Annotated in this window: 62 protein-coding genes and 1 tRNA gene (1 of these 63 running past the window's edge); 60 read left to right on the plus strand and 3 right to left on the minus strand. The window is 31.7% G+C overall.

Translation table 11 applies throughout. The features are described from left to right. Positions 1 to 226 precede the first annotated feature (226 nt). From QO263_RS10505 to QO263_RS10690, 38 genes are all read left to right on the plus strand, one after another. Entirely contained in the window at positions 227 to 874 is a 648-nt protein-coding gene (locus QO263_RS10505; protein ID WP_285620939.1) for a sensor histidine kinase, read from the plus strand. Positions 875 to 950: 76 nt separating this feature from the next. Then, positions 951 to 1,346, plus strand: a complete 396-nt coding sequence (locus QO263_RS10510; protein ID WP_285620942.1) for a coiled-coil domain-containing protein — start codon at positions 951 to 953, stop codon at positions 1,344 to 1,346. Between the two features lie 177 nt (positions 1,347 to 1,523). Then, entirely contained in the window at positions 1,524 to 2,489 is a 966-nt protein-coding gene (locus tag QO263_RS10515) for a hypothetical protein (protein ID WP_285620945.1), read from the plus strand. After that, positions 2,486 to 2,674: an ATP-binding cassette domain-containing protein gene (locus QO263_RS10520; RefSeq protein WP_285620947.1), complete on the plus strand. Its 189-nt coding sequence runs from the start codon at positions 2,486 to 2,488 to the stop codon at positions 2,672 to 2,674. Before QO263_RS10515 ends, QO263_RS10520 begins: the two co-directional genes overlap by 4 nt. Positions 2,675 to 2,682: 8 nt before the next feature. Further along, complete coding sequence (locus QO263_RS10525; protein ID WP_285620950.1) at positions 2,683 to 2,889, plus strand: hypothetical protein; 207 nt, start codon at positions 2,683 to 2,685, stop codon at positions 2,887 to 2,889. A gap of 202 nt (positions 2,890 to 3,091) precedes the next feature. Next, entirely contained in the window at positions 3,092 to 3,475 is a 384-nt protein-coding gene (locus QO263_RS10530; RefSeq protein ID WP_285620954.1) for a NusG domain II-containing protein, read from the plus strand. A gap of 15 nt (positions 3,476 to 3,490) precedes the next feature. Continuing rightward, positions 3,491 to 4,000, plus strand: a complete 510-nt coding sequence (locus QO263_RS10535; protein WP_285620957.1) for a Gx transporter family protein — start codon at positions 3,491 to 3,493, stop codon at positions 3,998 to 4,000. A gap of 21 nt (positions 4,001 to 4,021) precedes the next feature. After that, positions 4,022 to 4,273 (plus strand): DUF4321 domain-containing protein, encoded by a 252-nt coding sequence (locus QO263_RS10540; protein ID WP_285620959.1) that lies wholly within the window; start codon positions 4,022 to 4,024, stop codon positions 4,271 to 4,273. An 8-nt stretch (positions 4,274 to 4,281) separates the two neighbouring features. Beyond that, positions 4,282 to 4,860: a nucleoside triphosphate pyrophosphatase gene (locus tag QO263_RS10545; protein WP_285620964.1), complete on the plus strand. Its 579-nt coding sequence runs from the start codon at positions 4,282 to 4,284 to the stop codon at positions 4,858 to 4,860. A gap of 19 nt (positions 4,861 to 4,879) precedes the next feature. Continuing rightward, on the plus strand, positions 4,880 to 5,575 hold the full coding sequence (gene radC, locus QO263_RS10550; protein ID WP_285620966.1) for a RadC family protein: 696 nt from the start codon (positions 4,880 to 4,882) through the stop codon (positions 5,573 to 5,575). Between the two features lie 28 nt (positions 5,576 to 5,603). Beyond that, on the plus strand, positions 5,604 to 6,638 hold the full coding sequence (locus QO263_RS10555; RefSeq protein ID WP_285620969.1) for a rod shape-determining protein: 1,035 nt from the start codon (positions 5,604 to 5,606) through the stop codon (positions 6,636 to 6,638). 48 nt (positions 6,639 to 6,686) lie between these two features. After that, positions 6,687 to 7,490, plus strand: coding sequence for a rod shape-determining protein MreC (mreC, locus tag QO263_RS10560; protein ID WP_285620970.1), 804 nt, complete (start codon positions 6,687 to 6,689; stop codon positions 7,488 to 7,490). Between the two features lie 18 nt (positions 7,491 to 7,508). Next, positions 7,509 to 8,009, plus strand: coding sequence for a rod shape-determining protein MreD (gene mreD / locus QO263_RS10565; RefSeq protein ID WP_285620972.1), 501 nt, complete (start codon positions 7,509 to 7,511; stop codon positions 8,007 to 8,009). A 13-nt stretch (positions 8,010 to 8,022) separates the two neighbouring features. Further along, positions 8,023 to 11,382: a penicillin-binding transpeptidase domain-containing protein gene (locus QO263_RS10570; protein ID WP_285620974.1), complete on the plus strand. Its 3,360-nt coding sequence runs from the start codon at positions 8,023 to 8,025 to the stop codon at positions 11,380 to 11,382. Positions 11,383 to 11,482: 100 nt separating this feature from the next. Beyond that, positions 11,483 to 12,124, plus strand: coding sequence for a septum site-determining protein MinC (gene minC / locus QO263_RS10575; protein WP_285620976.1), 642 nt, complete (start codon positions 11,483 to 11,485; stop codon positions 12,122 to 12,124). Positions 12,125 to 12,143: 19 nt separating this feature from the next. Next, positions 12,144 to 12,938 carry a septum site-determining protein MinD gene (gene minD, locus QO263_RS10580; RefSeq protein ID WP_285620978.1) on the plus strand — a complete coding sequence of 265 codons (795 nt, stop codon included), beginning with the start codon at positions 12,144 to 12,146 and terminating at the stop codon, positions 12,936 to 12,938. 19 nt (positions 12,939 to 12,957) lie between these two features. After that, positions 12,958 to 13,242: a cell division topological specificity factor MinE gene (gene minE, locus QO263_RS10585; RefSeq protein WP_285620983.1), complete on the plus strand. Its 285-nt coding sequence runs from the start codon at positions 12,958 to 12,960 to the stop codon at positions 13,240 to 13,242. Between the two features lie 184 nt (positions 13,243 to 13,426). Then, complete coding sequence (mgsA, locus tag QO263_RS10590) at positions 13,427 to 13,849, plus strand: methylglyoxal synthase (protein WP_285620985.1); 423 nt, start codon at positions 13,427 to 13,429, stop codon at positions 13,847 to 13,849. Between the two features lie 171 nt (positions 13,850 to 14,020). Next, complete coding sequence (locus tag QO263_RS10595) at positions 14,021 to 14,368, plus strand: hypothetical protein (protein ID WP_285620987.1); 348 nt, start codon at positions 14,021 to 14,023, stop codon at positions 14,366 to 14,368. Positions 14,369 to 14,384: 16 nt separating this feature from the next. Then, a complete protein-coding gene (locus QO263_RS10600) occupies positions 14,385 to 15,263 on the plus strand; it encodes a M50 family metallopeptidase (RefSeq protein WP_285620990.1) in 879 nt (292 codons plus the stop codon). Between the two features lie 66 nt (positions 15,264 to 15,329). Next, on the plus strand, positions 15,330 to 17,171 hold the full coding sequence (locus tag QO263_RS10605) for a TIGR03960 family B12-binding radical SAM protein (RefSeq protein ID WP_285620992.1): 1,842 nt from the start codon (positions 15,330 to 15,332) through the stop codon (positions 17,169 to 17,171). Further along, the gene (locus QO263_RS10610; protein ID WP_285620994.1) at positions 17,171 to 17,869 is read left to right on the plus strand and encodes a TIGR03936 family radical SAM-associated protein; all 699 of its coding nucleotides are present in this window, start codon (positions 17,171 to 17,173) and stop codon (positions 17,867 to 17,869) included. The genes QO263_RS10605 and QO263_RS10610 overlap by 1 nt, the downstream gene beginning before the upstream one ends. Before the next feature lie 85 nt (positions 17,870 to 17,954). Beyond that, a complete protein-coding gene (locus QO263_RS10615; protein ID WP_285620997.1) occupies positions 17,955 to 19,451 on the plus strand; it encodes an Rne/Rng family ribonuclease in 1,497 nt (498 codons plus the stop codon). A 122-nt stretch (positions 19,452 to 19,573) separates the two neighbouring features. Further along, positions 19,574 to 19,885 carry a 50S ribosomal protein L21 gene (rplU, locus tag QO263_RS10620; protein ID WP_285621000.1) on the plus strand — a complete coding sequence of 104 codons (312 nt, stop codon included), beginning with the start codon at positions 19,574 to 19,576 and terminating at the stop codon, positions 19,883 to 19,885. Positions 19,886 to 19,893: 8 nt separating this feature from the next. Beyond that, a complete protein-coding gene (locus QO263_RS10625; protein WP_285621033.1) occupies positions 19,894 to 20,241 on the plus strand; it encodes a ribosomal-processing cysteine protease Prp in 348 nt (115 codons plus the stop codon). Between the two features lie 4 nt (positions 20,242 to 20,245). After that, positions 20,246 to 20,536, plus strand: a complete 291-nt coding sequence (rpmA, locus tag QO263_RS10630) for a 50S ribosomal protein L27 (protein WP_285621035.1) — start codon at positions 20,246 to 20,248, stop codon at positions 20,534 to 20,536. Between the two features lie 173 nt (positions 20,537 to 20,709). Beyond that, a complete protein-coding gene (tnpA, locus tag QO263_RS10635) occupies positions 20,710 to 21,183 on the plus strand; it encodes an IS200/IS605 family transposase (protein ID WP_285621037.1) in 474 nt (157 codons plus the stop codon). A gap of 180 nt (positions 21,184 to 21,363) precedes the next feature. Further along, positions 21,364 to 22,083: a Spo0B domain-containing protein gene (locus tag QO263_RS10640; RefSeq protein WP_285621038.1), complete on the plus strand. Its 720-nt coding sequence runs from the start codon at positions 21,364 to 21,366 to the stop codon at positions 22,081 to 22,083. 88 nt (positions 22,084 to 22,171) lie between these two features. After that, complete coding sequence (obgE, locus tag QO263_RS10645) at positions 22,172 to 23,452, plus strand: GTPase ObgE (protein ID WP_285621040.1); 1,281 nt, start codon at positions 22,172 to 22,174, stop codon at positions 23,450 to 23,452. Positions 23,453 to 23,471: 19 nt separating this feature from the next. Beyond that, the gene (locus QO263_RS10650; protein ID WP_285621042.1) at positions 23,472 to 23,654 is read left to right on the plus strand and encodes a hypothetical protein; all 183 of its coding nucleotides are present in this window, start codon (positions 23,472 to 23,474) and stop codon (positions 23,652 to 23,654) included. Positions 23,655 to 23,673: 19 nt separating this feature from the next. Then, positions 23,674 to 23,967 carry a ribosome assembly RNA-binding protein YhbY gene (gene yhbY, locus QO263_RS10655; RefSeq protein WP_285621044.1) on the plus strand — a complete coding sequence of 98 codons (294 nt, stop codon included), beginning with the start codon at positions 23,674 to 23,676 and terminating at the stop codon, positions 23,965 to 23,967. A gap of 105 nt (positions 23,968 to 24,072) precedes the next feature. Further along, positions 24,073 to 24,261: a hypothetical protein gene (locus QO263_RS10660; RefSeq protein WP_285621046.1), complete on the plus strand. Its 189-nt coding sequence runs from the start codon at positions 24,073 to 24,075 to the stop codon at positions 24,259 to 24,261. A gap of 98 nt (positions 24,262 to 24,359) precedes the next feature. Then, a complete protein-coding gene (gene nadD, locus QO263_RS10665; RefSeq protein WP_285621049.1) occupies positions 24,360 to 25,001 on the plus strand; it encodes a nicotinate-nucleotide adenylyltransferase in 642 nt (213 codons plus the stop codon). Position 25,002: 1 nt separating this feature from the next. Beyond that, a complete protein-coding gene (gene yqeK / locus QO263_RS10670) occupies positions 25,003 to 25,584 on the plus strand; it encodes a bis(5'-nucleosyl)-tetraphosphatase (symmetrical) YqeK (protein ID WP_285621051.1) in 582 nt (193 codons plus the stop codon). 18 nt (positions 25,585 to 25,602) lie between these two features. Then, the gene (locus tag QO263_RS10675) at positions 25,603 to 26,553 is read left to right on the plus strand and encodes an LCP family protein (protein WP_285621054.1); all 951 of its coding nucleotides are present in this window, start codon (positions 25,603 to 25,605) and stop codon (positions 26,551 to 26,553) included. Positions 26,554 to 26,574: 21 nt separating this feature from the next. Then, complete coding sequence (rsfS, locus tag QO263_RS10680) at positions 26,575 to 26,919, plus strand: ribosome silencing factor (RefSeq protein WP_285621057.1); 345 nt, start codon at positions 26,575 to 26,577, stop codon at positions 26,917 to 26,919. Positions 26,920 to 26,935: 16 nt separating this feature from the next. Further along, positions 26,936 to 27,583: a helix-turn-helix transcriptional regulator gene (locus tag QO263_RS10685; RefSeq protein ID WP_285621060.1), complete on the plus strand. Its 648-nt coding sequence runs from the start codon at positions 26,936 to 26,938 to the stop codon at positions 27,581 to 27,583. Between the two features lie 32 nt (positions 27,584 to 27,615). Then, on the plus strand, positions 27,616 to 27,996 hold the full coding sequence (locus tag QO263_RS10690; protein ID WP_285621063.1) for a RidA family protein: 381 nt from the start codon (positions 27,616 to 27,618) through the stop codon (positions 27,994 to 27,996). A 125-nt stretch (positions 27,997 to 28,121) separates the two neighbouring features. On the opposite strand, the gene QO263_RS10695 is transcribed toward QO263_RS10690, so the two are convergent. Beyond that, the gene (locus QO263_RS10695) at positions 28,122 to 29,405 is read right to left on the minus strand and encodes a D-alanyl-D-alanine carboxypeptidase family protein (RefSeq protein WP_285621065.1); all 1,284 of its coding nucleotides are present in this window, start codon (positions 29,403 to 29,405) and stop codon (positions 28,122 to 28,124) included. A gap of 171 nt (positions 29,406 to 29,576) precedes the next feature. Here QO263_RS10695 and QO263_RS10700 point away from each other — a divergent pair, with 171 nt between their 5' ends. From QO263_RS10700 to QO263_RS10740, 9 genes are all read left to right on the plus strand, one after another. After that, a complete protein-coding gene (locus QO263_RS10700) occupies positions 29,577 to 30,209 on the plus strand; it encodes a helix-hairpin-helix domain-containing protein (protein ID WP_285621067.1) in 633 nt (210 codons plus the stop codon). A gap of 12 nt (positions 30,210 to 30,221) precedes the next feature. Then, on the plus strand, positions 30,222 to 31,262 hold the full coding sequence (gene selD, locus QO263_RS10705; protein ID WP_285621070.1) for a selenide, water dikinase SelD: 1,041 nt from the start codon (positions 30,222 to 30,224) through the stop codon (positions 31,260 to 31,262). Positions 31,263 to 31,321: 59 nt separating this feature from the next. Beyond that, on the plus strand, positions 31,322 to 32,743 hold the full coding sequence (gene selA / locus QO263_RS10710; RefSeq protein WP_285621073.1) for an L-seryl-tRNA(Sec) selenium transferase: 1,422 nt from the start codon (positions 31,322 to 31,324) through the stop codon (positions 32,741 to 32,743). A gap of 5 nt (positions 32,744 to 32,748) precedes the next feature. Continuing rightward, positions 32,749 to 34,659 (plus strand): selenocysteine-specific translation elongation factor, encoded by a 1,911-nt coding sequence (selB, locus tag QO263_RS10715; protein ID WP_285621075.1) that lies wholly within the window; start codon positions 32,749 to 32,751, stop codon positions 34,657 to 34,659. A gap of 95 nt (positions 34,660 to 34,754) precedes the next feature. Then, positions 34,755 to 35,447, plus strand: coding sequence for a response regulator (locus QO263_RS10720; RefSeq protein WP_285621079.1), 693 nt, complete (start codon positions 34,755 to 34,757; stop codon positions 35,445 to 35,447). Next, positions 35,419 to 36,870: a sensor histidine kinase gene (locus tag QO263_RS10725; RefSeq protein WP_285621081.1), complete on the plus strand. Its 1,452-nt coding sequence runs from the start codon at positions 35,419 to 35,421 to the stop codon at positions 36,868 to 36,870. The genes QO263_RS10720 and QO263_RS10725 overlap by 29 nt, the downstream gene beginning before the upstream one ends. Before the next feature lie 72 nt (positions 36,871 to 36,942). Then, on the plus strand, positions 36,943 to 37,818 hold the full coding sequence (locus QO263_RS10730; protein WP_285621083.1) for a GerMN domain-containing protein: 876 nt from the start codon (positions 36,943 to 36,945) through the stop codon (positions 37,816 to 37,818). Between the two features lie 43 nt (positions 37,819 to 37,861). Then, a complete protein-coding gene (gene rluF / locus QO263_RS10735) occupies positions 37,862 to 38,548 on the plus strand; it encodes a 23S rRNA pseudouridine(2604) synthase RluF (RefSeq protein ID WP_285621084.1) in 687 nt (228 codons plus the stop codon). Between the two features lie 81 nt (positions 38,549 to 38,629). Next, positions 38,630 to 38,726, plus strand: a tRNA-Sec gene (locus tag QO263_RS10740). Here QO263_RS10740 and QO263_RS10745 read toward each other — a convergent pair. After that, entirely contained in the window at positions 38,683 to 38,901 is a 219-nt protein-coding gene (locus QO263_RS10745) for a hypothetical protein (RefSeq protein WP_285621085.1), read from the minus strand. The genes QO263_RS10740 and QO263_RS10745 overlap by 44 nt on opposite strands. Before the next feature lie 127 nt (positions 38,902 to 39,028). On the opposite strand from QO263_RS10745, the gene QO263_RS10750 reads away from it, so the two are divergent. The 7 genes from QO263_RS10750 (at position 39,029) to QO263_RS10780 (ending at position 49,356) form a co-directional block, all read left to right on the plus strand. After that, positions 39,029 to 39,283, plus strand: coding sequence for a hypothetical protein (locus tag QO263_RS10750; protein ID WP_285621087.1), 255 nt, complete (start codon positions 39,029 to 39,031; stop codon positions 39,281 to 39,283). Positions 39,284 to 39,450: 167 nt separating this feature from the next. Next, positions 39,451 to 39,831: an adenine nucleotide alpha hydrolase family protein gene (locus QO263_RS10755; RefSeq protein ID WP_285621089.1), complete on the plus strand. Its 381-nt coding sequence runs from the start codon at positions 39,451 to 39,453 to the stop codon at positions 39,829 to 39,831. 70 nt (positions 39,832 to 39,901) lie between these two features. Then, positions 39,902 to 40,378 carry a DsrE/DsrF/DrsH-like family protein gene (locus tag QO263_RS10760; protein WP_285621092.1) on the plus strand — a complete coding sequence of 159 codons (477 nt, stop codon included), beginning with the start codon at positions 39,902 to 39,904 and terminating at the stop codon, positions 40,376 to 40,378. Between the two features lie 104 nt (positions 40,379 to 40,482). Then, a complete protein-coding gene (locus QO263_RS10765) occupies positions 40,483 to 41,883 on the plus strand; it encodes a hypothetical protein (protein ID WP_285621094.1) in 1,401 nt (466 codons plus the stop codon). Positions 41,884 to 42,062: 179 nt separating this feature from the next. Next, on the plus strand, positions 42,063 to 45,455 hold the full coding sequence (gene addB, locus QO263_RS10770) for a helicase-exonuclease AddAB subunit AddB (RefSeq protein WP_285621096.1): 3,393 nt from the start codon (positions 42,063 to 42,065) through the stop codon (positions 45,453 to 45,455). Beyond that, positions 45,455 to 49,042, plus strand: coding sequence for a helicase-exonuclease AddAB subunit AddA (addA, locus tag QO263_RS10775; RefSeq protein ID WP_285621098.1), 3,588 nt, complete (start codon positions 45,455 to 45,457; stop codon positions 49,040 to 49,042). Before addB ends, addA begins: the two co-directional genes overlap by 1 nt. Beyond that, positions 49,039 to 49,356: a GIY-YIG nuclease family protein gene (locus QO263_RS10780; RefSeq protein WP_285621100.1), complete on the plus strand. Its 318-nt coding sequence runs from the start codon at positions 49,039 to 49,041 to the stop codon at positions 49,354 to 49,356. Before addA ends, QO263_RS10780 begins: the two co-directional genes overlap by 4 nt. A 179-nt stretch (positions 49,357 to 49,535) precedes the next feature. On the opposite strand, the gene htpG is transcribed toward QO263_RS10780, so the two are convergent. Then, on the minus strand, positions 49,536 to 51,416 hold the full coding sequence (htpG, locus tag QO263_RS10785; protein WP_285621105.1) for a molecular chaperone HtpG: 1,881 nt from the start codon (positions 51,414 to 51,416) through the stop codon (positions 49,536 to 49,538). A 262-nt stretch (positions 51,417 to 51,678) separates the two neighbouring features. Between htpG and QO263_RS10790 the strand changes: the two genes are divergently transcribed. The 6 genes from QO263_RS10790 to QO263_RS10815 all read left to right on the plus strand — a co-directional run. Beyond that, the gene (locus QO263_RS10790) at positions 51,679 to 52,761 is read left to right on the plus strand and encodes a PRK06851 family protein (protein ID WP_285621109.1); all 1,083 of its coding nucleotides are present in this window, start codon (positions 51,679 to 51,681) and stop codon (positions 52,759 to 52,761) included. A 393-nt stretch (positions 52,762 to 53,154) separates the two neighbouring features. Further along, entirely contained in the window at positions 53,155 to 54,213 is a 1,059-nt protein-coding gene (gene rsgA / locus QO263_RS10795) for a ribosome small subunit-dependent GTPase A (protein ID WP_285621111.1), read from the plus strand. Positions 54,214 to 54,344: 131 nt separating this feature from the next. Beyond that, entirely contained in the window at positions 54,345 to 54,611 is a 267-nt protein-coding gene (locus tag QO263_RS10800; protein WP_285621113.1) for a hypothetical protein, read from the plus strand. Between the two features lie 148 nt (positions 54,612 to 54,759). Further along, positions 54,760 to 56,418, plus strand: a complete 1,659-nt coding sequence (locus QO263_RS10805) for a glutamine--tRNA ligase/YqeY domain fusion protein (RefSeq protein WP_285621115.1) — start codon at positions 54,760 to 54,762, stop codon at positions 56,416 to 56,418. Between the two features lie 141 nt (positions 56,419 to 56,559). Further along, positions 56,560 to 57,549: a UDP-glucose 4-epimerase GalE gene (galE, locus tag QO263_RS10810; RefSeq protein ID WP_285621116.1), complete on the plus strand. Its 990-nt coding sequence runs from the start codon at positions 56,560 to 56,562 to the stop codon at positions 57,547 to 57,549. A gap of 46 nt (positions 57,550 to 57,595) precedes the next feature. Next, positions 57,596 to 57,671: the 5' portion of a hypothetical protein gene (locus tag QO263_RS10815; protein ID WP_285621119.1), read on the plus strand. Its footprint extends 344 nt past the window's final position; only the first 76 of its 420 coding nucleotides appear in the window; it begins with the start codon at positions 57,596 to 57,598; its stop codon lies beyond the right edge, outside the window.

Below are 57,671 nucleotides of genomic sequence, written 5' to 3' on the forward strand. Positions count from 1 at the left end.
TTCCTAGAAAAGTTATTTTGGAGTTAGAAGATTATTTTAGTAAGGCAAATATACAGAAAAAAAGGAGCTAGGTTTTTTCATAGTTTAGTAAAAATAAGAGAGTGCCTCTAAGTTAAGGCATTCTTTTTTGTCTTTTAATGAGGATAAAACAAACCTATTTTAATAAATCTAATTTCTTATTTACCTATTTTAAGCTATAGGATATTATAAAATGGGGGATGATTTTATGATACTGGTTCCTATTTTGAAAAAACTAAACTTATTTAAGATACTGATTACATTAATACTTTTTTATGGAGCATTTCTCTATGAAAATGCTCTTACTCATCGTGCAACTATTTTGATTTTGCTGTATATAACCTACCTTATAATCAATCTAGCTAGGCTTAAAATAAGAAATGAAAAAATAATACTGCTAACCTATATAATTGAGATAAGCCTCATATACATAATGGAACAAAATTCAAGGTATTTGATAAATTATATCCTTCATCTTTTTTATTTCTTAGCTTTACTAGAAATTCCATTGAATCTAAATAGGGTATATAGCCTTGTACTCTGTACTATTACAATGATCATATCAAGTATTAAGTTCATAATATTGTTAGTCAATAAATCAAGTCTAGGAAACTTATATCAAAGTGTATTTTTCATTGCTACAGGAATATCCCTACTGCTTCTAATGAATTTTTTGAAATACTATAAAGACGAAAAAGAAAGTAAGGAAAAGCTGAATGAAGAGCTTTTAAGGGCTAGAGAGAAGCTTAAAGAAGCTGCAATTATTCAAGAGAGAAATAAAATTGCAAGGGATATTCATGATACTATAGTAAGCTTAATCTCAGAGATAGGACACAGCTTGCTTTGTTTGCAGTGAAAAATGGAATTGAATAAATAAATGTATTTATATATAATTAGATAAAGGATAAGAGATGTATAAGAGGAGGGGTGAGATGGCAGATGTGGAAAAGATATTATACCAGATTTTAGAAAGTATATTATTTATGCAGAATCAAACAAATGGCATACAGGGGCAAATAAACAGTATTCAAGAGCAGATAAACAGTATGCAAGAGCAGATGGACAGTATGCAAGAGCAGATGAACAGTATGCAAGAGCAGATGAACAGTATGCAAGAGCAAATAAATAATAATCATGAAGAGGTAATAAAACGTATTGAAAAGCTAGAGGATAATCATGTGGAAGTAATTAAGCGCCTTAACAGACTTGAAGAAAATCAGATAGCCATAAAGAAGTTTATGGAAGAAAGTGAAATATCTTTTACAAAATCGGAGGAAACTTATAAGGTAATTCAGGATTTAAGAAATGTATTCGTAAAAGAGGATTAAATAAAAAAACCATAATTTTAGCGCAGCTATTATTATGGTTTTTTTATGCTAAAAGTCATGGGTAAAATCAATACATTAGGAAATAAGTTAGAAGAACTTTTTCTATAAGTATTATAGGATATAGTCAAGGAGGAGATGAAAGTGAAAAAGATATTTTAAGTTATTTTAGTATTTATATTGGCATTTACTTCTGTAGGATGCAGCAAAAATGATCTTACTGATTATGTGAAGGCTGTGAAAAAAACCTATGAGATAAAAAAAGGAACCAGCAAGGCTGATGTACAGTTTAATACAGAGTTTAATTTTAATAGTTCTGGAACCTTTGAAAAAGAGTTATATGATTTATTAAGGAATGCTAAGTTTTCAATGAACATTAAAATTGATAAAGAAGCTGATATAATGCTGTCCGAAATGTATGTAAACCTAGGGAGAGTAGGTCAAGACATTAACTTTTATTCGTTAAATGATAGACAATACATTGAGTATTTATCTACAGTTATAGAGGATAAAAAATATATAGAATTAACGAAAAACAGTAATAATTCAGATTCTGATAACCAAATATCAGAAAATACACTAAACATGATAAAGGATAAATGGACAGAAATATTAAAAGAGGAAAATGTATTTAAGGGCAATAAAGTTTTAGTATCCACAGATGAAGGAGAAGTAAAAGCAACTGAATATACAATTGAGATTAATAATGAGCAATTTAAAGAGTTAGCAGGATTTGTAATAGATGCAGTTATCGAAAGTGACGATATAAATAAACTTTATAATAATTCTTGGAAATTAGAAGACAGTGGAGAAATTAGCTTTGATAATGAAGATCTTAAAAAAACAATTCAGGAAATTAGAAAAATAATTAATGAATCAAGTAATTCGAAATTATTATATAAAGCCTTTATGGATATGGATGGATATATAGTAGAAGAAAATATTGAGTTTATTTTAGAAACGGACGAGGATCAGGAAGAATATATTATAAAGAAAATTAATGTGCAGTGTAACACTAAAAACTTTAACATTCAAAAAGAACAAAATATTGATTTTGAAAAACCAACACCAGAAAACACAATAAAAATAGAAGATGTAGATTTTCAAAAGATTTTTATATCCATACAAGGAAGGCGATTTAGATGACGATACTGGAAATAAAAAAAATTACAAAGGATTATAAGGAGCTAAGAGCAGTAGATGAGTTAAGTTTTGACATTAAAGAGAAAGAAATATTTGGCCTATTGGGGCCCAATGGTGCTGGAAAGTCGACTACTATATCTATGATATCTACACTATTTAGACCAGATAGCGGTGATATCTTTATCTAGGTGAAAGCGTGCTAAAAAATCCAAAGAGATTAGAAAATGACTTAGGTTTAGTCCCACAGGAGATAGCACTTTATCCAACACCTCAAAAATGGGCAGTTGAAGGAATTGAAAAGATTGTGATGTATGGAAAAGGAATGGAGGATATTTTACCGAATTTAGGAATATTAGTTTTAATGGGAACAGTATTTTTTATTATAGGTGTAAAGAAAATTTAATAATTTAGTATGCCACAGGGCTAACTCTGTGGCATATTAAATTTTTGCCTTTCTTAAGAAAAAATTACAACTTGTAAATGAAATATGGAAATGGTAAACTTATGATGTGATAATATGTATTTTTCGTGTTTTTTAGTGCTAAATATGTATTGAACTTTTGCAGAATTATCCTATAATATTATGTAAAAAAAGGATGTAGACTATGACAAAATGGGACAAGTACTTAATAGTTTTTGTGTTGCTGTTAAGCCTAGTAGGAATATATTTTGTAAAATATTATTCAACAAATGGCGGAAATAAGTATATTAGCATACAAGTCGATGGAAAAGAGATTAAAAAGATTTCCTTTGGGGCAAATATGGTAGGCAAAACCATTGATATAAAAACAGAATTTGGCTATAACAAAATAGAGGTTGGCGATGAAAGGGTTAGAGTTATTGAAGCTGACTGTCCTGACAAGCTAGATGTTAAGCAAGGATGGATATCTACTCAAGGAGAAGTGATTGTCTGCTTACCAAACAGAATGGTAGTAGAGATAAAGACAGAGAAAAATTCAAATGATGAAATAGACCATATTAGTTATTAGAAAAGGGTGAGATACATGAAAAGACTCAGAAAACTTATTCTTTTATCATTATTAGTTTCTTTAGGACTTGCCCTTAGTATAATAGAATCAATGATTCCAATACCTATTTTGTTACCAGGCATGAAGCTTGGACTAGCTAATATTGTTTGCCTAATTACTTTAGTATTGTTTGGATGTAAAGAAGCCTTTGTTGTAGCAATATTAAGGTCATTAGTATTTGCACTGGCTACAGGAGGATTTTCGGGTTTAGCCTATAGTCTTTCTGGAGCGATATTAAGCACCTTAGCTATGTCAATTGTATTTAGACATTTTTCTAGCTATTTTAGTTTAATTGGTGTTAGTATTTTTGGAGCAATATTTCATAATGTTGGGCAGCTTTTGGCAGCTAGCCTGATAATGGAAAATCTAAAAATCTTCTCATATTTTCCTTTCATGACTTTATTGAGCTTGTTTACTGGCTATTTTGTTGGATTAGGCTCAGCGCTAACATCAAAGAATATGAAAAAAATATTAGGAGAAACTTAGAATTAACATAAGGAGGTAAACATGAGACCAAGAAATAGGAATTTAGCACTTTTGTTTGCGTTAACTATTATAGGTGTAGTGCTAGGTAGTGTTATTGGAAATCTATTAGGCGATAAAATTCCTTTACTGTCATATAGTTATCCTATTGGGATTAAAACTCCCGTACATCTAGACTTAAGTGTAATAGAGCTTACCTTTGGGTTAATTATTGACATAAACATTGCCAGCGCTATTGGATTTTTATTAGCTTTCTTTATGTATAAAAGACTATAGGTGAGATTATGAAAAAGATAATTTTAGCATCTTCATCTCCGAGGAGAAGAGAAATATTAGAAAGATATGATGTGGATTTTGAAATAATTAAAAGCCATGTTAATGAAAAAGTTTCTTTTGGTGATGATCCTTTTCAGGTAGTTATGTCTCTAGCCTTTCAAAAGGCAGAAGATATTTCCAGCAAACTTGATTCTAACGCAATAGTAATTGCAGCAGATACAGTTGTGTATATGAATAGCGTTATTGGGAAGCCCAAAGATGAAATAGATGCCTATAGGATTCTTGAAAAACTAAGCGGCAAAGAACATCTGGTAATTACAGGTATAACTATAATAGACACAAGCCTAGGGAAAAAAATCATTGATTATGAAACAACTAAAGTTAAATTTAGGGAATTACAGCCAGAAAAGATAAATAGGTATATAAGTACTGGAGAATTTAAGGATAAGGCAGGAGCTTATGGTATTCAAGGCTATGGTGAAATTTTAGTAGATTGGATAGAGGGTTCTTACTCCAATGTAGTAGGATTGCCAATTGTGAAAGTAGATAAGCTTTTGGAAAGGTATTTTAATACAAAAATTCTTTGATTATCTTTTGGGAGGGGCTATGGAGAAAGACTTTAGTTATACCATTAAGGATTTACCTGAGGATGAAAGGCCACGAGAAAAACTTTATAAATATGGTCCTAAAGTATTATCAAATACTGAATTATTAGCTATAATAATTAGGACAGGTAATAGAGAAAGTACAGCTATAGAAATATCTCAAAAACTTTTGGCAGGCAAAAAGGAAGGAATTTCTTTTTTAATTGATGCAAACTTACAGGAGATAATGAAAGTAAAAGGAATAGGACAGTGTAAGGCGGCTCAAATATTAGCTGCTGTAGAACTAGGCAAGAGAGTTATGTCAAGCACACATAAAGAAAAATCAAGGATTACTTCACCAACAGATATTGTCGATATTCTAATGCTGGATATGATTCATTTGAAGAAAGAGCATTTTAAAATAGTTATGCTAGACACTAAAAATCAAGTGATAGGAATCGAAGATATATCTATAGGGAGTTTGAATTCTTCTATAGTTCATCCAAGAGAAGTTTTCAAAGAAGCTATAGTCAAAAGCAGTGCCTCAATAATTCTTGTTCATAATCATCCTAGTGGAGATCCTGCACCCAGCAAGGAAGACATTGCTATAACCAGGAGATTGGCTGAGGGAGGAGAGATTCTAGGAATTAAGGTGCTCGACCATATTATAATTGGAAATAACAGGTATATAAGTTTAAAAGAGAAAGATATAATTTAAGGCTTTAACTAGGAAGGAGCAAAAGATGATGGGAATGTTTAGTATATTTACAAAGGACATGGGAATTGACTTAGGAACAGCAAATACTTTAGTTTTTATGAAAGGTAAAGGTATAATAATTAGAGAACCTTCTGTTGTTGCTATACAAACTAATACTAAAGAGGTCTTAGCAGTAGGTGAAGAAGCCAAGAGAATGATAGGTAGAACACCGGGACATATAGTTGCTATTAGACCTTTAAGTGATGGAGTCATTGCAGACTTTGACATTACTCAAAGTATGCTAAAGTACTTTATAAGAAAAGGAAATCGTACACGTTCACTTTTTTCTCCTAGGGTAGTTGTTTGCGTGCCTTCTGGTGTTACTGAGGTTGAAAAAAGGGCTGTTGAAGAAGCTGCTATCCAAGCAGGAGCCAGAGAAGCATTTCTTATAGAGGAGCCTATGGCTGCGGCTATTGGTGCAGGACTTCCTGTTCAAGAACCTAACGGCAGTATGGTAGTAGATATTGGAGGAGGTACTACTGAAGTAGCTATTATTTCCTTAGGTGGAATAGTAACTAGCAAATCTATCAGAGTAGCAGGAGATGAACTCGACGAATCAATAGTCTATTATATTAAAAAAGAGTACAATTTAATGATAGGAGAAAGGACTGCAGAAGAAGTTAAGATACAAGTAGGTTCAGCTGATTTATCTGGCAATAAGGAAAGAAAAATATCTGTAAGAGGAAGAGATTTGATTTCTGGGCTACCAAAAACTATTGATATCAGTTCATCTGAGATTTATGAAGCGATGAAAGAGCCTATATCTAATATTATAGATGCTATAAAATTCACTCTAGAAAAAACTCCTCCTGAGCTAGCATCAGATATTATGGAGCAAGGGATAATGTTAACTGGAGGAGGAGCGTTGTTGGATGGACTGGATAGGCTTATTAGAAAGGAAACTGGAATGCCTATTCATATAGCTGAAGATCCTTTAGATTGCGTTGCCATAGGTACGGGAAAGGCTTTAGAAGATATAGAAACATTAAAAAGAGTTGCGAAAAGTTCAAGAAAGTTAGGATAAGTGGTGATATAGATGGCCATATTTAAAAAAATAAAGGGGAGAATGATAGTGACTGTTGTTGCTATCATTCTAATTGTAATTATTGGAATTACGGCTGGTGGTAGAGATAAGATAACATCTATTGAAAATTTCATGGGTAGTATAATAACTCCCATTCAAAAAGTTTTTTATAATAGCGGCGAATCGGTTGTAGGAGCTATTAAATCTATAGGAAGTATTACACAACTTAAGGATGAAAACATCAAATTGAAGGAAGAAAATGCTAAATTAAAAGAACAAGTAAGAAATTATGAGGACATTGTAAGCAAATCTGATTATTTAAGAAATGCTGCAATATTAAAAGAGAAAACAAAATATAACTTAGTCGAGGCTCAAATAATAGGAAAAGATCCAGGAAATTGGTTCGAAAGATTTATAATAGATAAAGGAACTAAAGACGGTATAAAAAAAGATGATGCAGTTATTCAAGGAATACAGGTTGACGGCAATACTGTAGAAGAAGGACTTGTCGGCAGGGTCGTTGAAGTTGGAGAAAACTGGGCTAAGGTTATAGCTATAATAGATGCAGGCAGTAACTTGAGCTTCAATGTAATAAGAACTCAAGACGGCGGAATTATGAAAGGTGATTCTGAAGGTAATATATCAGGCTATCTTTTTGATACAAAGGCAGACGTTGTAAAGGGAGACAAGCTACTTACTTCTGGGCTTGGAGGAATTTTCATAAAGGGACTTTACATCGGAGAAATAAGTGAAGTAACCAAGAATAGTGATGATCTTTTAGTAAATATTGAAGTACAGCCAGCCATGAATTTTAATAAGCTTCAAAATGTTTTTGTTATAATAGGAAATTAGATAAAAGGGGTAAATACTTTGAGATATTTTATTATAGCTATTATAGTCTTAGTGAACTTTTTAATAAAATCTACCATATTACATCATATTAGTGTATTTGGAGTTGTGCCTAATACATCTTTGATTATAATAGTATGTCTTTCTCTTCTTGCAGGTAAAAAGACTGGTAGTGTATTAGGGCTAATATTGGGACTTTTAGAGGACATGTTTTTTTATGAAGTTATAGGAGTACATGCTTTGATTTATTTCATTATTGGCTATCTAATTGGATTGACTGATAAAAAGGTATTTAAGGAAAATTTATTTTTACCTTTTGTTTTTACGGTCCTATCAACTTTTGCTTTTCATGTAGTCTATTATGTATTTATGTATTTTCTGTCTATTAATGTTGATTTTATAAGTCTTTTAAAAGACATTGTAATCATTGAGACGATCTTAAACTCTGTATTGTCTGTTTTCTTTTATAAACAATTTCTTAAACTATATCGCCAACCGCAAATAAGTTTTGGAAAAAAGTAAAGGAGGTGAATATATGAAGTTCTGGGAAAAGATAAAAGATAGATATAATATTTTCATTTTCCTCACAACTTTGATTTTTGTTGCTTTGGCTTTTAAGCTAGCAGCATTGACTATTGTTGAGGGAGAGGAAATGAGGAGGACTTCTAATAGTAAAAGAGTAAAACAGATATCTATAACTGCATCTAGAGGAGAAATAAGAGATAGATATGGAAGACTATTAGCAGGTAATAATCCTAGCTTTACAGTTCAGATAATGAAAGATGAATTAAATATAAAAGACACAGATAAACGAAATAGCGCAATCCTTAAGCTTGTTAGGATACTTGACGATGAAGGCGTTAACTATATTGATGAGTTTCCTATTGATTTAAACCATTTTTCATATAATAGTGCTGCAATGTATATGGAAAATAGTAAAACACCTTATGAATACGTAACAGAATTGATTTTAAATAATAATCTTGTAGAAGAACTGATTAATTCAACTATGAGAATAGAGGACGACACAAACTCTAGAGTTTTCTTTACTGCAAGAAGAGCAGTAAATGTTTTGGAAAATGAAGGCATTTCAATGCCTATAAAAATAGACTTTAACGAAGAAAAAAATATTTCTTTTAATTATGATACAAATGTGGATATAGAAAAATGGCAAAAGGAAAATAATATACCAAATGGCAAAACTGCAAGAGATATATTGATTTCTAAAATAATAGAGAACAAAAAGGTTCTTATGAAACTTATAAACAATCCTATTGTGAGTGAGCTTACATATGAGGTTTTACAAAACAATGGATTAGCAAACGACATTTCTCTTGAACCATATAGTTTTAGCTTTGATGAAGAATACAAATCTATTAAAAGAAATTTAATGAAGAGCTTTGGAAATATAACAATTGACAGTTCAGCCACAGATGATTTTGTAAATATCGTCCTTCAAACAGAGGCTAAATACGAGATTCTTTCAAATATCTTTGTTAAAGGAAGCGATGAAGAAAAAAATAAAGAACAAACAATACCAGGACAAATTCTAATTAATAAACTTAATGAAAAGAACATAGATATTCCAGTAAATATTGTCATAGATGAAGAGGAGAGTAAGGTTTCTTTTAAATATAAGAGTGACGAAGAAAAGGAAAGATTTTATAAGAATGAAAAAATAGAAGGGGAATTAACTGCTATAGAGGCACTAATATATATTGCTGAAAAGCATAATGTTATTACTGACTTTATAACTGATGACAAGATTAAGTCAATTGCCCAGGAAAAAGTTTTAGGGTATGTAAATCCTAAAATATCTATTTCTACTTGGGAATATGCTGTACTAAATAATAAGAAAAGCTGGCTTGAGACGTATAATGTCCCAAAAGAAAGTAGTGCTAAAGAAGCATTTGAATTTTTAACTAATAAATATAAAATAGAAGAAGGACTAAATAAATATGAAGCTAGATCTATAATGCTAGTTTTAGAGCAATTAAACAAACAAGGCCATAGAGCATATCAGCCAATAAATTTAGCTTATGGAATAAGAAATAGTACTGTGGCAAAGCTTGAAGAAAACAAATTTGATTTATTAGGCGTTGGAGTTTCAATTGAACCAATAAGATATTATCCTAATGGTGAAACAGCTGCACATATTTTAGGCTATTTAGGTAAGATATCCCAGACAAATGAAATAAAAAAATATATTGAAGAACAGGGATATTCCCCTAACGATATTATCGGAAAAACTGGAGTAGAAGACAGCTTTGAACAATATTTAAAAGGTAAAAATGGAAGTAGACGTGTAGAAGTAGACGTGTTAGGAAATACAATAAAAGTATTAGATGAAGTAAAGCCTATACCGGGAAACAATCTATATCTAACATTAGATCTCGAACTGCAAAAAGTTGCAGAGGATGCATTAAAACAAGCCATAGAACAGATACAAATAGGCGGGGAATTCCAAAGTAAGTGGGGTAATTACAAATTCCCTCAAGCATATAAAAATGCTACTTCTGGAGCTGTTGTTGCTATAAATGTAAAGACAGGTGAAATACTTGCATTAGCTAATTATCCTGCCTACGATCCAAATCTTTTTGTAACAGGTATTTCTGATGAAGACTGGAGGAGCTTAATGCCCGAACATGAAGAGGATCCACTTGCACCAAGGCCCCTTTACAATATATCATTGCAGACAGCCATTCAGCCTGGATCTATATTTAAGATGATAACAGGATTGGCAGCACAAGAAAAGGGTATAAGCTCAAGTAAAAAAATCTATGACTATGGAGTTGTAGAGATAGGAAACGGAAGATTTGGTTGTTGGTACTGGAACGATTATGGAAGAGTTCATGGATGGGTCAATTTAGCTGAGGCTATAAGAGATTCATGTAACTATTATTTTTATAGTGTTACAATGGGCAGAAATCCAAAGACTGGAGAAGGTCTTGGAGGAAAGGTAGATATTGAGGATATTTTGAGAGTAGCAAAGGAATTTGGGTTAGATGATAAAACTGGAATAGAAATAGCAGGAGAAAGAGCTGTTGGAGTTCCTGATACAAATCTGAAGACAAACAACACTAAAATAGGTTTAAGAAGATTTTTGAATACTAATATAAGGGACTTCATTAAAGAAGGGGCTCATATAGATGAAAAGGATATATCAAAAATTATAGATGAAATTGTAAGTTGGGCTGAATTTGAAGAACCTCTAAGCAAGAGAGAAGTAGTCCGAAGACTTGATAAACTAAATATTAATGGAGAAAAGAAGCTTGAAGGAAGCAGAGAAGATTTAGCTGATGTTATTAAATATACCTATTTAAATCAATCAGGCTGGAAACAGGCAGATACACTTAATATTTCAATAGGACAAGGACAAAATGCGTACACTCCAATCCAAATGGCAAACTACATGGCTACCTTAGCAAATGGTGGATATAGACATAATGCAAGTGTAATCTCTAAAGCCCAGAATCATGATAATTCTGAGATTGTTTATGAGCCAAAGAGGGAATCTGATAGAGTAGTTCTTAAGGATTATAATTTTATTAACGAAGTAAATAAAGGCTTAGGTATGGTTACAAGTGATGGTACATCTAGGGCAATTTTTAAGGACTTCCCTGTAAAAGTAGCTACAAAAACAGGTACTGCACAGAATTCTGGAACAAATCCAGCAACAGGTGAAAAATATGATAACTATGCTTGGTTTGCTGCATATGGGCCGTATGAAGAAAATAATCCAGAGGCAGCTGAGATTGCTGTGGTAGGAGTTATTTTTCAAGGTGGTACTGGTGGATATGTAGGGCCAATAGCTAAGGAAATAATAGCACAGTATCTTGGACTCAACTATGAAGCAAATGATGAGTTTACAGTAAGAAATAAATTGGCTAAGTAGGTTTTCTACATGCCAATTTATTTTTATTAAAAATAAGAAGGAATTATGCAAAAAATGAAGAATAAAAATAATAGCTGTGTATACTTTTGGAGGGTGACAAATGAGTCAAAGCTTAGTTACATTTAAAGGAAATCAAGATGGTATATATATTTTTGTTAAAGAAGGAAGCTTTCAAAAAATAAAAGAACAGCTAGAGAGTAATTTAAAAAAAGCAGGTTCATTTTTTAAAGGAGCTAAGGTAATAAGCATAAAAGGAAAAGAATTATCTATTGATGAAAAGGAGGAGCTTAAAGGCATAATAATTAATAAATTTGGGATTGATGTAGATGAAATTAGAGATGTTGTTGATGAAGAGGAAAATAGTGAACTAACGCAAATTCAATTCTTTGAAGGTATAGAAGAGGGATATACAAAGTTTGTACGAGCTACTATTAGATCTGGTCAGACTGTGGAATCTGAAGGAAACTTGGTCGTAATCGGGGATGTGAATCCTGGTGGAATTGTTATGGCAAAGGGAAACATAGTTATTCTTGGTGCATTAAGAGGAATAGCCCATGCAGGTTGTGATGGAAATATAGAAGCTATAGTTGTAGCCTTTTATTTACATCCAACACAGCTTAGGATATCTGATATTATTGCAAGAAGACCTGACGAAGAAATGGAATTTTCTAAATGGCCAGAAATTGCAAGGGTGGAAGAGGATGCAGTACTCATAGAAACTTATCTACCTAAAAACAAATAAGAATAGGGGGTTGAACTTTATGGGTGAAGTTATTGTTGTTACTTCAGGAAAAGGTGGTGTAGGTAAAACTACAACTACAGCTAATTTAGGCACAGGTTTAGCTATAGAAGGTAAAAAGGTTGCTATAGTTGATGCTGATATTGGATTAAGAAATCTTGACGTTGTAATGGGCCTTGAGAATAGAATAGTTTATGATATTGTAGATGTTGTAGAGAAGGTTTGTAGAATAAAGCAAGGGCTTATAAAGGATAAAAGATATGATGGGTTATTTCTTCTGCCTGCTGCACAAACAAAGGATAAAAATGCAGTAACCCCTGCACAGATGCTAGACCTTTGCAATGAGTTAAGAGAAATGTTTGATTATGTTATTATAGATTGTCCTGCAGGAATAGAACAGGGTTTTCAAAATGCTATAGCAGGAGCAGATAGAGCTATTGTAGTTACTACTCCAGAGATTTCAGCTGTGAGAGATGCAGATAGAATAATAGGACTGCTTGAAGCTAAAGGATTACATAATCCAAAGTTAATTGTAAATAGGATAAGACCAGATATGGTGAAAAAAGGTGATATGATGAATATCGATGACATGACTGATATTCTAGCTATTGATTTAATCGGCGTGGTACCTGACGATGAAGCTATTGTAATCTCTACAAATAAAGGAGAGCCTGTGGTCATTGATAATAAGACACTGGCAGGACAAGCATATAGAAATATAGCTAAAAGAATAATGGGAGAAGAAGTAGCCTTATTGGAATTGGATGTTGATGAGGGCGTTTTTGGTAAGCTGAGAAAATTATTTTTTGGTAAATAGCTAAAAAGGAGGGGTAAGTTTGGATTTATTTAAATTCTTTAGTAAAAACGAAAGCAAGAGCAAAAATGTTGCAAAGGAAAGACTAAAATTAGTTTTAATCCACGACAGGGCTAATATTTCTCCTCACTTTTTAGAAATTCTTAAAGGGGATATAATAAGAGTAATATCTGATTACATGGTAATTGATGAGGAAGGTCTAGATATAAAGCTTACAAGAACTAGAAGGGAAAGCGACAATACACCTATACCAGCATTGATTGCCAATATACCAATTTTAAAAATGAAAGAAGAATCTATAAAATAACAAAAGCTTTTATTGAAGAATTAAAAGGTAGCTTTTGTTGAGACACTGCATAAGCGACTTACACGAAATCAGATATTTCGGCAATCTGCTTAAAACTCATTCACGGAAAGTTCTTTTATTATAAAGATCAAAAGTGGAACTTTCCTATTCGCTACAAAAAGAACTTTTATTATTGGAGGAAATTATGAATATTGCTTTAATAGCCCATGATAATAAAAAAAAGCAGCTAGTTAATTTTTCCATTGCATATAAGCATATTCTTGAAAAGCATAGTCTTTTTGCTACAGGAACCACTGGTAAGTTAATTATAGAAGCTACAGGCCTCAGTATAGTTCGCATGATGTCAGGCCCTTTAGGAGGAGATCAGCAAATAGGAGCAAAAGTAGCAAGCAATGAAATGGATCTTATAATCTTTTTAAGAGATCCCCTAACGTCTCAGCCTCATGAGCCAGATGTTCAGGCACTGCTTAGATTAAGTGATGTTCACTCTATTCCTATCGCTACAAACATTGCCACAGCAGAGCTTTTGATAAAATCCCTTGAAAGAGGAGATATGCATTGGAGAGAAATTATTAGCCAATCTAAAGAGCATAATCATATAGATTAAATAAAAAACCTACGGTTGTGAAATCGTAGGTTTTTTTCTGATATAAACTGATTTTCTGAACGCTTTTATCAGAAAGAAAGCAATAGCGAACAAATAAATTTGTGTTTCAGGACCGTTAAATTGTAATAAAATCACCTTCTTAAAAATATAAATATACTAAACTGAAAGAGGGTGATTATAATAGGTATAAAAGAAAAGATAAATAAAAATATAAGCAATGTATTAAATAGTCTAAGAAAAAAAAGAGTTTATAATACCTATAATAATAGTAATGGAGTAAGCTTTTATAGAAAACAGCTCAATAAAGTAATAATTTGTATTTTAATCATATTAGCAGTATTGATAATTAAAAAAGCAAATATAAAATTTACTAATAATATAATCAGAATAGTAGACGAGTCTGTTAATTATTCATTTGATATAAAAGAAGATACAAAAAAGATCTTTGATTTTGTAAAAGGTGCAGTTAAGATACCAGATAAGGTAATCGAAACATTTAATATGAATGCCTTTAATTGATAGGAAGGTTTCCTAAATGAAGATATTAAAAATTAAAAACATTAGCATTAAAGTAAATATTTTTATGCTAATTGTATTTGCGTTATACTTTATGCTTGGTTATTTTATTGAAGTCCTTGTTATAGTATTTACTGTTTTAATTCATGAGATTTCTCATAGCCTTGCGGCTAGAAAGTGCGGATTTGAGATAAACGAAATCGAAATATTTCCTTTTGGAGGAATAGCGAGATTTGAGTACATGAAAACAATTTACCCTAAGGAAGAAATATTTATATGTGCAATAGGGCCTCTAAGTAATTTTGCAGTAATGATTGTATTTATGGGACTTAAAAGTCTTTATTTTGATAATTATTTATTTGATTATATAATTAAAATTAATAAACTGATGTTTATAATAAATATTTTTCCTGTCTTTCCTCTTGATGGTGGCAAGATAATTAGAGCTGTATTATCCTTATTTATTGGTTATAAATCTTCTACAACTAAGCTGTCATATATTACATATATGCTATGTACAATTATTATACTCTATGATATATTAAATGGGTTAATAGGTGATGGCACAAGCTTAAGTCTAATAGCAGTATTTACTATAATAGCTGCCAAGAAAGAAAGGGAAATGGCAGCTTTTGCTTTCATAAAATCTATTACAGGAAAAACAAATGAAATTAATAGGAAAAAGAAAATGAAGGCTCATCTTTTAGTTTGTATTAAAACAATCAATATAAAAGAAGCCTTAGATTGTTTTTTACCTAATAGATACCATATATTTATTATTATCAAAAGTAATGGGGAAACTATTGGTACTATAACAGAAAGCCAATTACTAGAGGGGATATATAGCTATGGTCTTGATATTACACTAGAAGAACTACTAATAGAAACTAAAAAATGATAAAATAATAAATATGCAGAAAATAAAGATGTATGTTGAACAACTAAAAGGAAAAGGATGAGATAAATGTTAGATAAAGGGCAGTTTGAAAAAATTTTAAATAGAGTTGAAAAGCCGGCTAGGTATATTGGAAAGGAACAGAATATTTCATTAAAAGATATTACTGAAGATACGGTTAGATTTGCATTTGCTTTTCCTGATGTTTATGAGGTAGGTATGTCTCATCTAGGGATGCATATTCTCTACAATCTCTTAAACAGTAAGGATGATATATACTGTGAAAGAGTGTTTGCACCTTGGACTGATATGGAAGAAGAAATGAGAAAGAACAATATTCTATTGTATGCTCTAGAAAGCAAAGATTTTATAAAAGATTTTGACTTTATGGGATTCACACTTCAATATGAGATGAGCTATACGAATATAATCAATATGATTGACCTGGCAGGAATTTCTATTATGTCAAAGGATAGGAAAAATGACGATCCATTTATTATTGCTGGAGGGCCCTGCGCTTATAATCCAGAGCCATTGGTTGGAATTGTGGACTTTTTTGTAATAGGTGAAGGAGAAGAAGTAACACTAGAAATAATTGAGATATATAAAAAGTGGAGAAAAAGTGGAGGAGAAAGAAAAGAGTATTTAGAAGCAATAGCTAGCATTGAAGGAGTATATGTGCCAGAGCTTTATAATGTAGATTATAACGAAGACGGGACTATAAAAGCCTTTTATCCTATGGATGCCAAGCATCCAACTAAGATTAAAAAAAGAATTATAAAAAATCTTGATGAAGCATTTTTCCCTGATAAAATAATAGTTCCATTCATAGAAACTGTTCATGATAGGGTAATGCTAGAAATATTTAGAGGTTGTACAAGAGGCTGTAGATTTTGTCAAGCAGGAATCATATATAGACCTGTGAGAGAGAGAAGCATGGATACTTTACTTGAATCTGCTAGAAAGCTTATAGAAGCAACAGGCCATGAGGAAATATCACTTTCTTCTTTAAGTACCAGTGATTACTCTCAGATTCTTGAATTAGTGAATAAACTCATAGAAGAATACAAGGATAAAAAGGTTGGTTTATCTTTACCTTCTCTTAGATTGGATTCTTTTCCTTTAGAGGTAATTGAAGAGATTCAAAAGGTGAGAAAAACAGGCTTGACATTTGCACCTGAAGCGGGTACTCAAAGACTCCGAGATGTGATAAATAAGGGAATTACAGAAAAAGACCTGTTTAAATCCACTGAGGAGGCTTTTGGCTCTGGCTGGTCAACTGTAAAATTGTATTTTATGATAGGATTACCTACTGAAACCTTTGACGATGTTATGGGAATAAAGGATTTGGCATATAGGGTAAAAGATATTTTCTTTAAAATGCCTAGAGAGCAAAGGAAGGGCAATTTAAAAGTAACAGTGAGTACTTCTTGCTTTGTCCCAAAGCCCTTTACGCCTTTCCAATGGTATCCTCAGGATAGTATTGAGATGTTTAATAAGAAGATTAATCTACTGAAAAGCAGTATCAAAGATAATAAGGTAACATATAATCATCATGATTCTAGATTAAGTTATTTAGAAGCAGTTCTAGCACGAGGGGACAGGCGTTTATCAGACGTATTGATAAAAGCATGGAAAAAGGGATGCAAATTTGATAGCTGGGGAGATAAATTTAGCTTTGAAAAATGGCTTGAAGCATTTGAGGAAACAGGAATAGACCCAGATTTTTATGCTTCTAGAGAAAGAAGCTATGATGAGATTCTTCCATGGGATTTTATAGATGTAGGAGTTTCGAAAAAATATCTTATAAATGAAAATGAAAAGGCTAAAAAAGGTGAGCTTACTAAAGATTGTAGAAAAGGATGTACTGGTTGTGGTATCAATAAAAGTTTTACAGGTGGTGTTTGCTAATGAAGATAAGAGCTAAGTTTACAAAACAAGAGTATATAAAATATATTTCTCACCTTGATTTAATGAGAGTTTTTCAGAGAGCATTTAGACGTGCTAATATCCCAGTAAAATATAGTGAAGGATTTAATCCACATCCTCAGTTTTCTTTAGCTACGGCTTTAGCTTTGGGAGTATCAAGTGATGGGGAATATATGGATGTTGAATTAGATACATATATTGAACCAGAAGAATTTAAGCAAAGATTGAATATAGTATTGCCAAATGGGATAAAAATATTAAAGGCGGTATTTTCAGATGACAAAGATTCAATAGTATCCTTAATACGATGGGCTACCTATATAATAGGATTTTCAACTAAAGAAAAGGTAACTCCAGAGGAGATTACAAGCGAGATAGATAGTTTTTTAAGCAGGGAAGAACTTATCTTAACTAAGGAAAAAAAGAAAGGGAAGAAGGTAACTGTAAAGCAACACAATGTTAGAGAAAGAATAAAAGAATTATTTCTTCTATCAAATGAAAATGATACAATTATACTTAAGACTACTTTAATGACAGGAAGTCAGGGAAACTTAAAACCAGAAGAAGTTGTAGAGTTACTTAAAGAGTATACAGAAATAAAGATTGAAGAAGATAGCTTAAAGCTTCATAGACTTGAGCTATTTGTTGAAAAAGATGGTGCAGCTTCTTTACCTATATAAGATGGTGCTAGCATAAAGTTTATTTTAGCTACAGTATAGATTTTTAGTACTCTTAGCGCTCAAATTTAGCTTTAGGAGAGATTTTATGAGTCAAATAATAATTGATGTGGGTTTACAAGAAAATAGAGTAGCCGTTATGGAGAATGCTGAACTAGTAGAATTATATATAGAGAAGGACGATAATAAAAGAACTGTTGGCAACATATACAAGGGGAGAGTTGTCAATGTGCTACCGGGTATGCAAGCAGCATTTGTTGACATAGGCTTAGAGAAAAATGCTTTTCTTTATGTAAAAGATGCAATTCCTAAAGAGATGCTCTCAAACAAAAGAATCAATCTTAAGGATATATCCATTAAGGATGTCATCAAATCAGGACAAGACATTGTTGTGCAGGTAATAAAGGAGCCCTTTGGAAACAAAGGAGCAAGAGTAACTACCCATATTACCATACCTGGCAGACATATTGTGCTTATGCCTTATACTGATTATATAGGAGTATCAAGGCGCATAAATGATGAGACTGAAAGAAATAGGTTAAGAGAAATTATTGAGAGTGTTAAGCCTGCTAATATGGGATTGATATTAAGAACTGCAAGCGAAGGCTTAGAACTAGAGGATTTCAAGGAGGATATAAGATTTCTACTAAAAGTATTAAACAAAATTGATAGTGAAAGAAACCTAGGATTTGCACCTAGAGTTATGTACAAAGACCTTGATTTAATCCATAGAACAGTGAGAGATTTGTTTACAAATAATATCGGAAAGCTGATAATCAATAGCAGAGATGAGTATAAGAGTATAGTAGAGCTTATAGAGATGATATCTCCACAATTGAAATCTAGGGTTGAGTATTTTGATTCTAGCCATGATATATTCGGATATTTTGGAATTGAGCAGGCAATTCACAGAGCCTTAGACAGGAAGGTTTGGTTAAAAAGCGGAGGCTATGTAGTAATAGATGAAACAGAGGCTTTGACGTCAATAGACGTGAATACTGGTAAATATGTAGGCAGTATTGATCTAGAGGATACAGTCCTCAGAACTAATATGGAGGCAGCAAGAGAAATAGCTAAACAGCTAAGGCTAAGAAATATTGGTGGAATAATAATTATTGATTTTATTGATATGAATAATGAATTACACGAGAAGGAAGTTCTAGAAGTATTAGAAAACGAACTAAAAAAAGATAGAACAAAGTCTACTGTTTTAGGAATGACTCAGCTAGGTTTAGTGGAAATGACAAGGAAGAAAGTAAGGAGTAGATTAACTACTAATTTATTAATGGAATGTCCTTATTGTAATGGTACAGGTAAAGTTTACTCAGAAAGCTCAGTACTGAGTTTAATCGACAAGGAAGCAAAGAGATTAAGGCTGCATACTAGTGCAGAAGCAGCTGTTTTAGAAGTAAACCCTCATACAGAAGGGTATTTGAGAGAAAACAATAACTATTTTATAAAAAGAATAGAAGAAGAATATGGTATTAAGCTATTTGTAAGAGCAAATCAATCTATTCATCATAATGAAGTCAGAGTAAAGAATATAGGAAAAATAGATTTTATAAAAGGAATTTTAGGGGAATGATTTTTTCCTTGACTTTTTGTACTTAGTCTGATAAAATTTTACTTTGTAAGTGGCCGCTCGGTGCGGGTTTTAAAACTTAGGTACCTAGCATTGGCGAGACTGGTTAGAGGAGGTGTAGTGTAATGTACGCAGTAGTTGAGACAGGCGGAAAGCAATATAGAGTTCAAGAGGGAGATGTTGTCTTCATTGAAAAAGTTGATGGAAACGAAGGCGAATCTTTAAATTTTGATAAAATACTTTTAGTTTCTAATGGTGAAGAGGTAAAAGTAGGCAAGCCATATGTAGATGGCGTTTCTGTAACTGGCAACATCGTTGAGCATGGTAAAGCTAAAAAAGTTGTTGTTTTTAAATTTAAGAGAAAAAAAGATTTCAGAAAGAAACAAGGACATCGTCAGCCATACACAAAGGTTAAGATAGAAAAAATAAATGGATAGTGTTAGACATGACGAAGATAACTATACTCAAAAATAGGAATGGTAGTATAGTAGAGTATGAGATTAAAGGTCATACTGGTTATGGAGCCTTTGGAGAAGACATACTATGTGCCTCCATATCAATTTTGAGTCAAACAGCCCTTATTTCATTAAATGAAGTATGTGGCATAAAAGAGAATGACATATTTTATTCAATAGATGATAAAAGAGGATATTTAAAAGTATCCATACCCTTTGAACTCCCTAGAGAGCAAAGGGAAAAGGCAGACATAGTACTAAAGACTATGGAAGTGGGATTAAAGGGATTGATTGATATCTATCCAGATTATATAACCCTCAAATACAGGGAGGTGTAATGAGATGATTAGAATAAACTTACAGCTGTTTGCATCTAAAAAAGGAGTAGGTAGCTCTAAGAATGGCCGTGATAGTGAATCTAAAAGATTAGGCGTTAAAAGAGCAGATGGACAATTTGTTCCAGCAGGCAATATATTAGTTAGACAAAGAGGAACAAAAATCCATCCAGGTTTAAATGTAGGCAGAGGTGGAGATGACACTTTGTTTGCTACAATTGACGGAGTTGTTAAATTTGAAAGAAAAGGTAAAGACAAAAAGCAAGTTAGTGTTTACCCAGTAGAAACATTAGCATAAGCATAATAATAAAAACCTACCAGATTTATGGTAGGTTTTTTATTGTATCATGAAAACCCCTGGTTCTACCAGGGGTTCCAAAAAGCTTTAGCTATGAGTAGATTTTAAAAACCTCCTTTGTTAAAATTAATTCAGGTTCGCCAACCGAATTAAGAACAAAGGAGGTATCCGAAATGGATAAAAATAGTTTAGCACATACTAAATGGAATTGCAAATATCACATAGTATTTGCACCAAAATATAGAAGACAAGTGATATATGGAAAAATTAAAAATGATATAGGAAAAATTTTAAGGAAGTTGTGTGAACAAAAAGGAGTGGAAATATTAGAAGCGACGGCTTGTACTGATCATATACATATGGTGGTAGCTATACCGCCTAAATATAGTGTGTCAAGTATAATGGGATATTTAAAGGGGAAAAGTTCGCTAATGATATTTGATAGACATGCGAATCTAAAATATAAGTATGGAAATAGACACTTTTGGTGCAGAGGATATTATGTAGACACAGTAGGACGTAATGAAAAAGCGATTAGAGAATATGTAAAAAATCAACTACAAGAAGATATAGCAAATGATCAAATAAGTCTACTAGAATATGTAGACCCGTTTACGGGTGAGCAAGTAAAGAAAGGCAAAAAGTAATGGATTAGCTGCTTTAGCAGCAGCCTGAGAAATAAAGCAGTTGGCGAACCATTCAATGAGCCTTAAGGCTCAAGCGAGTAACATGCCCTTATAGGGCTGAACAAACTACCCGCTGAGCGGGTAGTTTTGATTTATTGTTTATTTTTTCTATTATTATGTTAAAATATAATAGGGAAGTTATTGGAAGGAGGTGATAGTATTAGTGTTCAAATAAGTATTTTTATTGCAATTATATTATTTGTTTTATCTTTGACTAGTATAGGATCATTATTTTTACTTATTAGGAATAAACATGAAGGATATAAACTAAGACAAGAAATGGAGCTTGGTTTCTTAAAAAAAACTAAGTATTTATTAAGAGAACAAAGGCATGATTACATGAATATTTTTCAGATTATATATGGATATTTACAGTTAAATAATATAGACAAGGGCATGGAACATATTAAAAAGGCAATAACTATTTCATCTAATTCTAGTAAATGTTATTATATATCTATTTTTTCTATTTCATTGCTTTTAGAAAAAAAAGCAAAACTGGGTGAAAGTAAAGGGGTAGAAGTTATTTTTGATGTTGATAGCTATGTGGATAGTGAAATTAGAAATATTAAAGACGAAAATGTAATTATAGAATGTATTTCCAAATTATTTGATTTTTTCATTGATTGTACATATAAAGATAAGGGAGAAAGAAAGCTTTTTATAGACATATATGAGGATATCGATAAAATTGAATTTGTTTTTAGTGGAGATATTGATGCAAATTTATTGGAACAAAGGAGCAAAGCTATAAATAATATAGTTAAAATCGACGATGGATATGAGGTAGTGTTTTACTTTGATAAAACAAAAGATTTACTTTTAGAAGATACTATTTACTCCATGTCAAATAGTTATTAAAATTATACTTACTTGGAATACTAATAGATAGTTGACACATTAATAACAGTTGATATAATAAAATTATTATAGAATAAGGATGGATATAATGTTTATAGATGTCGCAAAAATATATATAAAAGCAGGTAACGGAGGACATGGTGCTGTTGCCTTTAGAAGAGAGAAGTATGAACCAGCAGGTGGGCCAGCAGGAGGAGATGGAGGCAATGGTGGCAGTGTAATACTGCAGGTAGATAGAAATATCAGAACACTTATGGATTTTAGATATAGGAAACATTATAAGGCTGAAAATGGCGAAGATGGAAAGTCTAAAATGCAATACGGAAAAAAAGGCCAGGATCTTATATTAAAGGTACCACAAGGAACTATAGTTAGAGATGCAGAAACTAATAAAGTCATTGCAGATTTAACAGAAGATGGTCGTAATTTTGTAATTGCAAAAGGAGGTCGTGGCGGAAAAGGTAATATGAAGTTTACCACATCCACAAGACAAGCACCAAGATTTGCAGAAGGGGGCTCAAATGGAGAAGAACTTTGGATAACTTTAGAGCTTAAGCTATTGGCAGATGTAGGACTAGTAGGTTTTCCTAATGTGGGCAAATCGACTTTATTGTCTATAGTGACTGATGCAAGGCCTAAAATTGCAGATTATCATTTCACTACTCTTGCTCCAAACCTTGGAGTTGCAGAACTTGAGGGTGGAAGAAGCTTTGTTATAGCAGATATACCTGGACTAATTGAAGGAGCACATATGGGTGTAGGTTTAGGTCATGAGTTTCTTAGACATATAGAACGAACTAGGATTTTAGTCCATTTAGTAGATGTGTCATCAAAAGAAGGAAGGGATCCAGTAGAGGATTTTTATAAAATCAATGCAGAGCTTAAGGAATACAATTCTAAGCTTGAAAGCAAGCCTCAAATTGTTGTGGCAAACAAGATTGATATTCTAGGAGATGGTGACGGTTATGACAGGCTTGCAAAAGAAGTAAGGAAGCTTGGTTATGATATATATGCCATATCTGCAGCTACTGGTCAGGGAATAAAAGAGCTTGAGAATGCAATTTGGAACAAAATACAAGAAGTTGGAGAACCAGAGCCTGCTTATGAAATCACAGATGAAAGTAAAATATATGAATTGACAGATAAGAAGGATGAAATTATAATTAGAAAAGAAGACGACAAATATTTTGTAGAAGGATATCAAATAGAAAAGATTCTTAACTCCACAAACTTTGATGATTTAGATTCTGTAAGATACTTTCAGAAGGCTATTAAAAGGAAGGGAGTTGTGGATAGATTAAAAGCATTAGGAATTAATAATGAAGATATCGTAAATATTTGTGGTTATGAATTTGAATTTTTTGATTAATGGAGGTCAAGTTAAGGAAATGAACTGCATAAATTGTGGGAATTGTAAAGAAAATCAACCAACTTATTATTGTGTGGCTAAGGGGGATTTTGTGATCAATGCTAAGTATGAGCCTTCTGAAAAGTTAAGAAGCGGGTGGAAAAAGGGAATGCAAAATTATGAAGTTCATAGAAGAAAAACAAAGAAGGAAGTAGAAGTATAATAATAAAGGAGTGTACCTTTTGATAAGTGGAAAACAAAGAAGCTATTTAAAGGCCTTAGCTAATAAAATAGAGCCAATTTTTCAAGTGGGAAAAAATGGTTTAACAGAAAGCCTTATTAAACAATTGGATGAAGCTCTTGAAGCGAGGGAAATCATAAAAATAAATGTACTTAATAATAGTTTACTAGAGGCAAAAGAAGTAGCTTTGGAAGTATCAGAGAAATTAGCTGCAGAATATGTTCAAAGTATAGGAAACAAATTTGTTATTTACAGAGAGTCAAAAGAAAATAAAAAGATAGAATTGCCTAATTAAAAATATAAAATCCATGATGAAATAAATAAATATGGGAAAAATAAAAAGAGATTGGTAGCCCAGTCTCTTTTTATGACCTATATTTATTTATGGAGGCGAAAAGTTATGTATAATTGCTTAAACCAAGTAAGAGCTTCTTATGATAAAGGCTTTAAGTGTATTAAATACGAACAAAATTTAAATGGTGAATTAGTTATATATCTGAAAAATTTTGAAAGTGAAAAAATTGAGACATTATATTGCGATGATAAACAAGAAATAAATGAAATAAAATATTTTATTGACCTAAACTAAAGAATCACGGTGTTTACTATTTATCTAAATCTAAAAATATTATATAATAAAAAACGACACGTATTGTAACAAACAAATTAAGATTGTGAGGATATTTTATGAGTAATCATATAAAAAAATATGGGATAATGGGGGGAACTTTTGATCCCATTCATGTTGGACATCTAGTTATTGCAGAAGAGATAAGGTGTAAATTTAATTTGGACAAGGTTATTTTTATACCTGCTGGAAATCCTCCTCATAAAGATTCCAGTAGGATTACATGTGGGGATCATAGATATCAGATGACTTTGCTGGCTACTGTTTCAAATCCGTATTTTGATGTTTCTTCCATAGAGTTGGAGAAGAATGAAGTCACATATACAATTGATACTATAAAGGAATTGAAAAAATGCTGCAGGGATAGTGCAGAATTTTACTTTATTACTGGAGCGGATTCTCTACTTGAGCTTTCAACCTGGAAGGATGTAGATCAATTGCTCACTATGTGTAAATTTGTTGCTGCTACTAGGCCAGGCTTTCAATTATCTAAAATCGAAACAAAAGTAAAAGAACTTGAGTCTAAATATAATAAAGGTATATATACAGTGTCAGTACCTGCACTACAAATATCTTCCACTGAGATTAGAAATAAGATTAGGGAAGGCAAAACAGTAAAGTATTTGCTTCCTGAATCTGTAGAATCTTATATAATAAAGCATAAACTATATTTAGATAATGTTAAAAAGGATTGTTTATAGCATGGAGAAATACAAAAATATTATTGATAAAGTAAGTGCAAAATTGATAGACAGTATTGGATATGAAAGGTACTCTCATTCTATAAGGGTAATGGAGGAAGCTATTAAGTTATCTGCCATATTTTGCTGTGATGAGAAAAAAGCTGCAATTGCAGGGCTACTTCATGATTGCGGTAAATTTAGTGATGAAGATGAATTGTTGAAAAATGCCTATAATTTTGATATAATTCAGAGAGATGCTTGTATTGCTAATTCTGCCCTAATTCACGGTGTTCTAGGTGCTGAAATAGCTAGAAAAGAATTTCATATAGAGGATAGAGATATATTAAGTGCTATTCGATATCATACAACAGGCAGAGAAAACATGACACTAATTGAAAAAATAATATACATATCAGATTATATAGAACCAGAAAGAAATTTCCCAGGGGTAGATGAGATTAGAAAACTAGCCTATGAGAATTTAGATTTAGCCTTGCTTAAGGCTATGGATAAAACAATAAAGCATATAATAGACAAAGGGTTTTATATTCATCCTGATACAATTAATGCAAGAAACTATCTAATAAATAAAATCAAATAGGCTTGGAGTGAGTATAAAATGAAGAAATTTTTAAAAACCTTTATGGTGGCATTTCTAGTATTTTTAGTTATTTTTGGAGGAATTATCACATTTGTTTTGAAAGATGATAATAGTAAAAACACTTTGGTGTCAAATATTTCAGGGCTAATTAAAGGCGATGATAGTAAAAAAGATATAACTTTTCTTCTTTTAGGTATTGATTCAAAGGATGTAACTAAAGCAAAAGGTCAAAGAACTGATACGATGATGCTATGTAAATATGATGATACTACTGGAAAAGTTTCAATACTGTCAATTCCTAGAGATACTATGGCTACAATAAGAGGAAGAAAAAATAAAGAAAAGATTAATCATGCTCATGCCTATGGAGGTCCAGAGCTATCTGTAAAGGCAGTTAAGGACCTGTTAGGTATTGAACTTGATTATTATGTAAGAGTAGATTATAAAATTGTTGAGGATGTAGTTGAATTGATTGGAGGGGTGGAAGTAGATGTACCTATGGATATGAAATATTCAGATCCAACAGCAGATCCACCGCTAAAAATCAATCTTAAAAAAGGCAAACAGACTTTAAATGGTAATGAATCTTTGCAGTTTTTAAGATATAGAAAAGGGTATGCTGATCAGGATTTAGGAAGAATAGGGGCTCAGCAGCAATTTATGAGCAGTGCTATTAAAAAGGCTCTGAATCCACTTAATATAATTAAGCTGCCTCAATTTGTTGAGACTTACATTAAAAATGTAGACACCAATATACCTTTAGATACTATAGCTAAGTTTGCACTTAAAGCAAAAAATGTAGATACTGAAAATATGGAAATGGCAACATTACCAGGTGAAGCTAAATATATTAGTGGAGTATGGTATTTTGTTCATAACAAAGAAAAGACTCAAGAAACAGTCAACAGCATGTTTATTGAGCAAAACGTAGTTATGGATGATGGAGAAAAGGAAAAGTCTAAAAATTAATATTAATCAGGAGGTAAAATAGTGACTGAACAATTGTCTATAATAATAAAGTCTGCTGATGACAAAAAGGCCTTTGATATTAAGGCGCTGAATATATCTAAACTCACCAGCATAGCAGATTATTTTGTAATATTAAGTGGAAATTCTCAGAGGCAAGTAATGGCAATATCAGATGATATTGAAGATAAAATGTATAGCCAAGGCTATGATTTAAGGCATAAAGAAGGATATAGTACTGGAAAGTGGATACTATTAGATTATGGCGATATTATTGTTCATGTTTTTCATAAAGAAGATAGAGATTTTTATAATCTAGAGAGACTATGGGCCGATGCTGAAGACATTGATATTGAAGCATTCAAATAGGAAGAAGGTATGAAACATGGCTATTAATATGAATGGCTTAACTGAGAATTTTACTTTAATTGCAGATGGGTTAGGAAAATTATTAGGTCAAAATTGTGAAGTAGCTTTATTTAATAGCAAAGATTCAAATTATAAACTATTTTATTCTGTAAATAATCAAATTACAGGCAAAAATTATGAAAATAATATGAACCATTATGAACTTGAAGCTCTTAATAAAGCCAAAGTTCATAATGGTTGTACAATTTTCTCTTATACCACTAAAGATGGACGAAGCCTGAAGGCGGCTTTGTTTATTTTAGGAGACAGCTCCAAGGAAGGAGCTGTTATTATGATAATTAGTTATGATATAACAGACTTTTTATTAGCTAGAAAGGCTTTTCAGGTTTTTTGTGCAATTGACGATATAGCTGAAGATAAATCCGACAATGACAGTAAAAAAGATGGTGAGAATATAACCATCTTAATGGAAAGATTAGTATCAGACATTGTTGATGAAGTTGGAAAACCTATATCTTATCTTAGCAAAGAGGAGAAGGTTAAAATTGTTAGTCTTTTAAACAATAAGGGTGTTTTTCTTGTAAGGGGCTCAGTCGAATATGTTGCAGAAAAGCTTTGTGTATCAAGATATACAATATATAATTATCTAGAAGAAATACGATAAAAGAGAACTAAATTATTTAAGGAGGTTACATAATGGAAAAGAAATCAATATTTACTGAAGAGGCACCAAAAGCAATAGGACCTTATTCACAAGCAATAACTGTAGGAAACATGGTATTTACATCAGGTCAACTTGGTATCAACCCTGAAACTGGAAACATGGCAGAAGGTACAATACAGGATGAGACAAGACAATCATTAAACAATCTTAAGGCTGTATTAGAAGCAGCAGGTGCTAAATTAACCGATGTTGTTAAGACTACAGTTTTTATAAAGGATATGAATCAATTTGGATTGATAAACGAGGTATATGGTGAATACTTTAGTGAACATAAGCCAGCTAGATCATGCGTTGAGGTAGCTAGATTACCTAAGGATGGAAATGTGGAAGTTGAAGCAGTAGCGATACTATAAAAGGTGACATTATGTCACCTTTTTCTGTTAGTTGGATTATTTCGAATAAGCTTGGAACATTGAAATGCATTTCGAGTCCCATAACCTTCAGTGTGCTGTCTGACATTGAAAGTGTCTTTCTAGACCTACTTTATATATAAATAAGATTGCCTTCTATTTTTTCTTATTCTTCTCCTCTTAACTTCAACAGATATTCTCCAGCCCAATAGCAATATAATTAACCATACCCACCATTTTTTAAAAATTGAATCCTTACTATTTATACTAACTACTTCAAGGGCTCCTTTTTGATTTACCTCCATGGCAGAAACAATATTTCCAGTTTCAATTACTTTACCATCTAACTCAAGTTCGATTTTTCCTATAACTTGTCCCTTAGAAATTGGTGCAGAGATTTTTTCAGGAAGAACAATCTTTCTTTTGATTTCACTTTCTCTTCCTTTAGGTACAAGACTAAATAGGTCATTGCCTACTATCCCTGTAACAATTTCCTTATCCCCGTTTTCAACATTAATATTATCAATAAATTCATTTTTAAAAGCAAGTTTGACACTTGAAAAACTATCAAAGCCATAATTTAAAAGCTTATGGGTATCTATGAAAACATTGTTGCCATTTGTTTTTAGAACTACACTTATAAGTTTCTGACCATTTCTTTCTGCAGAAGACACTAAACAACTCTGAGCTTCAGGAGTATAGCCCGTTTTTATGCCATTAGCACCGTCATATTTTATAGCTACATTGCTTCCATTGACATTTATTTTTTCTGTTCCATATATTAACTTATTTGATGATTTTAAAGGTCTTGAGACCGATTTTTTATTAGTAGGCTCTATTGTATATGTATATGAAGATACAATACTTTTAAAGAAATCATTTTTCATCGCATATTTTGCAATCATTGCCAAGTCATATGCAGTAGTGAAATGATTATCATCATGTAGTCCATTTGCATTTACAAAATTAGAGTTTTTTGTCCCTATTTCTTTGGCTTTACTGTTCATCAGTTTTGCAAACTCTTCTGTGGAACCAGATATTTGTTTACCGATTACTGCTGCAGCATCATTAGCTGACTCTATAAGAGTTGCATAAATTAAGTCCTTCATAGTTACTATTTCGTCTGGTTCAAGGGCTATATGACTCCCAGCAATTTCGTAGGGAGTTTCCTTATCAACTGTTACTTTTTGATCAAGATTACCTTTTTCAATGGCTATTATTGCAGTTAGCATTTTTGTTGTACTTGCAGGAAACATTTTTTCATGTATATTCTTTTCAAAAAGTATTTTTCCAGTATCTGCATCAATTAAAATAGCAGCTTCAGCAGATATATCTGGTTCATCAGCAAATACGTATTTTTCAAAATTAAAAACTAAAAACAATAGCATAAAAAAAACAATAAATTTTTTCAACATACCACCTCCGCTTATAACTACCTTATAGTATATCAAAATATGACATTATTTTTAAGTCAAATACGTATTTTTTAAAAAAATATTTGACTTTATAGAAACTATTTGAAGGATATAGATGTATCTTATAGAATAATGTGGTAAGAATATGTATATACTGGGGTGAATTCTATGAGTAACTTTACAAAAAGAGAACAAATAGTTATACTAATATTTGTTATTATAGTTGCATTAGGGTATAAAATATATATGAAAAAAGACCTAGAATTAATAAAGGCAGATACAAATCTTGAAGATAATGAGATAATTAGTTCAAAAATCACAAATTTGGATAATGAAAATGTAAAAAATGAGATTGAGGAAGGCTCACCTAATAAGATAATAGTACATATAGATGGAGAAGTAATAAATCCTGGTGTAATTGAATTAAATGAAGGCGCTAGGATAATAGATGCAGTTAATATTGCTGGAGGATTAACTCAATATGCAGATGAAAAGAGGATAAATCTAGCGAAAAAGGTTCAAGATGAAGAAAAAATCTACATTCCTAAGGTTGGTGAGGATGTTTCTGATTTAGAAACTACGTTCGTGAATCATGACAGTCCCAATCAAGGAAAAGTTAATATAAATACTGCAACAAAGGAAGAACTTCAAAGCCTTTCTGGAATAGGTCCAGTTTTAGCTGAAAGAATAATTGAATATAGGCAAAATCACAAGTTTTCAAATATAGATGATATAAAAAAAGTAGCAGGAATAGGAGATAAAAAGTTTGAATCAATAAAGGACTTTATAGTAGTTAAATAAGGGGTGAAAATTATGACATTAAAAGAAAAAAGACTTACAGAAATGACAAAAAGTTCAGGCTGAGCAGCTAAAATAGGTCCTGATACCTTGGCACAGGTACTGTGTCAATTACCAAAAGCTATTGATGAAAATCTAATTGTAGGTATAGAAACCTCTGATGATGCAGCTGTTTATAAAATAAATGAAGATACTGCACTTATTCAGACAATAGATTTTTTTACACCAGTTGTAGATGATCCTTATACATTTGGCCAAATTGCAGCTACTAACTCATTAAGTGATGTATATGCAATGGGAGGAGAGCCAAAGCTAGCAATGAATATTATTTGCTTTCCAACATGTCTATCACCAAATATAATGGCTGAAATACTAAAAGGGGGCTATGATAAGGTTGCAGAAGCAAATGCGATACTTATAGGGGGACATACTGTAGAGGATGACGAACCTAAATATGGCCTTAGTGTAAGTGGATTTATACATCCAAGCGAAGTACTTACAAACTGCAATGCAAAAGTAGGAGATATATTGATATTGACCAAGCCAATAGGAATTGGAGTAATAAATACTGCTATAAAAGCACAACTGACAGATGATGACACATATAATAAAGCTGTTAAGACAATGACCACATTAAACAAATTTGCTAAGGATGCCATGTTAAAGATAGGTGCTAATAGCTGCACAGATATTACAGGCTTCGGTCTTTTAGGACATACTTTAGAAATGGCAGAGGGCAGTGGCGTTACAATAAAGATTTATTCTAATAAGGTTCCTGTTTTACCACAAGCTATAGAATATGCAAAAATGGGACTTGTACCTTCAGGTGCGTATTCGAATATGGGCTTTATAGGTAATAAGGTCACCTTTAGTAACGACGTAGCTCAGGAGATGAAGGATATTTTATTTGACCCTCAGACTTCAGGAGGACTATTGATTTCTGTGGAAGCTAAGAAAGCAAAAGCTTTATTAGAATTGCTAGAGAACAGTACTACAGAGTATGGAATTATTGGAGAAGTAATTGAAAAACAAAATGAATATATTATGGTGGAATAGTTATTAGAAACAATAGATAAGAGCAATAGAAAAAAACAATAGAATAGGAAGGATTGTGTATGAATAATATTACAAACTTATACAGCAGACTGCCTAAAATAGATCAAATTTTATTAAGCGAAAAAATTGAGGAGCTTTTTAAAATATCTTCAAGAGAAATGGTTACTGAGGCGGCACGAGAAGTAATTGCTGAGCTTAGAGAATCCATATCAAACAAGAATTTAACATTAGAGGATTTGGATTATAGAATAAGTAGAGTCACTGATGATATTGAGCAAAAAGTAAAGATAGCAATAAAACCAAGACTAAGAAGAGTAATTAATGGAACAGGAGTTGTTATCCATACAAATCTAGGTAGATCCCTTATTAATAGAGAAACAATGGAGTATATCACCGAAATAGCTTCAAACTATAATAATTTAGAATTTGATCTTGAAAATGGATCGAGGGGTTCAAGATATAGTCATTTAGAGGATACTATTCGAAAGATTACTGGAGCCGAAGCTGCTTTAGTTGTAAATAATAATGCAGCAGCAGTTGTATTGGTATTAAGCAGCTTGGCTAAAGGCAAGGAAGTTATTGTTTCCAGGGGAGAACTAGTAGAGATAGGAGGCTCTTTTAGAATTCCAGAGGTTATGGAGCAAAGTGGTGCTGCACTAATAGATGTAGGTACTACAAATAAGACTCATTTAGTTGATTATGAAAATTCTATAGGAGATAATACTGCTGTTTTAATGAAGGTTCATACAAGCAACTATAGAATTCTGGGCTTTACTGAAAGTGTATCCTTAGAAGAGCTTGTTGGATTAGGACAAAAGTGTGGCATACCAGTAATAGAGGATTTAGGAAGTGGTGTGTTATTAGATTTAAGTAAGTATGGACTTCAGCACGAGCCAACTGTTCAAGAATCCATAAAAGCAGGAGTTGATATAGTTACCTTTAGTGGTGATAAGCTTCTTGGAGGACCTCAAGCTGGAATAATAATTGGTAAGAAGAAATATATTGATTTAATGAAAAAACATCCATTAAACAGGGCATTAAGAGTAGACAAATTTACCATTACTGCTTTAGAATCCACATTAAAAATGTATTTGAGCGAGGAAATTGCAGTGAAGAAAATTCCAACCCTAAGGATGCTTACAATGACTCAGGAGGAGCTTACTTCTAAAGCAGAAAAGCTATTGTTAGAGATAGATCAAAAAAACTTAGATAAATTGAAAATAAAAATCACTGATGATTTTTCACAAGTAGGAGGGGGTTCTATGCCTCTTGAACAGATACCTACTAAATGTATAATGATACATTCGGACGAAATAAGTATAACTTCTTTGGAGAAGAACCTAAGAAGCTATAATACACCTATTATTACTCGTATTTTCAAAGATAGACTATATATCGATTTAAGAACTGTAGATGAATATGAGTTTAATGAAGTAGCAGAGGGACTAAAATTCGCTCTTGAGAATATTTTAAAGGAGTGATACTAATGAAAAACGTCATAATAGGAACTGCTGGACATATAGATCATGGTAAGACTACTTTGATTAAAGCAATTACAGGAAGAGAGACTGATAGACTAAAAGAAGAAAAAGAAAGAGGCATATCCATAGAATTAGGATTTACATATTTTGATCTTCCTAGTGGTAGAAGGGCAGGAATAATTGATGTGCCTGGCCACGAAAAGTTCATAAAAAATATGTTGGCAGGAGTAATGGGAATTGATGTAGTGGTACTAGTTATAGCTGCTGATGAGGGAATTATGCCCCAGACTAAGGAACATCTAAATATTTTAAATTTATTAGGAATAAAGAAGGGACTTGTTGTACTGACAAAATCTGATTTAGTGGATGAAGAATGGTTAGCTTTAGTAGAAGAAGATGTAAAAGATGGTGTAAAAGGTACCTTTTTAGAAGGTAGTCCTATAATACCTGTTTCTTCAGTTACTAAGTCAGGAATAAGTAAAGTAATTGAGATAATAGACCATCTTACTGAGGAAGTAAAAGATAGAGATATAAATGAGACTGCTAGATTACCTGTAGATAGAGTATTTTCTATGGCAGGTTTTGGAACTGTAGTTACAGGAACTCTATCTGCTGGAAAATTTAAAATAGGAGAAGAAGTCCAGGTTTTCCCAGGAAATAAGACTGGAAGGATAAGAACAATTCAAGTTCATGGAATGGATAGTGATACTGCATATGGCGGGCAAAGGGTTGCCATTAATATAGCTGGAATTAAGAAAAGTGAAATTGAGAGAGGAAATGTAATTGCTCCTGTGAACTCAATGGAAGCTACAATGATGGTAGATGTAAAACTTAAGCTTCTGGAGGACTCTCAAAGGATTATTGATAATAGGACAAGGCTTAGACTTTATACAGGATCCAGCGAAGTTTTATGCAGAGTAGTTTTTCTAGACAGGGAACAACTGACCCCTGGTGAGAGTTGTTATGCTCAGCTTAGACTTGAGGAAGAAATAGTTGCAAAAAGAAGGGATAGATTTATTATTAGATTTTATTCACCGATGATGACTATAGGTGGCGGCGAAATTCTAGAGCCAAACCCTCCTAAAAGGAAAAGGTTTGATGCAGATGTAATAAAAGAATTAGAAATAAAAGAAAAAGGTGACATAACTGACATCATAGAAGAAATAATAAAGGATAAGAGCAATATGTTTCCCACTGTAAAAGATATATCTGTTTTGACAGTCATGACAGTGGAAAAGATAGAAGAAATAATTGACAGGCTAAAAAAGGAAAACAAGATTTTAAGCTTTAGTTTATTAAAAGACCTTCACATAATCCATGTAGATTATGGTAAATACTTATCTGATAAAATAAGTAATGAACTTAATAATTTCCATCATAACAATCCTTTAAAGGCAGGAATATCGAAAGAAGAGATTAGGAGTAAATATTTAGGCTCAATTAAACAAAAATTAGGAGATAGTTTCATAAATAAACTCATGGATGAGGGAGCTATAAAGCTGATAAATCAAAGCCTTGCTTTAGTAGATTTTGAAGTCAAGTTTAGTCCGATACAGGAAGAAGTTAAGAATGAAATAGAGAAAAAATTTCTGAAAAATAGATTTAATCCTTTAAAGAAGGAAGAACTTTATAATGAATTGAAATATAGCAGGAAGGATATAGACCAAGTTTATGAAGCATTATTAGATATGGGCATACTAGTAAGGCTAAAAGAAGAGAATATTCTTCATAAAGAGGCATATACAGAAGCAGTTGAAATAATGAAGGACTACATTAAAAATAATGGCTCTATTTCAGCAGCCCAGTTTAGGGATTTACTGAACACAAATAGAAAACTTGCAATAGCTCTTATGGAGTATCTAGATGATTTAAAAATTACAAAGCGTTTAGGTGACACAAGAGTATTGTATCAATAATAATTATATTATATTCTAAAAAGAGGATTAATTAAAGTTATATAGAACTTCTTATATAGAGGTGTAGATATTATAATAGAGTTTGGGGTGATATTTTGGACACCAAGGTTTTAATTGTCGATGATGAGGCTTTATTAGTAAAGGGACTTAAATATAGCTTGGAACAAGACGGATATGAAATTGATGTAGCCTATGATGGCTTAGAGGCTTATGAAAAGTTTAAGAAGGGAAATTATGATTTAATAATATTAGATCTTATGCTTCCAGGAATAGATGGCCTTGAGGTGTGTCAGAAGGTAAGAGAAAAGTCCCAAGTCCCTATCATTATGCTAACAGCTAAAGGCGAAGATATAAGCAAAATACTAGGACTAGAATACGGTGCAGATGATTATATGACTAAGCCATTTAATATTTTAGAACTGAAAGCAAGAATAAAGGCAATACTAAGAAGGGTAAATAACAGAGAAACTAGAATTGGAGAACAAATAATTCAACTGGACAACTTTACTATTAATACCCTAGGAAGGAAGGTTACCGTTAGAGGTCAAGATATTAATTTAACTGCTAAGGAATTTGATCTTTTACTTCTATTGGCTTCAAATCCAGGAAAAGTATTTACTAGAGAAGAACTTTTAGAGATTATATGGGGATATGAATACTTTGGAGATTTGAGAACAGTAGATGTTCACATTAGAAGATTGAGGGAAAAAATAGAGAAAAACTCTAGTCAAGCAGAATATATTTTGACAAAATGGGGAGTTGGTTATTATTTTAGGAATAAGTCATAAAGAAAAATATAAGTTTGTCAGTATAAGGTGGAAACTCGTTTCCACCTATTTGTTGTTAGTGATTACTTCACTCCTTATTATCAATGTCTTTATAAGCAGATTAATATTAAATATTTATATTGAGCAAAGAAAATCTAATGTACTCATTAGAGCTAATATAGTTTCAAATGATATTAAAAACTTCATAACATTAAGCTCTGCAAAGGAAGCAATAGTATACGTAAATCCAATAGCCGAAAAATATAGTAAAGAGATTAGAGGAAGAATAATTGTAGTAGACAAAGAAGGCATAGTAAAGGGAGATTCTAATAAAGAATATTTAGGCGAAACTTTTAGACACACTGAGATCCGAAATGCCCTAAAAGGGCAGACTTCCACCAATATTTATAATTTTAAAGAATATGGGCATGTTCTATATGCAGCTGTACCTGCAATTGTTCATAATAGAATAGTTGGGGCTACGCTTGTGTCAGTATCTATAAATGATATATATAAAGATTTAAGTCATATCAACCAAAACCTTTTCTTCATTTCGACAACATGTATAGCTTTAATAGCCATTATTAGTTTTATTTTCTTAGATTTTTCATTTAAACCTTTAGAGAGATTTACAAAGGCCATAAACAGCATGGCAAAAGGAGACTTTAAGCAGAAAGTTCATATTAATACCAACGATGAATTTAAGAATATGGCAGATGCCTTTAATGCTATGATAATGAAGCTAGACCAAGTGGATAAGCAAAGAAATGAATTTGTGGCCAATGTTTCTCATGAGCTGCGTACTCCAATAAGTTCTATAAAACTCTTATCAGAGTCACTTCTTCATCAGGATGAAGATAACATTTATATCTATAAGGAATTTATGGAGGATATTTCTGCAGAGGCAGATAGATTAAATAATATCATAAATGAGTTATTAGCTCTAGTTGATTTAGATAAGGAGAAACTTCATATAAACTATAAAATAACTTACATGAACTTTTTACTTGAAAAAATTGTTAATAGATTGAAGCCTTTAGCAGAAAGAAAGAATATTAAGTTGACCTTAGAGTCTGATGAGAAGATACAGATAAAAGTAGATCCTGAGAAAATACAGCAAGCCATAATCAATATTATTGAAAATGCTATTAAATATACTCAAGAAGCTGGAAAAGTACAAGTGAGGCTATATTCTCAAGGAAAATGGTGTATTATAGAGGTAAAGGACAATGGCATAGGAATTCCTGAAAGTAGTCTCAAACAAATATTTGATAGATTTTATAGAGTGGATAAAGCCAGATCAAGAAAAACAGGGGGAACAGGATTAGGCTTATCTATTTCAGATCAGATCGTTATGCTACATCAAGGGATTATTGAAGTTGAAAGTAAGATAGGAGAGGGGAGCAGCTTTTATATTAAAATACCTAATGATATAAAACTATAATCACAGGACTTTTTTTATAAGGAATTTTATTATATGTCATTAGATATTTATAAAAGTATGGAGGATTTTATTATGGGGAATAAACCTAAGCTTTTTTTAATTTTAATTCTGGTTGTTTTTCTGGCTGGCTGCCAAAGCTATACAATACTAAATGAGAATGACATGGATTATCCATCAATTAATCCAATGCCAGATGGAGATGAAGCTGAGATTCGTTTATTTTATCCACACAAGGAAGAAAATGTCTTATTAGAGGAAGTTAGAATAGTGAATCTTGAAAATAAAAGATTAGAAGATGTAGTTATTGATGAGCTTTTAAAAGGAACGCGTCAAGCTGGACTAAGAAAAATAGTTCCTAATGGAGTAAAATTGCTATCTATTTATACCCAAGGCTCAATTGTATATGTGAACTTCAATAAGGCATTTATAAAAGAAAAAACAGAAGAAGTAGATGAAGTTCTCATTATCTATTCCATAGTGAATAGTTTAACATCAATCGAAGATATTGATAAAGTGCAGATACTTATAGAGGGAGAAAAAAGAGAGAATTTTAACAAACATAAATTAAATGAACCTCTAGGATTTAGTCATGTATTATTAGAACTACCGTATAATAGTCCTGAATCTATAGCGAAGGAGTATTATGATGCATTTTTGACTAGGGACTACAGGAAGATGCTTGCAATGGAGTCAGCACGGGATGTTAACGAGACAGGATATAATGTATACACTTCATATTATGAAACAAAGGAGTTAGGGTTGGTACATTATGAAATCAATAATGTTGAGATAATTAAGTATGATAGTGAAATAATATTTCTATATGAGTTAAACCTATATTATTCTGATGGACGTATCAATAAAAATAATTGGATAGAAATGAATTTAAAATATGAAGATAATAAATTTTTTATTACTAAAATAAAGAACTATGAAGAGAATAAATAGTTCCGACTAATTAATTGGAAAACAAAAGAGAAAGGATTGTAACATGAGAATAAATAAATACATCAGTGAAACAGGCATTTGCTCTAGAAGAGAGGCAGATAAAATCGTTGAAGAAGAAAGAGTAACCATTAATGGGCAGATTGCCAATTTAGGTAGCTTAGTACAAGATGACGATAAAGTATCCATTGATGGAAAACAAATTGGTAAGAAAAGAAAACATGTATATATTGCTTTAAATAAACCAGTGGGGATTACATGCACTACAGAAAGACATATTAAAGGAAACATTATTGATTTTGTCAATCATCCTGAACGTATTTTTCATATTGGAAGGTTAGACAAGGACTCTCAAGGACTGATATTGCTAACAAATGATGGTGATATAGTTAATAAAATATTACGTGCTGAGAACAATCACGAAAAGGAGTATGTTGTAATGGTAAACAAGCCTATTACTCCGTATTTTGTACAGGGCATGTCTAAAGGAGTAAAAATCCTAGGCACAGTAACTAAGCCATGTAAAGTAACTGTTATTGATAACAAAACCTTTCGCATTGTCTTGACTCAAGGTCTTAATAGACAAATTAGACGTATGTGTCAGGCCTTTGGATATCAAGTTGTGAAACTAAATCGTATTAGAATAATGAATATTAAGCTTGGAAACCTGAAGATTGGGCAATGGCGCAATCTTACTACAGAGGAACTAAGAGAGCTTAGAAGAAACCTATGATATTTTTTGTAGAATAATCCTAGCTTGAATCAAAAAAACATGTATGTTATAATCTAATAGTGTTAATAATTATAGCATAATGGGAGTAGATGGGTGCTGGTGTGCCCTCTGGTCTTCAAAACCAGCGCGAGGGGTTAGGAGCCTCTTGGGTGAGTTCGATTCTCACATATTCCCGCCATTAGTATATTAGCTGCTTCGGCGGCTTTTTTGTTTTTTTGTTCTTGTATAAAACTATATCTGATTTCCTCATACTTATCTTTTAACTCTAAAGAAGATGTTTTAAATATTGGATTTATTGCCTCACCGGCCATTTTTATACTAGGGAAATACCTCTCTATTTTTAGTATTATCACTTTTTATTTAATCTATCTAAAACATGTCACCTTAGGGATAAATAATTTATATAAGAAAGGCTTTTATATAATAATTGATACACAGATATCCTATTTTCTCAATACAATGATTAGAGAGGTGATAAATATGGGTGGTTCTAATAAATCTGGATGTAAAATTGACCCGCTTCAATTAGCATTAATAGGTACTTTTCTGACTATGGTAGGTGACTTTACAAGCTTTTTAGGAGTGTTTGCTGACATACAAAGCTCGAGCTGTGAAGATAAGGACCAGAAACAAACTCAAATTAATCCAAACAAAATATATGCAGAAAATAAAATAAAAGAATTAGAATATGAGATATATAAGCTTAAAAAAGAAATTGATGATTTCAATACTTAGAATAATTAAAAAGAGAAATAGGCTTTTTTCTCAAACTTTATTAACAAAAGAAAATATGTCGCTTCTTTTCTTTATTTTTTTACTATTCATTGATATAATGATATAGATTGAAAATGTACAGTCCTATTAATTGTGTTCTATACTTTCTTTTGAAAGGAGCTTGATTTATGAAAGATAGGAGAAATATTATGGTTTGTGTTACCCAGCAAAAAACTTGTGAAAGGCTTATAAAGGGTGGCCATAATGAGATGGGAGAAGGAGACAGTTTATTTGTTATACATGTTGTAAGCGAAAAAGATAATTTTCTATACAATTCAAATGACGGAGAGGCTTTAGAATACCTGTTTGAAGTATCTAAGAAGGTAGGAGCAGATTTAACGGTTATAAGGTCGAAGGATGTTATTAAGGCTATTTCTGATTTTGCATTAAAGAACGATATAACACATATAATAATGGGATCATCACCTAATGGTGAAGAAATTGAAAACAATAGTATTGGATTAGTACTTAAAAAAATGCTTCCAAAAGCTAGGTTTATTATAATCTAGTACTTTATTTTCGAATTAAATACACTCCTTATGGGAAATATATTTATATTACCGAAAGGAGTGTATTTTCTTGTCTAGAAGACTAAATTTATTAGTTTTTAGTGGCGATTATGATAAGGCATTAGCTGCATTGGTTCTTGCCAATGGTGCAAGAGAATTAGATATGGAAGTTACTATATTTTGTGCCTTTTGGGGGTTATTAATGGTACGAGATGAGGATAAAAGTGTATCTGGAAACAAGTCTTTTTTTGAAAAAGTGTTTAGTATGTTTACTCCAAAGGGTGCTGAAAAGTTGGCTTTGTCAAGGATGAACATGGGTGGAGTAGGTAAAGGAATGTTAAAGAAAATGATGAAGGATAAAGAAAAACCTATGCTAAAGGATTTTCTTGATGGTGCTAGGAAAAAAGGTGTTAAGTTTTATGGTTGTAAACTATCACAGGAGATAATGGGATTTAAAAAAGAAGAATTTATTCCAGAATTAGAAATCATCGAAGTTTATGAATATCTTAAAGATGCTTTAGAGTCAGATATTGAGCTTTTTATATAAAAAAATCTTAAAAATGCCTTTTATCTTATTTATTTGTAGAAAACATGTGACACAATATGCTAAAAATGATAAAATATACTCAAATAAGGTGAGAGGAAGATTTTATGCTAGACCCATATTTAAAAAATCTTGAGGTTTTTGATGTTTATTGTCAAAATGATTATCAAGAAATTTATGCATGCAAACATAAGGAAAAAAACGCATATTATCTTTTGAATTTAATAAAAGACAAGGAACTATTTGATGGAGTTGATTTTAAGGAATTTAGAAAGTGCATTTCGTCTATTGTAGAAATTGAGGAAACAGATGAGGCTATACTCATAATCACAGAGCATTATTCTTATAAATCATTATTAGAATATGTAGAGAAAGATGATATGACTTTAACAAAGCAGATAAATAATGTCACATATATAATGGAGACTTTATTAAGGCTGAAAGATTTACCCTATGGATTTTTTGTGTCATTATTTAATTGCAATAATATATTAATAGATAACAATAGGGAGATTAAATTATCAGGCATCTTATTGTTAAATCCTGAAATAATGAATGCCAGCATAGAAGAAGCTCTAATGACTATTGCTAATGCAATACATCTGTTTTTTGCTAGGAAGGAGATAATTGATAGAAACATATCTAAAGGGATACCTCCTGATATAGAGAAAATGATTAATAAATGCTTAAGTGGTGATTATTTAGGAATTATGGACTTAGTTCTTGATTTCAGGTCCACTAGTATCTATAATCTTATAAATCCAGAAAAAGAGGATGTTAAGAGAGTTACTCGCATGAGAAAGAGCATGTCAAGGAAGAGAATAACCTACAATGTCAGAACTAAAGGCATACTAGTAGCATTATTATTGATTCCAATAATTGTTTGGGGTTCCTATTCTCTGTTGAAACATGACAAAATCGATAAAGATACAATAATCAAAAATACACCAGTAGATATCCAAGACAATATTGATGCTGACGAAGAAAGCAATGATGAAGCAACTAATTTTGATGAGGACATTGGACAAGTAGAAGACTCTTATTTAGATGATATTTTCAATTACAAAGAAGAGCTAGATAAGTTCTTCAATGAGGATAAAATTAAGCAATTAAATGAAGATAGAATAGGAATTATTGACTCTTCAAAATTTCATAGAGGGGAATTTTCTATAAAGGCTCATAATGACAAAACTGAAAAATCCTCGTATCTAGTTGGTTATATAGATTTTGGAGATGATAACTTTTCTTACGTAAAAAATAGAACTGTAAATTTATCTTTATGGCTTAATTCCGATGTAGGCACAGATTGTTCAATTATTTTAAAGCTAGGGTCAGATGATAAAATACTTACTCAAGTAGTTAAGAAGGCAAGTGTGAAGGAAAACACATGGATATTACATAATATTGAGGTAAACACGAAAAATGGTAAATACATAGAAATCTACATAGATATAAAACCTAATGATATAATATGGGTAGATACAATGGATATTGATGTATTAAAATAAGATGGCTTTGAGTCATCTTTTTTTTATAGATATATAATTTGGGTTAGACCGTAGATTAAAATTTTCTGTTAAGTAAGTTTCAAAAAAGCTGCCTTATAATACTTCAATAGGTTTTTTTAAAAAGGATATATATAAAAAAAATAGAATAATAGAATATAGGTTTAAAATGAGGTGATATTGTGAGGATAAGATATATTCTAGGACGAGCTGGTTCTGGTAAGACGCATAGAGTATTAGATGAAATTGAGTATAGACTTAAAGAAAAGAACAATAACAAGCTTATACTTTTAGTACCTGAGCAATTTACTTTGCAGGCAGAAGCAGATTTAATATTTAAGAAAAATCTTGAGGGGATTATGAGAGTAGAGGTACTTAGCTTTCAAAGACTCGGGTATAAGATTTTAAATGAAACAGGAGGAATTAAAAAAACTGCCATAAATGAATTAGGAAAGATAATGGTGCTAAGAAAGCTCTTTGAGGAAAATTCAAAGAGCTTAACGGTATTCAATAAAGCTTCTAGAAAAGATGGATTTTTATCAAGCTTTTGTCAGCTTATAACTGAACTTAAGAAGGATGATATTCCCATAGAAACTATTGAGGAAAAAGCAGAAGCTATTACACAAGACAGTATGCTGAAACGAAAGTTAAAGGATATATCATTAATATACAGCAAATTTAATGAGTATATAGAAGGCAAATACACAGATGATGAAGATAAGATGAAATTAGTCATAGAAAAACTTGATAATTCAACTTATTTTGATGATGCAGAAATATGGGTAGATGGCTTCAATAGTTTTTCTGCATTAGAATACAAGATACTAGAAAAGCTTATGATTAAAAGCAGAAAGTTAAATATAGCTCTTACTTTAGATATAAAGAGTATAGATGATATTAGTGTATTTAAACCTACATCAAATACATATGAAAAGTTAAGAGATATGGCACAAAGAAATGGTATTGAGGAAAGAAAGACTATATTAGATATTAATACTGAATATAAAAATCAAGAAATTTGGCATCTTGAAAAAGAGCTTTTTGCATACCCTTATAAAAAATATGAAAAAAACACAGAGAGAGTAAAAGTATTCTATAGCTTAAATCAATATACAGAAATTGAAAATGTGGCATCTCATATAGTATCACTTGTAAGGGATAAGAATTATAGATGGCGGGATATTTCTGTAGTATGCAATATAATTGATAGCTATACATCTACTATAAAAAGGGTTTTTAGTGAGTATGGAATACCGTATTTTATTGATGATAAAAGAAGCATAATGAATAATCCAATAGTAAAATTCATCATATCTGGTCTTGAAATAGTATCTAGAAACTTTAGGTATGAAGATGTTTTTAAGTTTATAAAAACGGGCTTTAGTGATTTAGAGAGGGATGAATGTGAAGAATTAGAGAACTATGTCCTTAGGTTTGGCATAATGGGAGATAAATGGTTAAAGGATTTCGAGTATGGAGACGATAAACTTGAGTTAGAAAGAATTAATAGTATTCGAAGTAAGTTTACAGAGTACATTTCAGCATTTAAGAAAAGAGTTAAAAACAAAACTAGAATAGAGGACATAACTAAATACTTATTTGAATTTTTAACAGATATGAATATTGAAAAGAAGCTTAATAATCTTATAGAAGCTCAAAAGGAAAAGGGTTATTTAGATTTGGTCAATGAGAATACACAAATTTGGAATATACTTATGGAAGTGCTAGATCAATTAGTAGAGATATTAGGAGATAAGAAAGTTACTATTGGAGAGTATGTCAAGATACTTGAATCAGGCCTGTCAGAATATGAAGTAGGAGTGATACCGCCTACAATGGATCAGGTTTTAGTAGGAAATTTAGATAGATCTAGAAGCCATGATATAAAAGCATTATTCGTGGTTGGTGTAAATGATGGAATTCTCCCTTCTGCCATAGAAGAAGGTGGTCTACTACTAGATGAAGAGAAAGCAGAGATGAAAAGCTTAGGGATAGAAATTTCTTCAGACAACGAAACAAAAGCTTGTGAGGAGGAATTCTCAGTATATGCTTCATTTATAAAGCCTAGTGATTATCTATTTATTAGCTATGCTTTAGGTGACATTGAGGGAAAAACCTTAAGGCCTTCAATCTTTATAGATAGATTAAAAAAGATTTACAGCAATCTTACAATATACAGTGACATAATAAAAGATAAGGAAACAGAGCTAAATCTAATAGCTACACCTGTATCCACATTTAAGTATTTAATAGAAAACTTAAGACTTGCTTTAGATGGTTATGAAATAAATGAAATGTGGTGGGACGTATATCATTGGTATTATAATAAAGAAGAGTGGAGAGAAAAAATTCAATTAGCTATAGAAGGCCTTTATCACAATAATCAACAAGAAAGAATTGATGAAGAGTACTCTAGGCAGATTTATCAGCTGCCTTTTAGGTCAAGCATTTCCAGATTGGAAAAGTATGTAAATTGCCCCTACTCTCACTTTGTAAAATATGGATTAGCACCAGAAGAAAGAAAAATCCATGAAATAAAAAGTCCTGATATAGGCATGTTATTTCATAATTCCATAGAAGAGTTTTCAAAAGAGCTTTCCTTAGAAGAGCTAAGCTGGAATGAATTTGATAAAAATAAGTCAGATGAAATTGTAGAAAAAGTGCTAGATAAAATGATTGATGATTTTCAACACGGATTGCTATTAAGTACTAATAGGTATAAATACATGGTAAATAGGCTTAAAAGAATAAGCAAGAGAGCCTTGTGGACAATAACAGAGCATATAAGAAAAGGTGATTTTGTGCCAATACAGCATGAAGTCAGTTTTGGAGATGGGCCAAATAATAAAATACCTCCAATTATAATATATCTTCCTAATGGTGAGGAAATAAGGCTTGAAGGGAGAATTGATAGGGTAGATATTTTAGAAGGAGAAAAGGAAAGCTTTGTTAAGATAATAGACTATAAATCAGGAAGCAAGGCATTTAGTCTTTCTGATGCATATTATGGACTTCAAATACAGCTTTTGGTTTATGCAGATGCAATCATCTCTAATGGAGATAAGCTAATTAAAAATGATATTTATCCTGCTGGAGTTTTCTATTTTAAAATAGACGATCCAATGATACAATCTGATGAAGAGGATTTAGAAATAATAGAAAAGGAAATAGCAAAGAAATTAAAGCTTGATGGAATAATGTTAAAAGACATAAACATAGTTAAAGCAATAGATAGAGATATCGAAGAAACTAATAATTCATCTATAATACCAGTAAGCATCAATAAAGATGGTAGCTTTTCTAAAAATTCTTCAGTTTTGGACAAAGAGGAATTAAACTTGTTGATCAAGCATGTTAAGGGATTAATATCAGAGATTGCTGATGAGATACTAAAAGGAAGGATAAAAATAGAGCCATGCAAGACAGACAAGTATGTATCATGTGCATATTGTGAGTTTTCAACAATATGTCAGTTTGAAACTGGCTTTGAGGATAACAAATATAGAAGCATAAAGAAATTAAAAGATGAGGATGTAATATTAAAAATAAAGGAAGAGTCTGGGGGTGAGGAATAATGCCAAAGTGGACAGATGCCCAAAAAGAAGCAATAGCTCAAAGAGGATGTAATTTACTAGTTTCAGCTGCTGCTGGTTCAGGTAAGACAGCAGTACTGGTTGAGAGAATAATAAGGCTAGTTACTGAGGATATGGTAGATATAGATAAGCTACTAATAGTAACCTTTACTAATGCAGCAGCAGGTGAAATGAGAGAAAGAATACTTCTTGCATTAATGGAGGAAATAGAAAAAGGTGGAGAAAACGAAGAAAAATTAAGGAGACAGATAACTCTACTTAATAAATCACATATAACTACAGTCCATTCTTTTTGTATAAATGTAGTTAGGAGGCATTTCCACCTTATAGACATTGATCCAGCTTTTAAAATAGGGGATACAACTGAGCTTCAAATCATGCTTCAAGACGTTTTAGAAGAGCTATTAGAATCTGAATATGAAAAGGGTCATGAAGATTTTATTAGATTAGTAGAAAGCTATGGTGGGAATAAAAATGATGTCAATTTAGAGAACTTGATTCTCAAGATATACTCCTTTATTCAAAGTAAGCCTTATCCAGAAAAATGGCTTGATGAAATGGTGGAAATGTTTAAAATGAATCAAGAAGAATTAGAAGAGAGTGTTTGGATAGAGACTATTGAAGACAGTATAAAAATAGATTTAAGTGGGGCTAGGGATTTAGTAAATGAGGCAATAAAAATATGTAACAAGGCAAATGGACCAGAAAGTTATATAGATGCTTTGAGAAGTGATTTGCAAAACATAGAAGCACTTGAGGAAACCTTGAAGTCTGATGGTGTAACAAGCTTCAATAAATGTATAGCAAATATTAGTCATGATAAGCTAAAGAGGGTTTCAAAGGATGTAGACGAGGGACTGAAAAAGGAAGCTGCAAAATTAAGAGATAATTATAAAGCTATAATCGACAATTCGCTTAAGAAGGATATATCTAATAAGAGTATTGAGTCATATTTAACTGAAATAAACGAATTATATCCTATTATGAAGTATCTATACCATTTGGTAGTTGAATTTTCGCAGATGTATGCCAATAAAAAATTAGAAAAAGGCATAATAGATTTCAATGACTTAGAGCATTATGCCTTAAGAATTCTAGAAAGTGAAGAAGTGAGAGCTGAGTATAGAAATAAATTCGAATATATTTTCGTAGATGAATATCAAGACAGTAACATAGTTCAAGAGACTATTGTAAATAGAATGAAAAGAGACAATAATTTATTTTTTGTAGGAGATGTAAAGCAGAGCATATATAGATTTAGGCTTGCAGATCCATCACTTTTTCTGGAGAAATATAATTCCTATGTTAAGGATGAATCTGGCTTAAATAAAAGGATAGATTTGTCTAAAAATTTTAGGAGCAGAAAAGAAATTCTAGATGGAGTCAATTATATTTTTGAAAATATAATGTCAGAAAAGCTTGGAGAAGTGGAATATAATGAGGCAGCATTTTTATATGAGGGAGCAGAATACGAAAAGCACATTGACAATGATACTCCTATTGAAATAGATATAATTGAAAAAACTACAGATGGTATAGAAGATTTGGATGAAGACCTTGAAGAAATGGCGAGTATAGAAGTAGAAGCTAGAATAGTAGCTAATAGGATTAAGGAGCTAATATGTAAGACAACCTATGATGCAAAGAAAAAAAAGTTTAGAAAAATAGAATATAAGGATATGGTTATTCTTTTAAGAACAATGAAAAATTGGGCATCAGTTTTCAACGAAGTTTTTAAAAATGAAAATATACCAGTATACACAGATGATAATACAGGCTATCTAGATGCACTTGAAATCAAAATATTTTTGAACTTTCTTAGTATTATAGATAATAAAAGACAAGACATTTCATTACTGAGTGTTATGAGGTCGCCTATAGGAGGCTTTACTACAGAGGAGCTAATAAGCATAAGAATATCTAATAAGGGTACAAGCTATTATAGTGCAATCGAAAGCTATATAAAAACCAATAAGGATAGCTTGAGTAATAAACTCTCTTATTTTCTAGATAACCTGAACAAATGGGCAGAAGAAGCTAGATATGCAAAGCTTGATGAGTTTATATGGAAGCTGATGATTGATACTGGGTATTACCATTACTTTGGTGCAATGCCTGGGGGCATACAAAGACAGGCTAATCTAAGAATACTTGTGGACAGAGCTTGTGAATTTGATAAGAGTACATCTAATGGATTATTTAATTTCATTAGATTTATAGAAAGGCTAAAAAGCAGTAGTGGGGACATGGGAACTGCAAAAACTATAGGGGAAAATGAAAATGTTGTGAGAATTATGAGTGTACATAAGAGTAAAGGGCTTGAATTTCCAGCTGTTATTCTTGCAGGTCTTGGCAAGCAATTTAACCTTATGGATGCTAGAGATGACATATTAATACATAAGGATTTAGGACTTGGCCCTAAATATGTTGATGTATTAAATAGAAGATATACTAATACTTTACCTCAAATAGCCATTAAGAAAAAAGTAAAACTAGAAAGCTTATCAGAAGAAATGAGGGTGCTTTATGTTGCATTGACCAGAGCAAAGGACAGGCTTATTCTAATAGGCTCTGTGAAGGATATTCCAAAGGAAGCAAAAAAATGGTGCAAAGAAACTAATTTATACTATTTATCTAATAGCAAAAATTACTTTGATTGGATATTGGGCAGTATCGCAAAACATTCAGATGGAGATATTATAAGAGAATTAGCGGGTGTAGATGATGAATACGAAAAAGCAAATAGTGGAGAGGCTCACTGGAAAATTAGAATACTAACTAGAAAAGACTTGCATATAGGAGAACGTCAAGAAGCCGTTAACAAAAAAGAGTTTAGAGAGAAGCTGGAGAATTTTCATAGCTATAGTCCAACATCCATCCAAAAAGAAATTGAAAAAAGATTTGATTGGAGTTATGAACTTACAAATTCAATTAATATACCTTCTAAAATGTCTGTTTCGGATATAAAGAAGGCTTCATTAACAATAGAAGCATTAAATTATAAGATACCATCAATAGTTAAGATGCCAAGATTCCTAGAGGGGAAAAAGCCCTTTACAAAGGCGGAGATAGGTACTATAATTCACTTTGTAATGCAGCACCTTAATCTAAATGTCATCATAGATAGGAAATCCATAGAAAAGAAAGTAGACGATATGATTGTGGAGGAACTGCTAACTGAAGAGGAAGCAAAGGTAGTAAATATAGATAAGATACTTAATTTTTACAGGAGTTCCATAGGGCTTAGATTATTATCTTCGAAAAGCATTAGCAGAGAGACACCTTTTGTTCTGAAGAAAAAAGCTTCAGAGGTTTTGGGTGTGGAAGATTGCAAGGAAAACGTGTTAATACAGGGAATTGTTGACTGCTATTTTGAAGAAGATGATGGTTTGATTTTAATAGACTATAAGACAGATTCTATTCTAGAAGGTAATTTAGAAAATATAGTAGACAAGTATAGAGGACAGATGATGCTTTATAAGGAGGCTCTTGAGAAAATAACAGAGAGAAAGGTTAAGGAAATATACATTTATTCATTTGAATTAGATAAAGAGGTAAAAGTAGAATGAGAACTGAATGTACTGCTAAAGCTGAAATACTAAACTCTATTTCTAGTGAGAAGGCCTATGTGTATATGGTAAGATGTAAGAATAATTCACTATATACAGGCTGGACTACTGATTTAGAGCGGAGAGTGAAAGAACACAATAATGGTACAGGCTCTAAATATACAAGAGCAAATAGGCCAGTAGAGCTTGTCTATTTCGAAGAAATGAAGGATAAGCTTGAGGCTACAAAAAGAGAATATGAGATAAAGCAATTGCCAAAAGCAAAAAAAGAGCTGCTGATAAGCCAGCACCAGTTCAAGCTTATGGCACCATAAAATTTTTACTCCAAGTAAATTTAGGAAATGAAATAATGCTCTTTTCTGGGAAAACCTAATAGGATAATTCCAGAAAAGAGCATTTACTTTTAAGTAAGCACATATATTATTATATTGACTAAGAGCTTAATCATATATAAATGTCATGCTGAATAAATATAGAGAATATCTTAGCTATTTTAAGCCATAAGCTTACATATATTATTTGTGAATTCTACAGGGTCATTTATTGGTAACCCTTCAATAAGTAAAGCTTGATTATATAATACATCAGTATATAACTTTAGTTTTTCTTTGTCATGCTCATAAGCTTCCTTTAAAGCCTTAAATACTTCATGGCTTGTATTAATTTCTAAAATCTTTTCAGCCTTTATATCATGACTATTTGGGATTGCATTCAATACCTTTTCCATTTCAATAGTCAAATCTCCTTCAGTTGCAAGACATACTGGATGGTTTTTGAGTCTTTTTGATGATTTTACATCCTTAACCTTTCCTGCTAAAGCTTCCTTCATAAATTCAAATACATTTTTATTCTCTTCAGTTTCAGAAGCTTGCTTTTCTTCTTTATTTTCATTTTCTATACCTAGGTCACCACTTGATACGGACTTAAACTCCTTTTCTTTATAATTCATTAACATGCGAACTGCAAACTCATCTATATCATCAGTAAAGTATAGTATTTCATATCCTTGCTCTGACAAAAGATCTATTTGAGGCATTTTATCAATTCTTTCAACAGAATCTCCTGAAGCATAGTAAATGAATTTTTGCTCTTCTTTCATTCTGCTTACATATTCATCTAGGGTAACCATTTTCTTTTCTGTAGAAGAGTAGAACATCAATAAATCCTGTAGTGTTTCCTTATTTTGGCCAAAATCGCTGTAAACTCCATACTTTAATTGTCTGCCGAAGCTTTCATAAAACTTTTCATACTTTTCTCTTTCATTTTTTAGAAGCAATTGTAATTCACTTTTAATTTTTTCCTTAATTCTTTTAGCAATTACCTTTAATTGTCTATCATGTTGAAGCAGCTCTCTAGAAATATTCAAGGATAAATCTTCGGAATCAACCATACCTTTTACAAAGCTAAAATAATCTGGTATTAAATCTGGACATTTATCCATTATTAAAACACCACTTGAATATAGCTCTAATCCTTTTTCATATTCAGCAGTATAAAAATCAAAAGGAGTTTTTTCTGGAATAAATAGTATTGAATTATATCTTACTGCTCCATCAGCACTGATATGTATGTGCTTTAAAGGCTTATCAAAACCATAATGCTTTTCGGAATAAAAGTTTTCATAATCTTTATCAGTAAGCTCATTTTTATTTTTACGCCATATTGGAACCATGCTGTTGACTACCTTTTCTTCTAATACTTCTTCGTATTCGTTTTCTGAGCCTTTCTTGAGCTTTCTCGTACTTATATCCATTTTAATAGGATATCTAATAAAATCTGAATATTTTTTGATTATAGACTTTAATCTATATTCCTCTAAGAATTCATCGTAGTGTTCATCCTCGGTGTTTTCTTTTATTTTGAGTATTATTTCTGTACCAATACTTTCTTTTTCATATGGCTCTACTGTGTATCCATCGGCACCTGTTGACTCCCATTTATATCCTTGTTCACTATCTAAAGCCTTGCTTAAAACAGTAACTGACTCGGCAACCATGAATGCAGAGTAGAATCCTACTCCAAACTGACCTATAATATCATATCCATCTTTTATTTCATTTTCTTTTTTGAATGCGAAAGAGCCACTTTTTGCTATTACTCCTAGATTTTCTTCCAACTCTTCCTTTGTCATACCAATACCTGTATCAAATACCTTTATTATTCTGTTATCCTTATCCACAGATACTTTAATGTAATAATCATCCTTATTAAATATCATATTTTCATCTGTTAGTGCCTTATAATACATTTTATCAATTGCATCGCTAGCATTAGAAATAAGTTCTCTTAGAAATATTTCCTTGTGAGTATAAATAGAGTTTATCATCAGGTCTAACAATCGCTTAGACTCTGCTTTAAATTCTTTTTTCACCATAAAAATCTTCTCCCCTCGTAGAATTTTTCACTTATTAGCACTCTCTGCAATAGAGTGCTAATTATAATTTATCAAATACATTTTTTTTGTCAATAGATTGAATAAAAAATTAGTAAAAGAATAAGATTTGATGGTGAAACAGTGAGTTAAAAATATGCTAATAAAAAAGTTATAGATATACAGTAACTAAGTATGTATAAATCTAATACTATATAAAATAATAGTAAAAGGCTACGTTAAAAAGACAGGAGGGAGAATTTAAATGAAGGGCAAAGAAAGAAGAATGTTCCCAGGTGGCAATACATCGAGAGGTTTCTTTTCTTATTACAACCATATAATAAACAAAAAGGATGCAAATAAAATCATAATATTAAAAGGGGGACCAGGCACAGGAAAATCTTCTATGATGCGAAAGATTGGGATGTACATGCAAGAAAAGGGATATGATGTTGAATACCATCATTGCTCCTCTGATAGAGAATCTATTGATAGTATTATGATACCTAAGTTAAAGGTCGCAGTAGTAGATGGTACGGCACCACATGTTATAGATCCTAAATACCCAGGTGCTGTTGACATGATAATAAATCTGGGAGAATACTGGGATTCAAAAGCTTTAGAAGAAAATAGAGAAGAAATAATTAAAGTAATAGATAGAAATAGCAAATTCTATAAAAGTGCATATAAATATCTTGAAGCAGCAAGAGCTATTCAAGAGGATACAATATGGAAAATGGAAGAAGTAATGGATTTTGGCAAGCTTAATGTATTAGGAGATAATTTGATAAAAGAGATATTTAATAAATTGCCGATCTCAGAGAATATGGGAAGAGAGAGACACTTATTTGGTAGTGCATATACGCCAACTGGATGGGCAGAGCATACAGATACGCTGCTTAAAGACATGGAAAAAACCTATTACATAAAGGGCGAAATAGGTACAGGAAAAACAACAATGATGAAAAAAATATACTTACAAGCAGTCCAAAGAGGATTAGATGTAGAAGTATTCCATACACCATTGATACCAGAAAAGATAGAGACTATTATAATCAAAGATTTAAGTATAGGATTATCTATAATGGATGCAGCTAAAGATAATAACTATAAGGTAATAGACCTATATGAATATATTGATAAAGAAATATATAATATTTATGAGGATAGTATAAAAGAAAGCAAAGAAATATATGAAAAACTAATTTCTGTTGCAATAGATAAACTGGCAGGTGCCAAGAAAAACCATGACTTAATGGAGGCTCAATATATTCCAAATATGAGCTATGACGAAATAAACAAAATTAGAAATAAGATAATTGAAATAATTTTGAGGTTTGAAAATTAATATAAGGCCAAGACCAAAATCTTGGCCCTATATTAATTATTGGGAGGATAAAATAGCCATAGATGTTTTGATAATAGAGTGAAAAATTATTAGAGTTTATTATTTAGAAATTTTGAAGAATAATTATTGTTTACAAAATAGTTATTATTTGTTATCATATATAATATAAATGTTGGAAGGAGTGATGTGTTATGAAAAATAGAAGATATAAATTTTACTTAAATGAATCTAATAATTTCATGATGTCCACTCCTAAGTGTAGGTTAAGCTATTTGTACTGATTGCGTATATGATTCAATCTTATATTTCTTTTGTCACTAATCCTAGGGGTGGTCTGTCTAAAAACTACTACTAGGGTATTTTTATGCCCTGAAATAATGGGAGGATTAATAATTGACAAAAAAATTTAACTTATATGATTTAGGTTGGAATGAGAGCTTTGAACAAGAAATAGAACAGTACAGTGATTCTTACAGCATTGGAAGAGTAGCAGTGGAATATAGAAATCTGTATAAAGTATATACTGAGGAAGGGGAAGTGTTAGCCTCGGTATCAGGAAAGATGATTGGTTCTGCAGCTGGAAGAGAGGATTATCCCGCTGTGGGAGATTGGGTGATACTAGATAAAATAAAGGATCAGGATGATAGAACTATTATTCGTGGAATATTGGAAAGAAAAAGCAAGTTTTCCAGGAAAATTGCAGGCAACTCATTTGAAGAACAGATTATAGCTGCAAATATAGATATAGCATTTCTATGTATGTCACTTAACAATAATTTCAATTTGAGAAGACTAGAAAGATATATTACCATGGCATGGGATAGCGGTTCTAGACCAGTTGTACTTCTCACAAAATCAGATTTATGTGATGGGATAGACGAAAAACTTGAACAGATATCAGATATTTTATTTGGAATAGATGTTCATTGCATAAGCTGTGTTAACAAATCAGGAATTACAGAGATTAGAAGTTATATGGAGAAAGGTATAACAGTTGCTTTTATTGGGTCATCTGGAGTAGGAAAATCAACTATTATCAATGAGCTAATAGGAGAGATTAGACAGTTTACTCAGGAGGTAAGCAGTATAGGGGAAAAAGGAAGACATACTACTACTAATAGAGAGCTTATATTACTTCCTGAGGGAGGAGTAGTGATAGATACTCCTGGAATGAGAGAGCTGCATGTATTAGATGTTAGTGATAGTATAGATACTGCATTTAAAGACATAGAAGAACTTTCTTTAAGATGTAAGTTTTCAGATTGCACACATTCATCAGAACCAAAATGTGCTGTAAAAGAAGCCATTAAAAATGGTACTTTGAGTAAAAAAAGATATGAAAGCTATGTAAAATTAAAAAAGGAAGCTGAGTATATGGATAGAAAGCTCAATAGAAAAGCAGAACTGCAGCACAGAAAATCAAGTAAGAAGCCATCTAAGGTTTCAAGGTAAAAAATATATTGATAATAAAAGCTATTTCCTATTGGCATAGGGAAGTAGCTTTTCTTTACTTTTGCACTATGATTTGATAATATCAATATTTAAGTAGAGATATATCTAGTTAATAGGAAGGATGAAAAGTCATGTTTCATCTAAAGAAAATAAGCTATTTAAATAAAAATCATGAGCTATTTAACATGTACACATTTAATACTGCTCTAATGAAATCCTTTAGCCAAATAGTTTTTGATTCTCCTATAATAATGGCTTATCTAGGTGCAACCATATATGACTTAAATAAATTACCAATGGAAAAAATAGATTATACTGAAATAGAATCAGTTAAATTTTTTAAGTCATTCTTAAATTGTCCCGAAGGTTTTTTTGAAACATCTTTAGATGAGATATGACTATGCTATATAAAATATTGCATAAAACTAATAAAACAGTTAAAATAGTATATCATAATATGAAAGTCAATAGAAATGGAAAAAATCTTATAACTATGCTATATTATAAGTTAACAATAGAGCAGAAGAAAGGAAAGGTTGTGTTGCAATGAATGACAAACCAGTATCATCAAACTTTATTAGAAATATTGTAATAAGTGATTTAGAATCAGGAAAGCATAAGGAAATAATCACAAGGTTTCCACCAGAGCCTAATGGATATTTACATATTGGTCATGCCAAATCAATTACATTAAACTTTGAATTAGCTGATGAATTTAATGGTAGAACCAATCTTCGCTTTGACGATACCAATCCGACTAAAGAAGAGGTAGAATATGTGGAATCCATAATGGAAGATGTGAGATGGCTTGGCTTTCAATGGGAAGAATTACATTTTGCCTCAGATTATTTTGATGAAATGTATAAAAGAGCTATAATTTTAATTAAAAAAGGTAAGGCATATGTATGTGATTTATGTGTAGATGAAATTAGAGAATATAGAGGAACGCTTACGGAACCGGGAAAAGAAAGTCCTTATAGAAATAGAACCATAGAAGAAAATCTAGACCTTTTTGAACGCATGAGAAAAGGTGAATTTAAAGATGGAGAGAAGGTACTAAGAGCTAAAATAGATATGGCTTCTCCTAACATCAACATGAGGGATCCTGTCATCTATAGAATATCTCATACTTCACACCATAATACAGGAGATAAATGGTGTATATATCCTATGTATTCATTTGCTCATCCTTTAGAGGACGCCATAGAAGGCATAACTCATTCCATATGTACCTTGGAGTTTGAAGACCAAAGGCCATTATATGATTGGTTTGTAAGAGAGTGTGAGATGGAGAGCCAACCACAACAAATAGAGTTTGCTAGGTTAAACTTGACCAATACAGTAATGAGCAAGAGAAAATTAAAGCAGCTAGTTGATGAAAATATTGTTGATGGCTGGGATGATCCTCGAATGCCTACTATATCTGGATTGAGAAGAAAGGGATATACTCCAGAGTCTATCAGAAATTTTTGTAGGGCAATAGGCGTATCTAAAAGTAATAGCTTAGTAGATGAGCAGATGCTAGAGCATTTTGTAAGAGAAGACCTAAAGCTTAAGGTACCTAGGGTGATGGCTGTAATAAAACCGCTTAAGGTTGTTATAACTAACTATCCTGAGAGTCAAATTGAATGGCTTAATGCAGAAAACAACTCAGAAAATCCAGAACTAGGAGAAAGAAAGATTCCTTTTTCAAGAGAAATATATATTGAACAGGATGACTTTATGGAAAATCCTCCCAAGAAATATTTTAGGCTTTTCCCAGGTAATGAGGTTAGACTAAAGAATGCTTATTTCATTAAATGTAATGAAGTGATAAAAGACGAGGAAGGGAATGTAGTAGAATTAAGATGTACCTATGACCCTGAAACCAAGAGTGGTACTGGTTTTACCGGAAGAAAAGTAAAGGGCACGATCCATTGGGTAGAAGCAGGCAATGCAATACCTGCTGAAGTGAGACTTTATGAGCCGCTAATACTTGACGATGAGCAAGAAGAGGGAGAAACATTCTTAAATAATATAAATCCAAACTCTTTAGAGATTTTAGAAGGATTTGTAGAGCCAAATATGAAAGATGCTAAACCTCAAGATAAATTCCAGTTTTTCAGACATGGATATTTTAATGTTGATACAAAGCATACTACGGAAGAAAAAATAGTTTTTAACAGAATAGTATCATTAAAAAGCTCGTTTAAAATAGAAAACTAATAATAATAAAAAAGGAAATGGTGAACTGTAAATGACCATTTCTTTTTTTATTATATTTGAGTATAATTTTTGAAACATAAAAATATAAGTGATATAATGTAAAGGAAAGATTTAGAAGTTTATAAGATGGAGGGAAATAATATGGCAGTATTAGTTTGTGGTGGGGCAGGATATATAGGCTCTCATTGTGTATATGATTTGATTGAAAAAGGAGAGAAGGTTATAGTAGTAGATAATCTTCAAACAGGACATATAGATTCAGTACATAAAGAAGCTATCTTTTATCATGGAGATACTAGGAATATTGATTTTTTGAACAGTGTATTTTTAAGACATGATATAGAAGCAGTAATTCATTTTGCTGCTAATTCCTTAGTTGGTGAGAGTATGACTGAACCACTAAAATACTTTGATAATAATGTTTATGGGATGGAAATTTTATTAAAAGCAATGGCTTCAAATGGTGTAAATAAAATAGTATTTTCCTCTTCAGCTGCTGTTTATGGAGAACCTAAATCTATTCCTATTAAAGAATCTGATTTGACTGAACCTACCAATCCTTATGGTGAGACTAAATTAGCTATGGAAAAGATGATGAAATGGGTAGATACAGCTCATGGAATAAAATATGTATCCCTAAGATATTTTAATGTGGCTGGAGCTCATCCAAATGGACTCATTGGAGAAGACCATAATCCTGAAACACATCTAATCCCATTAGTTTTACAGGTGCCACTTAATAAAAGAGAAAAAATCTACGTTTATGGCAATGACTATAGCACAAAGGATGGTACATGTATAAGAGATTATATTCATGTCATGGACTTAATAAATGCACACCTACTGGCTTTAAAATATTTGAGAGAAGGTAATGAAAGCGATATCTTTAATCTTGGCAATGGTTTAGGCTTTACAGTAAATGAAATAGTTGAAGCTGCTGAGAAAGTTATAGGAAATCCTATTGCTAAGGAAACTACAGGAAGGAGATTAGGAGATCCGGCTATTTTAGTTGCTTCTTCTGAAAAAGCCAAAAATATTCTTGGCTGGGTACCTCAATATACAGAGATAAAAGATATAATTTCATCAGCATGGGAATTTCATAGAAATCACGTAAATGGATATGAGAAATAGTTATTAAGTGAGTTATTGGCACTAAATTAGAAAGTGGGATAAAGTGATGAAAAAATTATATGGTTTTCAGTCAACTCTTCTTTGTACAGTCGGTATAGGAGCACTATTTGGAGGCATGATGG

The organism is Proteiniborus sp. MB09-C3 (genome assembly GCF_030263895.1).
Lineage (GTDB): Bacteria > Bacillota > Clostridia > Tissierellales > Proteiniboraceae > Proteiniborus.

Bases quoted from the DNA above. Each gene is read 5' to 3' on its own strand.
- QO263_RS10505 (WP_285620939.1), top strand. From the start codon at position 227: ATGATACTGGTTCCTATTTTGAAAAAACTAAACTTATTTAAGATACTG.
- QO263_RS10510 (WP_285620942.1), top strand. From the start codon at position 951: ATGGCAGATGTGGAAAAGATATTATACCAGATTTTAGAAAGTATATTA.
- QO263_RS10520 (WP_285620947.1), top strand. From the start codon at position 2,486: ATGACGATACTGGAAATAAAAAAAATTACAAAGGATTATAAGGAGCTA.
- QO263_RS10530 (WP_285620954.1), top strand. From the start codon at position 3,092: ATGACAAAATGGGACAAGTACTTAATAGTTTTTGTGTTGCTGTTAAGC.
- QO263_RS10535 (WP_285620957.1), top strand. From the start codon at position 3,491: ATGAAAAGACTCAGAAAACTTATTCTTTTATCATTATTAGTTTCTTTA.
- QO263_RS10540 (WP_285620959.1), top strand. From the start codon at position 4,022: ATGAGACCAAGAAATAGGAATTTAGCACTTTTGTTTGCGTTAACTATT.
- QO263_RS10545 (WP_285620964.1), top strand. From the start codon at position 4,282: ATGAAAAAGATAATTTTAGCATCTTCATCTCCGAGGAGAAGAGAAATA.
- radC (WP_285620966.1), top strand. From the start codon at position 4,880: ATGGAGAAAGACTTTAGTTATACCATTAAGGATTTACCTGAGGATGAA.
- QO263_RS10555 (WP_285620969.1), top strand. From the start codon at position 5,604: ATGGGAATGTTTAGTATATTTACAAAGGACATGGGAATTGACTTAGGA.
- QO263_RS10570 (WP_285620974.1), top strand. From the start codon at position 8,023: ATGAAGTTCTGGGAAAAGATAAAAGATAGATATAATATTTTCATTTTC.
- minC (WP_285620976.1), top strand. From the start codon at position 11,483: ATGAGTCAAAGCTTAGTTACATTTAAAGGAAATCAAGATGGTATATAT.
- minD (WP_285620978.1), top strand. From the start codon at position 12,144: ATGGGTGAAGTTATTGTTGTTACTTCAGGAAAAGGTGGTGTAGGTAAA.
- mgsA (WP_285620985.1), top strand. From the start codon at position 13,427: ATGAATATTGCTTTAATAGCCCATGATAATAAAAAAAAGCAGCTAGTT.
- QO263_RS10600 (WP_285620990.1), top strand. From the start codon at position 14,385: ATGAAGATATTAAAAATTAAAAACATTAGCATTAAAGTAAATATTTTT.
- QO263_RS10605 (WP_285620992.1), top strand. From the start codon at position 15,330: ATGTTAGATAAAGGGCAGTTTGAAAAAATTTTAAATAGAGTTGAAAAG.
- QO263_RS10610 (WP_285620994.1), top strand. From the start codon at position 17,171: ATGAAGATAAGAGCTAAGTTTACAAAACAAGAGTATATAAAATATATT.
- QO263_RS10615 (WP_285620997.1), top strand. From the start codon at position 17,955: ATGAGTCAAATAATAATTGATGTGGGTTTACAAGAAAATAGAGTAGCC.
- rplU (WP_285621000.1), top strand. From the start codon at position 19,574: ATGTACGCAGTAGTTGAGACAGGCGGAAAGCAATATAGAGTTCAAGAG.
- QO263_RS10625 (WP_285621033.1), top strand. From the start codon at position 19,894: ATGACGAAGATAACTATACTCAAAAATAGGAATGGTAGTATAGTAGAG.
- rpmA (WP_285621035.1), top strand. From the start codon at position 20,246: ATGATTAGAATAAACTTACAGCTGTTTGCATCTAAAAAAGGAGTAGGT.
- tnpA (WP_285621037.1), top strand. From the start codon at position 20,710: ATGGATAAAAATAGTTTAGCACATACTAAATGGAATTGCAAATATCAC.
- obgE (WP_285621040.1), top strand. From the start codon at position 22,172: ATGTTTATAGATGTCGCAAAAATATATATAAAAGCAGGTAACGGAGGA.
- QO263_RS10650 (WP_285621042.1), top strand. From the start codon at position 23,472: ATGAACTGCATAAATTGTGGGAATTGTAAAGAAAATCAACCAACTTAT.
- QO263_RS10660 (WP_285621046.1), top strand. From the start codon at position 24,073: ATGTATAATTGCTTAAACCAAGTAAGAGCTTCTTATGATAAAGGCTTT.
- nadD (WP_285621049.1), top strand. From the start codon at position 24,360: ATGAGTAATCATATAAAAAAATATGGGATAATGGGGGGAACTTTTGAT.
- yqeK (WP_285621051.1), top strand. From the start codon at position 25,003: ATGGAGAAATACAAAAATATTATTGATAAAGTAAGTGCAAAATTGATA.
- QO263_RS10675 (WP_285621054.1), top strand. From the start codon at position 25,603: ATGAAGAAATTTTTAAAAACCTTTATGGTGGCATTTCTAGTATTTTTA.
- QO263_RS10685 (WP_285621060.1), top strand. From the start codon at position 26,936: ATGGCTATTAATATGAATGGCTTAACTGAGAATTTTACTTTAATTGCA.
- QO263_RS10690 (WP_285621063.1), top strand. From the start codon at position 27,616: ATGGAAAAGAAATCAATATTTACTGAAGAGGCACCAAAAGCAATAGGA.
- QO263_RS10700 (WP_285621067.1), top strand. From the start codon at position 29,577: ATGAGTAACTTTACAAAAAGAGAACAAATAGTTATACTAATATTTGTT.
- selA (WP_285621073.1), top strand. From the start codon at position 31,322: ATGAATAATATTACAAACTTATACAGCAGACTGCCTAAAATAGATCAA.
- selB (WP_285621075.1), top strand. From the start codon at position 32,749: ATGAAAAACGTCATAATAGGAACTGCTGGACATATAGATCATGGTAAG.
- QO263_RS10730 (WP_285621083.1), top strand. From the start codon at position 36,943: ATGGGGAATAAACCTAAGCTTTTTTTAATTTTAATTCTGGTTGTTTTT.
- rluF (WP_285621084.1), top strand. From the start codon at position 37,862: ATGAGAATAAATAAATACATCAGTGAAACAGGCATTTGCTCTAGAAGA.
- QO263_RS10750 (WP_285621087.1), top strand. From the start codon at position 39,029: ATGGGTGGTTCTAATAAATCTGGATGTAAAATTGACCCGCTTCAATTA.
- QO263_RS10755 (WP_285621089.1), top strand. From the start codon at position 39,451: ATGAAAGATAGGAGAAATATTATGGTTTGTGTTACCCAGCAAAAAACT.
- QO263_RS10765 (WP_285621094.1), top strand. From the start codon at position 40,483: ATGCTAGACCCATATTTAAAAAATCTTGAGGTTTTTGATGTTTATTGT.
- addA (WP_285621098.1), top strand. From the start codon at position 45,455: ATGCCAAAGTGGACAGATGCCCAAAAAGAAGCAATAGCTCAAAGAGGA.
- QO263_RS10780 (WP_285621100.1), top strand. From the start codon at position 49,039: ATGAGAACTGAATGTACTGCTAAAGCTGAAATACTAAACTCTATTTCT.
- htpG (WP_285621105.1), bottom strand. From the start codon at position 51,416: ATGGTGAAAAAAGAATTTAAAGCAGAGTCTAAGCGATTGTTAGACCTG.
- QO263_RS10790 (WP_285621109.1), top strand. From the start codon at position 51,679: ATGAAGGGCAAAGAAAGAAGAATGTTCCCAGGTGGCAATACATCGAGA.
- QO263_RS10800 (WP_285621113.1), top strand. From the start codon at position 54,345: ATGTTTCATCTAAAGAAAATAAGCTATTTAAATAAAAATCATGAGCTA.
- QO263_RS10805 (WP_285621115.1), top strand. From the start codon at position 54,760: ATGAATGACAAACCAGTATCATCAAACTTTATTAGAAATATTGTAATA.
- galE (WP_285621116.1), top strand. From the start codon at position 56,560: ATGGCAGTATTAGTTTGTGGTGGGGCAGGATATATAGGCTCTCATTGT.